The following is a 47,484-nucleotide window of genomic DNA, read 5'->3' on the forward strand; positions in this document are numbered from 1 at the left end:
AAGAGAGAGGAAGTTATGTTTTACTCTTCCGTTATATATTTTACCCCATGTATAGAAGGCTTCTGCGGCCTGTAATCCAGTGTCAAGGAAGAAGTATTTAAATAAATCAATTCTAAGAGATCCTGTTACTCCTATAACTATACCTGATAGTTTGAAAGGACCGTCGTTATGGTAGCCAAGAACTCTTGAATCAGTTTTGGGAATCAACACACCACCACCTGGTTTTACGAGCCCTCCAAAGCGGAGATTCTTATTTTTTGATTCATATATAACCAGCCTTTTGACTAACGATATCATCAGATAGTTATTTCCGTTGGTATGTTCAAACTTAACAAAATCCGGAGTTATCAATGTATCCTTATCAATGCGCTGGCCATAGATTTCACCTTTAACATGTCTGACTTCATTGTCATTCATAACATACTTCAAATGGTTCCAGCTTCCTTCAATACCCCAACCTTTCTTTTCATTGAACATGAAACCTATATTCAGATTGTATTGAGGAACGGTTGGAGGAGTGCGAAAGAAATTGTCCATGTCTGGCTGGTCATGAGCTCGTGCTTTTTCTACTTTAAAATCATAGCTACCATTAGGATTACTTCCTGCAAAGTGCAAGGTAGAACGTGAATACATATCTCGGTTATATCCCCACATCAGATAAAATGAGCTACCATTCTTTCCGGAAGAGGAGGTGTTATCCTGGGCATTGGAAATGAATACGAAGGATGAGAAAGGGAGGAAGAATAAAAAGCTGCGTAAGCTTTTTCGTAATGAAGACTTCAAAGGAACCAACAAATTAATGATCAATCTGAGAACTTGCTGTAAAGTTAAGGCAGGAGGATATTAATTAGCGGATCTTTGTATTCCGATTTCTTACATGCTTCGGTCACACATAAGTTTTAGATGATTATTTACTTATTTGATAATGTATACCTAAAAGGATAGAAAAGGCGCGGTTATTCAAAGGTGTTGATTGACTGTTACTTTGGATGTTTGTTAACCCATAAGTATACCTTGCGTCAAAAATGAAGTTGGTCCTATTTCCGATCCTGTATTGAAATCCGGCCCCGCAAATCAGTCCAATGTCATTCTTTTTGTAATCGCTTGATTTTATTTGACTCCCGGAAAAGCTCTCAAAATCGCCATTAGCCAGATCTTTGGTATATCGCATTGATTCTGAAGCTTCCAATCTAAAAGCGGTAGATACACCAGTAAAAAATTTAGGTCTGAAGGGTTGATCTTTTTTTCTTAAATATACTTCGATGAGTAAAGGAATTTCAAGGTATACAAGATTTAAATATGAATTCCATTTTAGGTTGGAAGAGTCTGTACTTATTTGCCCTGTTCTTCTCGCTCCTTTAGAAGATATTAGGAAATCTGCATTAAATCCTACATTAGGGAACTTTTCCCATGTTACCGAAAGTCCGGCAATTGTACCTGGTCTTGTCTTTCCATCAGTCAATCCATTTAACCTGCTTAGATTTAATCCCACTTTAGGTCCAATAAACAAGGATTGAGAAGTGGCTTCATGAACACTTGCAAATAGCAAAACATATAGGAAAAAAGTAAGGGCTTTCATAAAAGTGAATTATTATATTTTAACCTCTATGCTCCACTAATGTTAAGGTTCTGACGATAAATCCCTATAATGATTGGACAGAGCTATGTAAATATAATAGAGAAACAGAGCTTTGCCAAAATATAAGGCTGCTGGCTTTAATATTATTTTAATTTGGCTTAGCCTACAAAATGGATGTCTCTCATCAATCATATTGCTGGGCTTGGAGAGAAGGGATGCAGTGCTTCTAAAGATTCAGAACAAATATTTAATGCTCAGCGTATTAGGAATGGTAATTTTTTTGTCAGAATTTTATGGGTATCAGGCGTGTATTTTAGAGGGATATGCGTGAAGGTTTATAACCCGGTCATATTGCTGCTGAAAAATTCATAATCTAATAATCTGTGTCATCTTTTAAATAGTTGTCACTCAATGAAATTGTGTTAAATTTAATCTTTAAACATAAACCTTTTTTTAATATGAATAGACTAAAACTTTTACTAGTACTTTTACTAACAATTCAATTTTCATCTTTTGGACAAGTTAATTTATCAAAAGATTTTAAGGTAACCGTCAGCGAGCCTTTCCAGGTGATTGATGGTGCAAGTAAGGAGTATTTTTCCGATGGAAAAGGCAATGCAATTTCTGTGAAAACAGACGCGGAGAAAGTATTCATTCAGCGTTTTAATGCTTCTACGATGAAAGAAGTAAGTAGAAAAACATACGAAGATTTTCCTCCTTACAATAAGGTGCAAAAGGTAATGAAGGTTGGCGATAAACTATATTACATTTTTAGTTCATTCAACAAGAAAGCCAAAGTAGAAGACCTATATGTAAGAGAAATTAATATGGCTGACGGAACTTTTCTAAGCCCTAAATTACTCTTTTCTACCAGCTCAGAAGTAACTGTCAGCTCATACGTAGATGGTTTGCCAGGTATGTTTGGTGCAGGAGCAATAAGATTTGAAGTATTAACTTCATTTGACAACTCCAAAATCATGCTTCGTTACAGAACAAAGCCAGAAACCAAAAAAGATTCAAAAAGCTTTGATATAATAGGTTTCTATGTATTTGATGCAGCATTTAACAAGCAATGGGGCGGTGAAGCCAAAATGCCTTACACTGAGAAGCAAATGAATAACCTTGCTTATACTGTAAGTAAAGATGGGAAAGCATTTATGCTTGCTGCGATAAATGAGACAAAGGAATTTCAGTTGCTGACAATCAATAAAGACCTTTCTGTTACTCCTCACAAAATGGATATTGATGGCAAATTGTTTTTTCAGGAATTTAAGCTTCGCGAAGCTGCTGATGGAAATATTACCTGTACAGGTTTTTATGCAAATGGAATGGATGTAACGGTAAACTGGACTGGAGCAGGAGCATTAAGCTTTAATACAAACGGTATCCTTCACTTCAAAATGGATCAGAATGGAAAGATTCTTGAAAAACATGATTATGAATTTCCAATTGAATTGATCAATCAATTTGAATCTGGAAGAGCGCAAGCTAAAAATGCTAAAAGAGAAGGTGAAGGTAAAGCAGGTATCAATGATGTAAAAATGACCAACCTTGTTCAGGCAGAAGATGGAAGCACCGTCATTGTTGGAGAGCAGCAATATATAAGAAATGAGTTTGTAGGTACGAGACAAACTACAGTTTATTATTATGCTGATGTTATTGTGACTAAAATTGATGCAAAAGGGAAACTGCTTTGGATGAAAAAATTACCTAAGACCCAGATAGGAACACTTGGTAAAGGTGGAATGGGTATTCGTTTCATCAAATCTAAAGAGGCTGAGTATGTACTTTTCTTAGATAATATTAAAAATGCAGACATAGGAAAGGATGAAGCTCCTGCTAAGCATCAGGATGGAAAAGGAGGATACTTGACTGCATTTAAAATCAATGATGCAACAGGTAACTATGAAAGACATCCTCTTTTCAATATAGAAAATATCAATGGTGTTGAAGCATTCCAGTTTAAAACGCCAAGGATATTTGATTCAGCAGATAAAACCTTCCTTTTGGAAATATACCTTAAAGGTAAGCAGGACGGAATGGTTAAGATGGAATTGTTGAAGTAATTATCTTATATAAATGAAAGTAAAGGGCAGCTCTATAAAAGGGTTGCCCTTTATTATTTGCTTAAATATTCCTTGTTCATAGAAAGAGCAAATGAGTCAGGTATTATTTACTTTTTTAGCACCTGTTAGATAAAATCCTTCTCTTTGCGGGAGAGAATCAGGATGAGGTCCGTTTTCAGGCTTTATAAAAAGAAGAGCCCGAAGATGGCAGATCTTCCGGCTCTTTTAATTAATAGAATCTTGCCTTGATCAAAGTTAATTCATCGCAAAAAGCTTCTTTAAAAATTTTCTTAAAGACTTCTTTTTCTTAGATGGATTAACAAATTCACTTTCAATAAACTCACTATGCTTAGGTACGCATAGGATATATCCTTCATCATTATATAGCCTGATAACGGTATGAGTATTGCCAAGGAGTTTATAAACAAAATCAATATTTCTGTTTTTAGGACGGGCTATGTTGTCAGGCAAATTGCCATGATCAAAGTTTCCGTCTTCATAAATTCTTAAGTCGTCTATCAGGAAAACGTCATTAGCAATCTGTTTTTTTACTGCAAGTATTTGCTCTATTTCCTTTTCTAAAGGATATTTAACTTCCTCGATTTTCTCATCATTGTATCCTAATATTCCTCCGTCAGCACCAGGAAAATGAGCATCGAGCCAATAAAATGTAGGTAGATCTGCATTTGTTAAAAGTTGGGGTACCAGGTCAAAGCTGTTGCCTTTTACAATTTTTACATTGTCATTGGTCTTGAATCGTTCTCTGCACAAATTGTAAAATTCATCCATGATTTCCGTTGAGATGATCTCATGAAATCCTGCATCAACGGCTACCTGAATGCCATCACCTTTAAAAGAACCTGTTTCAAAAAATGATTTTAATTTAAATTGATTAACAAACTTGTCAAGTTTAAACCTTGCTAATGTACCCATTTAATCTTTGGTTATAGATTTTGTTGAAAAATATGATTTTAAAGTTATTACTATTTAGTTGAAAATAAAATTTTTATTTGGTTATGAGGGGCTTGAATTTCAGTATTATGCATGCTTTGTCTGCAGGATGTGATCGCTTTTATGCAGTATAATTCTTTATAATGAATTCAAAATGTAATCTAATCATTAGAATTCATTTACAATAGAGAAGGGCTTAGGAGGTTTTTTTGTATATTAGTGTTATATCCTTCTTAAAAGGACAGAAAGTAATTTTTAACTTTTAAAAAATTCTTTAAGAATTAATTTTTAAAGATCAGGGATGGTTCCTAGAGGAATATTGAAAAAATAATTAAGCTATATTAATGAAGAAGATTTTTACATTGGCATGCCTTTGTATGCTGCAGGTGCTTTGTTTTGCACAGAACTCAGGCTTTTATTACCAAGGAGTTGCTAAAATGAAAGGTGGAATTCCAATAACGAATCAAACTATTTCAATTTACATTTCTATTTTAAGTACATCTCCTGATAAACTCTTTTATAAAGAAAGCCATTTGGTAAAAACAGATGATGCGGGAAGATTTTCACTGGTAGTTGGAGAGGGAACTGAGGTTCAAGGAAAATTCATTGAAGTAGACTGGAGAAGCAAAGAGCTGTGGATACAGACAGAAATGGATGCTGGCATGGGTGTCGAAGATATGGGGAAATCAAGGATATTGCCTGTCCCTGTCGCTGCTTATGCACTGAACGCACTGAAGATTCCTTACGATTTTAAGATTAACACTTCCTCTTTCCCGATTAAGATTAAACAAGGCGAAAGTGGATTCGTGGGGCTTGAGGTTGTAACGTATTTATATGAACACGAACCCGTACAGGTTTTTGTGGAAAATACCGCATCTGGTGCAAATATTTCACCTTTAAATTTTACTTTACTTGGTAATGGAAAGTCAGTTTCTGTTACGCCGGGCAGAAATATGGCACTAGGAACGTATGAGGTACCTTATACAGCCAAGGCAGCTTCTGGAAAGGAGCGGACGGGTAAATTATTGTTCAATGTCATTGAAGACTCACTTAGTAAATATGTTGCTGGTAAATGGAATGTTACAGTGGGTCGTTCCGGAATGCCGGATACCACGTACATTGAAAATATAGTTATTGTGGACAGTATGACTGTTAAATTTTCCAATAGTGTTTTATTTGGAGGTCTTCCATTGCTTAACAACCAGATTGGTAAGATCACAGCAAATGGCGGTAATTATGGTTTGAAAATTGAATACGTTCCGTTTACCAATCCTTCCTTGAGCAATACGGAAGCTGGTTTTGTTGATTTTTTTAATGCAAAAAAAATGGTTATGACAGTTCAACGTAGATATGATGTCAATTTTAGGCAAACAATTGATTATTTTAATTTGACTTTCACAAGATAGAATAGGTCATTGGTTTTAATATGAATAGTAGATTTTTAAATGATATGAAAAATATTCTTTTAATAATGGTATTGTCTTTTCTTATAATGGAAGCAAAAGGACAACATACAGAACACATCATCAGCTCATCCGGGAACTCCACAAGTTCAGGTCAGTATGCATTGACTTTTACATTCGGGGAGCCTGTTGTGATGTCCTCAGTTTCGGATTCTTATAAGTTATCACTAGGGTTTATAGGAAAGGATCTGGAAGCAAATGTGGTTACTTCATTAAATGAAGAGAAGGAATTAAGCATAAATGTTTTTCCCAATCCTTTTACAGATCAGTTTCAGATAAAATTGGATAATACTTCTGAATATGAAATAAACATTTACAACATTCAAGGAACATGGATTGCCACATTACAAAGTGCTCAGACAAAAGAAGCAAGATTTAGTCCTGCTATTACAGGCGGTTGTTACTACATTGAGATAATCAATAAAGCAACCTCAGAAAGAAAGTTTGAAAAAATAATTAAGCTATAATAATGAAAAGAATTTTTACTCTTGCTTGCCTTTGCTTGTTGCAAGCGATTTGTTTTGCTCAGAATTCTGGATTTTACTATCAGGGTGTTGCAAAGATGAAAACTGGTGCCCCAATATCAAATCAGAATATATCAATTTACATTTCTATTTTAAGTACATCACCTGATAAGCTCTTTTATAAAGAAAGTCATTCTTTGAAAACAGACGATGCCGGTAGATTTTCTCTTGTAGTAGGAGAAGGGATAGTTGAGCAAGGAAAGTTTAATGAAGTAGATTGGAGAAGCCAAGAACTTTGGATACAGACAGAGATGAATGCAGGGACAGGAATTGAAGATATGGGTAAATCCAGAATACTGCCTGTGCCGGTGGCTAACTATGCCGTTAATGCAGAAAATGTCTCCAATATACCTTATGATTTTAGGCCAATTATTAATGGCTCTCAAAATATTTTGAAACAAGGAGAAACTAACACCAAGTTTAACGCAGGCACTGAATCATACATGTATGAACATGGAACTGTTGAAATGTTTTTTAACAATACTCCTAATGGAATAACTGTATCACCTGAGAATTTTAGTGTTAATAAAGATGGTATTGCAACAAAGCAAGCTTTAACCATAACCATTGATAAAAATTTGAATCCAGGTGATTATGAAATACCTGTGCAAGGGAAAGCGGCATCTGGTAAGATGAGAAGTGGAAAACTCACTGTTAAAATTATTGAAGATTCAATCAGTAAGTATTTAGCTGGTAAATGGAAAGTTGTGGATACTTATGGTGGAAAGGATACGACTTATACAGAAGTAATAAAAGTTATTGACTCTGAAAAATTTCAATTTACTAGTAATATTATTCGGAATGGTCATATTTTGTTGAAAGATAAAATGGCCAGCTTAAATTATGGCGGGAATGTGCTTGGATTAATATCCTTCCTAGGGCCAATTGGAACAAGGACCCTTGCGGACCCCACTGCTTATTTTAATGTGGCCGGTTTAATAAATGATATTACCAACATCACGACATTTAAGGCTACCCTTACTATTCTATATGATCGTCCTGGTTCTTCGCCGCCTGTTACACTTAGTGAAGATCATACCTTAACATTTACCAGAATTGAGTAGATTCACTATTTTGTAAATAAAAAATCGGAAATTTGATTTTAAATTTTTATGTCAACCTTAAGAGACAAAGCCAAGAAAAGCAAAGCCAGCAAATCAGACAGGCCGGTTCTGATATATCTTGCAATTGGAATAGCTGCAGCAATTTCTATTGCATTGAGATGGGTAGATCAGGACCTTTCCGCAAATGTCTTGTCGGAGATCATCGGAGCGGCATTTACGCTTTTTGTAATTGATGTATTGCTTGTGAAGTCTAAAGCAAAGAGATGGCTTATAGTACAAGAGCATATTGATTATCTGATCGGCCGCACAATTAATAGGGTTAGAGATGGGGTTGCAACGAGAGTGTTTGGTTTCAAGCCTGAGTTCAATCACAGAATGAAAGAAGAAGAAGTAATACACCAGATAAGAAAGCAAAGAGAAAAGTTCTTAAATGAGCTGGAACACATTTCTGCGGAGAAGTTATCTGAGAGGATTGATCTTACCTTTTTCAATAATGATAGTTACGATTACTTTGATGAAAAAGCAGAAGATATCTGGATGTTGATCAACATGAAATATTCAGAGTATTTGGCTCCTGAGCTTGTATCTTTGTTAATAGATCTTCATACCAACCTGGTGGATGTGAGTGCTCATATTCGTGTGTATGATAAAGCAGAGCGATTCCCGGATGAAAAAGATCATTACCATAATGTGGCATTGCATGGCACTGCAAGAAATTTGAAAGAAATTATTCGCATTGTCATCAGACTGAAGGAAGAAGGTTATTCAGATGCTGCGAGAATAATAGGAGCGAGAGAAGAAATTTAATCTTAAGATATTCTAAAAATAAAAGTCCTGCATCCGATACTCAATGCAGGACTTTATTTTTAAGCCGTTTGTAATGGAGTCTTATTTTTTGATTTCGGTTTATCTTTTTTCTTTTTTTATGCTTCCTATTAATTATAAAAATCTAATTGAGATTGCACTCTGTATTCTAAATCCTTTTAGTCTAAAAATACCCTTTAGCCGGATCTTTAAACAATTGAAGTTTTTAAAAGCGAGTTAACTTGTCCAATATTTTAATCTTCTGTATTGCAATTTGCTGTAAAACAGTATGTTTTAAGGGTTTGAAAGTGCTTAAAAACCAATATAACCTAAATTATTGTTTTAATGAATAGATGGAAACGGGAATTAAAATGTGGCATATGGGACCAATGTTTTTTACTGAAGAAAAAGAGCTTCGGAATTGGTTTGAAAAAAATTATAAGAAGAAAAAGGAGCTATTAATAGGTTATTATAAAGAGGAATCAGAGAGAAAAGGAATCACCTTATCTCAATCTGTTGATCAAGCCCTGTGTTTTGGCTGGATTGAGGGAGTGAGGAAATCTCTTGATAAAGAGGGTTATGTAATCCGATTCACACCAAGAAAACCTAAAAGTGCCTGGAGTCCGGAGCATATAAAGAAAGTAGAAGAACTTTTGGAAAAGGGGTTAATGAAGTTTGAGGGCATAGAAGTATTTAATAACAGACAAGGATGTGATTCCGACGTGTTTCCCTTTGAAAAGGTCGAGGCAAAATTGGATGAATTTTTAGAAGAAAAATTTAAAGCGAATAGTAAAGCCTGGAGTTTTTTTAATGCAACTGCACCTTCCTATAAACGCACGGTGCTCAGCTGGATAATGAGCTCAGATCAAAGGAACATAAGAGAAGAAAGATTGGATACCCTGATAAGAGAATGTGAAGCTGAAAAAATGCTAAGCTAGGTATTGTCTTTTCTATTTGGATTAAATATTTAAATTGCCAGAGTAAATGTTTAACCATTAACAAAGACATTATGAAATTTGGCGTAGTAGACAATCCTGAAGAAATAGAATTTAAGTTGCCCCCAGACCATAAAGACACTGGAAAGATGCTTTCGGAGAACCAAAAAGACAAGCCTTTCAAAGTATATGTTGGCTGTGCAAAATGGAATAAAACAGATTTAAAAAATTTTTATCCTAAAGGCACAAAAGATGAACTGACATATTATTCATCCCAATTCAATAGCATAGAGCTTAATGCCACCTTTTATAATGCGCCTTCCAAAGAGCAGGTTTTGATCTGGAAAGAAAAGACTCCAGCAGATTTCAGATTCTTTCCAAAGTTGACCAATAGTATAAGTCATTTTAAAAGACTGATAGATGTGCAACCTGTTGTAGAAGAGTTTTGTGATGCTGTATCTGAATTTGACAAGAAACTTGGAATGGTGTTTCTGCAGATGCATGATAATTTTGGTCCTAAGAATTTTGATAGGGTAGAGACATTTATCAACAATTTTCCAAAGGCAATCCCCCTTGCTATCGAACTTAGAAATAAAGCCTGGTTCGAAGATTCTAAAGAGGCAGAACGTTTTTATAAATTAATGGAAGCTAAGAAAAAGACCAACATCATTGTTGACACTGCTGGCAGAAGAGACATGTTGCACATGAGACTTACCACTCCAAAGGCATTTATAAGATATGTCGGAGCAAATCATGAAAGTGATTATACACGTCTTGATGACTGGTTGAAAAGAATTAAGAAATGGAGAGAAGAGGGATTACAGGAGTTGTATTTTTTTGTACATCAAAATGTAGAGAAGGAGTCACCACTACTTTCAGCTTATTTTATTAAGAAGCTTAACAAGGCTTTTGATCTGGATATTCAGATTCCGAAGACGTTGGATAGTAAGTAGAGTTAAATCTTAGAATCGGATTAATTGATTAAAGGATTACTGGGATTCTGAAATAATCCCGTTAATCCTTAAATCAGATGAATCCCGATTCCATAATCTCATTTCTCCTTATTAATTTTACTCCATACTCTGAATCTTTTGGAAATAGTAAAAACAGAAAATCTTTCTAAATCCTATGGTGATTTTCAAGCACTGAGCGAAATATCACTCGGGATAAAGCAAGGCAGCATCTATGGTATCCTTGGTCCCAATGGAGCAGGAAAGACAACCCTTCTCAGAATACTCACAGGTATATTAGGTCCTGATAAAGGAGTGTATCTTTTCCAGGGAAACAAATTCACTTCTGATTGCCAGCAAAGAATTGGCTATCTGCCTGAAGAAAGAGGCTTATATAAAAAGATGAAGGTAGAAGAACAACTTGTTTATTTTGCCAGACTGAAAGGAGTTGCTTCATCTGAAGCTAAAGCTAGAACTACATTTTTTCTTGAAGAAACCGGCCTCGACAACTGGAAGAATCACTCTTTAGATTCTCTATCCAAAGGAATGCAGCAAAAAGTACAATTCATTGCCAGCATTATTCATAATCCCGACCTCATAATACTCGACGAGCCTTTCTCAGGCTTTGATCCGGTAAATGCAGAATTGCTTAAAAACTATATTTTCAGATTTAAAAAAGAAGGGAAAACGATTTTGCTTTCAACGCACAGAATGGAAAATGCGGAAGAGTTGTGTGATAAAATTGTGCTTATAAACAAAGGAAAAAATATTCTTGAAGGAGAGGTGAAAAGGATCAAAGAAGGAGTAAAAAAGAACAGACTTGTCATTGAAGGAGAAGGTACGTTGCCTGAAAATAAACTCTTATACGAAATAGTAGAAACAGAATCGTTAACCAGCAATCAGATTATTGCGACGCTGGCTCCTGCGCCTGGAGTGGCTCTTAATAAAATCATTGAGGTATTGATGCCGCATATCAGTTTCCGGAATTTCAAGGAAGAGCTACCATCACTTCATGAAATATTTATAGACAAGATAAAGGGAGATAGTAATGAATAAAGTTTGGTTAATCCTTCAAAGAGAATATATTATAAGAGTCAGAAAAAAAGCTTTTCTTATCCTTTCTTTTTTAGGCCCTCTGATTTTTCTCGTTTTAATGATTGTTCCTGCATGGCTCACTACACCACAGACTAAAGAGAAAGTAGTTGTTGTTGTAGACCAGCAAAATGTATTGAATGAACAGTTGGAAGCTCCGTTTATTATCTTTTCGGATCATGAAACGCCAGGCGAAAGTGCGCCATCACATCTCATTATTCTACCTTCTGATTCATCCGGAGTTATTAATGCAAGTCTTATTAATGCTTCAAATATATCCTCAGAAGAAAGGAAAGGAATAGAGCAGGCTTTAAAACTGGCCATTGCCAGAAATAAACTTAAGAAAGATCTCAATATCCAAGAAGCGTCTTTGTATGACATTAATTTCACAGAGACAAGATTGGTAGAAAAGAATGCTGGAGAGGCTGCGGCTTCTGTTGGCTTGTTCTCTGCTATTTTGGTTTACTTTTTTATATTCTTGTATGGGGTGCAGGTAATGAAAAGCATCATTGAAGAAAAGGCCAATAGAATACTTGAAGTGGTGGTGTCTTCTGTAACTCCTTTTCAGCTCATGGTAGGAAAGATATTGGGAGTTGCATTGGTGAGCCTTACTCAGTTTTTGATATGGGTACTCACTACATTTACCATATCCCGTTGGATTTTTGACAGGTTCAAACTCGAACGTTTTTCTGACGAAAACATCAATCAAACTTTAAAAGCCAGTCATGACGCTGCTCAGGCGATGGAAGTAAATGACATGCTTAATTTTGTCGGACAAATTAATTTTGGGTTGATCATTCCTGTATTCATCTTCTTTTTTCTTGTCGGGTATCTTTTTTACAGTTCTTTGTTTGCTGCAATTGGAGCAGCTTCTGATGCGGAGACGGATACCCAGCAATTCATGCTGCCGATAACATTACCCTTAATTTTTTCATTTATCATGGCCCCAAGAATACTGGAAATGCCAGACAGTACTTTGGCCAAAGTACTGTCCTATATTCCGTTTACCAGTCCTGTTGTAATGATGTTGAGAATACCATTTGGTATAGCATCCTGGGAAATTGTATTGTCGATGGCTTCGCTATTCTCTTTCTTCTTGCTGGCTGCTTGGTTTGCTGCAAAAATATATAGAGTAGGAATTCTGATGTACGGAAAAAATGCCACCTGGAAGGAACTGTTCAGATGGCTTTCTTATAAAGATTAATGTAGATAAACTCCGTAATCGTTTTCATCCAGAACGACATCAATCCTTTCCCTCAATGTTGTAGCAAGGGAATAACCTACATAGTCAGCTGCGATAGGAAACAATTGATGGCTTCTGTCAACAATTACGACAGTTTGCAATTTATTTAATTCAATATTAAGGAAAGGTTTAAGAGCATAGGCCAAAGTACGACCAGTATTTAAAACGTCATCTGCCAGGATGACAGTTTTGTTCTTAAGTTGTTCAATATCAATGTCCAAATGCACTTCACTTTGCACTCCTGCAAGCTTATCAAGCTGAATTTTAACAAGAAGCACTCTTAAGGGAGAAATACTTTCAATTTCATTTTTCAGAAGCTTGGCAAAAATATATCCTTTTTCATCGATTCCAGCCAGTACAATTTCTCCTTCAGAAAAATTGTTTTCATAAATTTCAAAAGATATCCTCTTGATTTTCTGTAGTATCTGTTGTTTGTTAAGGATTAAATTTTTCTCACCAGCCATATTATTTCTTGTTAAAAAAGGAACTTTTTATAGATCCAATACCATTTTATTTAATGGAGGGCAATTTAATGAAAAGGGTAATTTCTAAAAAATTAATCCTGAGTTTGGTTGATAAAATCTATTTTACTAAATTTGTTACCCTTTTACAATAGATAGTTAGCGATTATGAAAAAAGATATTCACCCGGATTACAGAGCAGTTGTTTTTCAAGATTCTTCTAGTGATTTTAAATTTCTTACAAAATCAACTATAAAGACTTCTGAAACAATTAAATGGGAAGATGGAAATACCTATCCTCTCGTTAAAGTTGAGGTTAGCTCAGCTTCTCACCCATTCTACACTGGCAAAAAATTATTCGTTGATGCTGCAGGTAGAGTTGAGAAATTCAAGAAAAAATACCAGAAGTAATAAAAACATTCTGAATAAAGTTTTCTTTAAGTATAGAAGTCTTCATGATTCCATGAAGACTTTTTTATTTTTGTAAAATATGCATTTCATTTTATTCGACGAACCTTCGATAAGGCAAGGTCTCCTTCCTTTTACCTTTACCAGGCCTGTTGCTGAGGTAAGGATCGGTATTTTAACCATAGCTGAAAAGTGGAAGTTAAGATCCGGAATGGATGTCTCCTATATCACGGAAGAATATCTGAGCGATCGCTTTACCCTCAATCCAGGAAAGGAAAATGTATTTATTAATGGTGGTGTTTGCCCCACCGATGAACTGGTTGCCAAAATAATAGACCTCAAAGACGGAGAAATTATTGTCAAGGATGGTGTCATTATTGCCTATAAAAAAGTTGCAGAAGGCAAACAGATTGAATTTAAGGGTGCTTTAAATATAATAAAAAGACCTTGGGATATTTTTTTGAATAATGGTAAAGAAATAATTGAAGATTTCGACCTGATAACCAAAGGAAGAGTTTCTGCCCCACTTTCAGATCCCTATACTAGGACTTACAATCAGGAAAGAATATTTATTGAAGAGGGAGTATCTGTAAAAGCTGCTATCCTTAATGCAGAGAATGGTCCCATTTATTTGGGTAAGAACTCTGAAGTTATGGAGGGAGCTATCATTCGTGGGCCTTTTGCTCTTGGTGAAGGTGCTTCTGTTAGTATGGGGGCAAAATTCAGAGGAGATACAACTGTTGGTCCTTATTCAAAGGTAGGTGGTGAAGTAAGTAATTCTGTAATATTCGGTTATACCAACAAGGCTCATGAAGGATTCCTTGGTAATTCTGTAATCGGAGAATGGTGCAATTTGGGTGCGGATACCAATACCTCAAATCTTAAAAACACCTATTCAGAAGTTCAGGTTTACAGCTATAAGGAACAAGACTTTGTTAATACCGGAAAAATGTTTTGCGGTCTGTTAATGGCTGATCACTCCAAGTGTGGAATTAACACCATGTTTAATACCGGTACGGTAGTAGGAGTCAATGCAAACATCTTCGGCGAAGGTTACCCTGCCAAATTTGTTCCTTCATTCGCCTGGGGCGGCGATAAAAATTACTCCAGATATAACTTTGAAAAAGTAGTCCTGGTAGCCGAAAGAGTCATGGGTAGGAGAAATATCCAGCTATCCAAGGAAGAGATCAAGATACTCAGACATGTGTATGAAATTGAAGATCAGCAGGTGAGAAATTTCTAATCCCTGCTTAACAATTTTACAACATATTACCTTTTAATTCTACCTCAAAAATTTATAACTAGTACCTAAATTTAATAATTGTGTTATTTTCTCAGATTAAAGGTCTTGAAGAAACCAAAGCCAGCCTTATTGCCTCTGTAAAAAACAGGCATGTAGCGCATGCCCAGCTTTTTGCCGGACCAGAAGGAAGTGGTAGTCTTGCAATGGCCCTGGCATATGCGACTTATATCAACTGTGAGGAAAAAGGAGAAACAGATGCTTGTGGAACTTGTGCTTCCTGTAATAAATTCAATAAACTCATCCATCCGGATCTACATTTTGTATTTCCGGTAAGCACAACAAAAAGCGTTTCAAAGGATGCTTCAAGTGCCTTGTTCATGAAAGAATGGAGGAACTTTATTGCGGAAAATCCATATGGAGGATTGATAGAATGGGGAAATTTTATAGGAGCTGAAAATAAGCAACTGAATATATCTGTAGACGAAAGTAGAAATATAATTAAGACTGTGACCATGAAGTCTTTCGAGGCTGAATATAAAATTATGGTCATCTGGCTTCCGGAACAAATGAATTCTTCATCTGCCAATGCTATTCTTAAAGTGTTAGAAGAACCTCCGGTAAAGACTATATTTCTACTAGTAACTCAAAACCCGGACAAGATCATCACAACTGTCCTTTCCCGTACGCAGAGAGTAAAGATCAGACCTTTCACAGATGAAGAGGTGACTAAGTTTTTTGTAGAAGATAAGCGTCTTGATGAAAAGCAAGCAAGACAAGTTGCATACCTGGCAGATGGGAATCTGAATGAAGGATTAAGGTTATTGCAACAGGCAGAAGAAGATAACCATCAGATGTTTAGAGAATGGATGAGACTTTGTTACAAAAAGGTTAATATACTTGAGCTTGTAGACTGGTCGGAAGCTTTCCAGAAGCTTGGAAGAGAAGGACAAAAGAATCTGTTTCAGTATGGGTTGAATATTCTGAGAGAAACGCTGATCTGTCGTCTGAATAGCAAAGAACTGTTAAGGCTGAATGAAGAAGATCTGAAATTTGTAGATGGTTTTTCAAAAGCCTTGAATGAAATTAAAATAGAAAATATAAGTAAAAGCCTGAACGAGGCATATTATCATATAGAGAGAAACGCCAACGCAAAAATCGTTTTTCTCGACCTCTCCCTACAAATATCCGGAATGATGAAGTCTTAATATGACTGCTCATGAAGAAAGAGAAGCTAACTATAGGCCGCAGTGATATTATAGATCTCCCGGATCTTAAAATATTTAGGGTAAAAGCAAAAGTCGATACCGGAGCTTATAGTTGCTCAATTCATTGCAGTGATCCTAAGGTTACTGGCAATGTCAGGAAAAAGCTTAGTTTCACCTTGCCTTATTTTAATGGTAAGGAAAAGGTTGTTTTTCAAACAAACGATTTCTCCGAAAGAACGGTGAAAAGCTCTTTCGGTCAAGTCGAAAAGCGATTTGTGATAAAGACGAAAGTACTCGTTTTTAACAAACTTATTGAAACTGAGTTTACTCTTTCAGACAGATCTAACATGAAGCACCCAATATTATTGGGTAGAAAATTTTTGATGAATGGTTTCCTGGTAGATGTTTCCAAATTCAATTTATCCTACAAACAAAAGAAAAAGCTTAAATAAGTAAGATGATGCGTATCGCAATTCTTTCCAGAAATGCAAGCCTTTACTCCACAAAGAGGCTTGTGGAGGCTGCTAAAGAACGTGGTCATGAAGTAAGAGTTCTTGATCATTTGAAATGTTATGTCGGAATAGAAGCTGGAAATCCAACCCTATATTATAACAAAGAAAAAATAACTGATTATGATGCTGTCATTCCAAGAATTGGGGCTTCAGTTACATTTTATGGTGCAGCCATAGTACGTCAGTTTGAAATGATGAACGTGTTCAGCTCAACGAAATCACAGGCCATAACAAGATCAAGAGATAAACTGAGAACCCTTCAGGTATTAAGTGAAGCTGGTATCGGAGTTCCGAAGACAGCATTTGCCAGTCAGTCGAAGGATGTAGACAATCTAATAAATCATGTAGGTGGCGCACCTGTAATTATTAAATTATTGGAAGGCACTCAGGGCATCGGTGTCGTGCTTGCTGAATCTAAAAAGGCCGCAAAATCTGTAATCGAAGCATTCTATGGCCTCAAAGCGGATATACTCATTCAGGAATTTATAAAAGAAGCCAATGGCTCAGATATACGTGCATTTGTGGTAGACAATGAAGTAGTGGGGGCCATGAAGAGACAGGGCAAAGAAGGCGAGTTTCGCTCTAACCTTCATCGGGGTGGTGAAGGTGAAATGATTGAACTTACTCATGAAGAAAGGGATGCTGCACTATGTGCTTCGAAAGCGCTGGGCTTATCTATTTCCGGTGTTGATATGCTAAGAAGCACGAGAGGTCCTTTAATAATCGAAGTTAATTCTTCTCCAGGTTTGCAAGGAATAGAAACTGTAACCCAAATAGATGTAGCTGGCAAAATCATAGATTTTGTGGAACGCAATAAAAAGAAAAAGGCAGAGCGGGATTTGATTGGAGTTTAGCCCAAAAATTTCTAAGTTGCTTCTTAGAACGCTTGATTATATTGATGGAGAGTAAGATCAGAATAGGTACCAGAGCCAGCAAACTGGCGATGTGGCAAACAGAGTATGTAGCCGGTGTATTGAATAATGCCGGTTATGAAACGGAAATTATAAAAATTGAAACTAAAGGAGATAAGCAACTTACTTCTGCCTTTGCCGAAATAGGAACTAAAGGAATTTTTACAGAAGAGCTTGAACTACAACTGAAAGATGGCACATTGGATATTGCCGTCCACAGTGCAAAAGACATGCAGACGGATCTTGGACCTGAGCTAGAAATCATAGCATTCACTGAAAGAGAAAAGCCCAATGATGTATTGGTGAGCTTTGACAAAAGCTTTGCTCTGGAAGATCTTTCTAGAGTAATAGTCGGTACATCTTCTACAAGAAGAAAAGCTTTACTTAAACATTATTATCCTCACCTTTCTACAACTGATGCAAGAGGGAATCTCCAGACAAGACTTAAGAAAATGGAAGATGGCCTTTTTCCTGCAATGATTCTTGCATATGCTGGCATGCATAGAATGGGCTATAATGATTTTATTGTAAAGGAGCTCCCGGTTGATTTGTTTACACCTGCTGTAGGTCAGGGTAGTATTGCGATTGAAGCTGCTTTTTCTCTTGCTTCTGATAAAAAATCTATTATCAAAAAATTATTAAACCACGAGCCAACAGAAACCTGTCTAATCGCTGAAAGAACTTTCCTTAATAAACTGGAAGGTGGTTGTAGCATTCCGGTTTTCGGGCTTGGTACAATTGAGGGAAATTTTCTTAAAGTAAGAGGTGGAGTTGTAAGTCCTGATGGTTCTGAGATTATCAGGAAAGAGGTAGCAGGAAGTCTTACAGATGCAAGAAAACTAGGCCTGCAATTGGCAGAAGATGTACTTAGCTCTGGAGGCAAAGAAATATTAAATGCCTTGAAGAAATAACTTTTAAGGATTATCCTTGTTAAAAAAGTCTTAAATTAGTGTGTATATGAAAAGTAAATTTTTTGCGGTTGTATTAATTTTTATTTCGCTTTCAGCATTTGGTCAATCAACAAAACCCTCTAAAAAGGATTATGTGGTGACAATAAAAACGGAGTTTGGAGATATGGTAATGCTTCTTTCCGATCTTACTCCAAAGCATAAAGAAAACTTCTTAAAGCTTGCTCAGCAAGGTTTTTATAATGGAACAACCTTTCACCGAATTATTGAAGGATTCATGATTCAGGGGGGAGATCCTAATTCTAAGGATGCAGATCCTAATAATGACGGAATGGGTGGTCCAGGTTACACTGTGCCTGCAGAGTTTAATGAAAAACTGAAGCATAACAAAGGAGCCGTTGCCGCAGCAAGAATGGGCGATCAGGTAAACCCAAAAAGAGAATCGAGCGGATCTCAGTTTTATATTGTGGAAAATCAGGACGGAGCACACTTTCTTGATAACCAATATACTGTTTTTGGTCAGGTGGTGCAGGGGCTCGATGTGATTAATAAAATTGCAACGCAACCAAAAGATCAGCGGGATAGACCTACTAAAAATATTACAATGGAGGTTTCCGTTAAAAAACTAAAAAAGAAAAAAATCATAAAACTATATCACTGCGAAAACTTTTATAAAGCATGAAAAAGAAAGTTTTAATAACAGGTTCAAATGGCCTTTTGGGACAAAAGCTGGTAGGTCTTATAGCTGATGACGAAAACTATGACTTGATCGCTACAGCAAGAGGCGAAAACAGACTTCCAATGGAACCCGGAGCATATGTCTATAAATCAATGGACATAACAAACCGAAACCAGGTTATGGATATAGTTTCTGAAACCAAACCTGATTTTATCATTCATACTGCGGCTATGACCAATGTAGACCAATGTGAGACTGAGAGAGAGGCTTGCTGGGCTCAGAATGTAGACGCGGTTAAATATCTTATTGAAGCATCTGAAAAGGTGAAATCACATCTGATACACTTGTCTACAGATTTTATTTTTGATGGAAAAAATGGTCCTTATGATGAAAATGCTAAGGCCAATCCTTTAAGTTATTATGGCGACAGCAAACTGGCAGCAGAAAAACTTGTACTGAAAAGCAAAGCTAAATGGGCTATTGCAAGAACTGTACTTGTTTATGGTATTGCTTGCGATATGAGCAGATCCAACATCATCCTTTGGGTTAAAAAAAGTCTGGAAGAAGGGAAGAAAATCCAGGTGGTTACAGATCAGTGGAGAACTCCTACGCTGGCCGAAGATTTAGCGATGGGATGTTATCTTATAATGGAAAATCAGGCCACTGGAATCTATAACATAAGCGGAAAAGATTTCCTAACCCCATATGAAATGGCCATTAAAACGGCTGATTTCTTTAAACTTGATAAGTCCCTCATTACAAAAGCAGACAGTACAATATTCAAACAACCCGCAGTAAGACCTCCGAAAACAGGCTTTATTCTTGATAAGGCGATGAATGATTTGGGCTATGATCCTCATTCATTTGAAGAAGGAATCAAATTGTTGGCAGAACAAATAGCTGAAGTTTAGTTATTTTATCTAATAATGGTTTTTTGCGTTAAACGATTTAAGGAAATCTCGACGATTCTTCTAGGGGTTTTCCCTTATTTACATGCGTTCATTATTGAAGTAATTTTATAGTGTAATTGAAATGTAGATAAGACAGCAGTTTCAAGTTGGGAGTTAAGTTGGTTGTGGGTTGAAAAAGCTGAATTTGGTGATTTGGCTTATTAGTACGCTTTTGTTTAATAAGTTAGTAAATAATTTAGTAAAGGTTAATGAGCCCTTCGGGAGTGGAGGGCTTTTTTTATTGCCCTCACTTTTATACTTTTAGGCGGAGTTTAATCGGCTAACTACTAACCACACATTACCAGCTTTTATGAATCTTATCGAAAGATGTAAATCCTTTTTTGGTATTTCAAGAAAGGAAGCTCAAGGATTTATTGTCCTCCAAGGAATTTTGGGTTTTGTATTGATTGCCCCTTTTTTTACGGACTTCATTTTCCCTCAGAAAAACATTGAAAAATCAGAAAGTAACACATCGCTTGACAGTCTGGTTAAATTATTTGAGGTTAAGGAAGAATCATTCACTCATAAAAATGAATCTGCATACATTCCTGCTGATAAGCTTCCTGGAAATTTTGATCCCAATACTGCTTCAAAAGAGACCTTGCTGAGCACTGGTTTAAAGCCAAAGCTGGCAGAGAGGATAATTAAATTCAGAGCTAAAGGAGGTAAGTTTTTTGTCAAAGAGGATTTGCTTAAAATTTATGGATTAGACAAAAATGAATTTGTAAAAATTGCACCATTCTTAACTTTTCAAACCCCATCTAAGTCTAAACTAAATGAGAAAAAGGTGCCCGAACTCTTTGATATTAATAAAGCGGATTCAGTCAATCTGGAAAAGTTGAATGGAATAGGTCCGGCACTTGCCAAAAGAATTCTAAAATATAGAAATGCGCTTGGAGGTTTTATCAGTAAGGACCAATATGCGGAAATTTACGGCTTGACCGAAAATGCCTTGGCTCAGTTAAATGCACATACGTTCATAGACAAAACATTTGAACCGGTAAAAATCAATCTTCATGATGCTGAATTTAAGACAATTGCAGGCCATCCTTATTTAGGGTACCAGGCAGCCAAATGTATGTCAAAATTGAAAAAGACTACTTTCTCCGCTGAATCCATTCATTCAATAATCCTAAACGATACGGTTTTTAAATGCAGAAAACTTGCACTACTTTATAGGTATATTGAGGTTGGGCAATAAAAAAAAGTTTTTTAGGGCAAAATTGAGGAAAACAAATATTATTTTTATGGGAAATAGTATTAACTCTTTAATTTTTTCAGTAGGGAATGATATTGGTTTTAGTGCCTCAACTTACAAACAGGCTAACATATATTTTTGATTTTTATTTTAAGGAATTATTCAAATCGGATTATGAGTTTACTACGGATGCTGAAAAATTCAAAGACTTTAGTCAGGCGAAGTTTTCGTATGGTTTTAAGCAATTAAATGATGAATTATTCTTTGAAGCAAATCAGCTTTTATTTGAAGCCAATATTTCTATAATAGATATCAGTTTCGGGATATATAAAGAAATAAAAACTTTATTTCCTGTAAAAACCGGAGCTCTCCCATTCGATCCATTTGCTGCTGGCTTTTATATGATCACAAGGTACGAAGAATATCTACCTCATAAAAAAGACAGGCACAACCGATACAAACCTGAGAGTAGCGTCGCTATTTCAGGAGGTTTTCTTGAAAAACCGATAGTCAATTTCTGGGCTTTGGTGATTAAGGAAATCATCAATAACAAGTACCCTCAGACTATAAATAATGTAGGTGCTTACACCTTCCAGCCTACTCTTGATATTGATAATGCATATGCCTATAGGTATAAAGGAGTTTTAAGAACAAGTTTATCACTTGCTCAAAGACTTGTTAAGCTTGAGTTCAATAAATTAAGTAAGCGTATCAAAATACATATGGGGAAACTTCAGGATCCCTATGATACTTATGATAAACAAAGAAGAATTCATCGGGCTTATAAAATAACTCCTAACTACTTTTTCCTTTTGGGCGATTATGGCAAGTATGACAAAAACCTTCCCTATGACAATGAGCATATGGTGAAGCTTGTCAAAAGTCTTGGGGAAGAAGCACCTATTGGATTACATCCTTCTTATGGCTCCAATGCTTCAGAGAGCAAACTTTTAACGGAGAAGAAAAGATTGGAAAGTATACTTTCCCGTCAAGTCACAAAAAGCAGGCAGCATTATATAAAACTTACTCTTCCCGAAACATACAGAAATCTATTGAAAGCTGGCATCAAAGAGGATTACTCTATGGGTTATTCAACAAAGATAGGATTCAGAGCCGGTACCTGCAGCTCTTTCCTGTTCTTTGACCTGGAAAAAAATATAACGACTGACCTTAGAATCTACCCCTTTGCTTTTATGGATAGCACATTAAAGTTTTTCCTGAAAGTGCGTTCAAAGGAAGTAATCAATCACGTCACCCCGCTAGTCAATGATGTTAAAAAAGTAGGAGGGCAGCTTATCTTCATCTTTCATAATGAGTCTTTAGGAAATGAAAGACAATGGAAGAACTGGGGAGAGGTTTATGAAAAAGTAATACGATTGGCAAAAGAGTGACTTTCTGATTAATTTCAAAATCTAATTCCCTAAAGATTAAGTCTCCTTAATGAATAAAAAAGACTATTTCAGAAGTTACTGTGCAAAGCAAAAAGACATACCTCTTTTTCTTACACCTGCATGGATGGATCTGATCTGTGGTGATAACTGGGATGTCTTGATAGAAGCTAAAGGAGAAAATATTCATGGTTTTTTAATTTTCCCTCTTAATCAAAAACTGGGATTTAAAAGAATTCTTCAACCTCAACTTACCCCATACTCAGGAGTCTGGATCAATTACCCAGATGGACAAAAAGATCTGACAAAAATTGCTTACGAGAAAAAAGTATTGTCGTCTTTAATTGAACATCTACCTGAATTCGACGAGTTGAACCTTAATCTTTACCCAACCTTTACAAACTGGCTTCCTTTTTATTGGAAGGAGTTTAAACAAACTACGAGATACACATATAAAATATTTAAAGGCCAAAATCCTGAAGCACTAAAATTACAAGTTAAAGATTCAGTGAGAAGGGAACTTGCAAAGGCAGAGCGTACATTGGAAGTATTTGAATCGGAAGATGTTAAGGATTTATTTGACTTTAAAGTAAGATCATTTAAAGAGCAGGATATCAGTTTCAATTTAAGTTACTCCTTCATCAAAAGGTGTGTTGATTATTGTATCAATGCAGGGATGGGACAAATATTATATGCCAAAGATGAAGAAGGGGCGGTACATGCCGGTGTTTTTCTCGTCTGGGATAGAAACTGCATTTATTACCTGTTTGGAGCTGCCGACCCTGAGCATAAAAATTCGGGAGCTTTGACCTATCTCCTTTGGAACGGAATTGAAATGGCTCAGTCGCAAACCAAGGATTTCGATTTTGAAGGTAGTATGCTGGAACCGGTGGAACAGTTTTTCAGAAATTTCGGAGCAACTCAACTTCCATATCACCAGATTTTGAAACGTAATTCACTTTTATTAAAGTTAAAAAGTGCTCTGGGAAAATGAACATAAAAGAAAACTTGTTCACCCCGATTCTGAAAGTTTGTGCGTCCGCTCTGCCTTTCGGGGTTCTTAAGAAATTAACAGGACAAGAAGTAATATTTCCTACCTATCACCTGGTCTCTAATCAAGAAGTGCCGCATGTTGGTAATCTATATCAGATCAGAAGCGAAAAATTATTTCATGAAGACCTTGAGTTTATGCTCAAGCATTTTAACCCCATATCCATTGATGAACTTTTAAAATGGAGAAATGGCCAATTAAGGCTTAATAAACCCTCATTTTTTTTGTCGTTTGATGATGGGTTAAGAGAAGTAAATGAAGTCATTGCGCCCATACTTATAAAAAAGGGAATACCTGCAGCATTTTTTATTAATCCGGCCTTTGTAGACAATAAGGAATTGATGTTCCGAAATAAGGCAAGTTTGCTTATAGATCGGTTCAAAAAACGAAAGATCAATTTTAAAAGAACAATTGATACAACTGGAGTTAATGAGGACCAATTCATTCAAATTGTGAAATCGGTGAAATACCGAGAAAGAGATATACTTGATAAACTAGCTCTTGCTTCGGAATTTTCATTTTCCGACTATTTGAATGAAAAGAAGCCATACCTGGAATCCGAAAAAATATTGCAGCTAAAACTGCAGGGTTTTCATATTGGGGCTCACAGTGTGGATCATCCTTTATATGAACAGATTACGCTGCAAGAGCAAGTTGTTCAAACTTCAGAAAGTGTTGATTTTATTATTAGTAAGAATTTTTCCAAGTTGAGGACTTTTGCGTTCCCTTTCACGGACCATGGCGTTTCTAAAACTCTATTTAATCAGATGTATGAAAATATGAGACTAGATTGCTCTTTTGGAGTGGCAGGTATAAAGCATGAAAATTTTAAATTTCATTTTCAAAGAATACCAATGGAAAAAAGTCTTGATTCTGCTCGAAAGATTATTGCTGCAGAATACATATATTATATCCTGAAAACTCCTTTAGGGAAAAACCATATAAATAGAAAGTAACGTGTTTGTGCTCACTCAATCCCCGTCAATTGCAGATCGCTTTTTAGCTGAACTAAGGTCTGTTGAAATTCAGAAAGATAGCATGCGTTTCAGACGTAATATGGAACGTCTTGGAGCTCTGATTGCCTATGAAATTTCAAAGGAATTAAATTACAAAAAGGAAGAAGTACAAAGTCCTCTGGCTAAAGCTTCAACTTATGCACTCGAACAAAAGATCGTAATCGGTGCAATTTTAAGAGCTGGTATTCCCTTTTTTCAGGGGTTTTTAAATATGTTTGATCAGGCTGAATCAGCTTTTGTAGCCGCTTATAGAAGCACCAAGTCAGAGGAAAACGGCAATGTCGAAATAAATATGGATTATATTGCGTCGCCCGATTTAACAGGTAAAGTGTTGATACTTACCGATCCAATGCTGGCAACGGGTAAATCTCTTGTGGTAGCTTACCGAACTTTGTTAAAATACGGAACACCTGCAGAAGTACATTTGGCTGCTGTATTATCTAGTAAAGAAGGAATTGAATATGTAAAGAAGGAAATTCCTGAAGCAAAACTTTGGACCGTTGCTATTGACGAAAAAATGAATGAAAAATTTTTTATAGTACCAGGTCTGGGAGATGCAGGGGATTTGGCTTTCGGAGCTAAAAAATAATCCTGAGAAGATTAGAAAATTAACCAAACTAAAGAAGGCCGAATTCCGTTATTTTTTAAACCACTCAAGTACACAGGTCCAATTTTATGGTTAGCTTAATTCTCAAATACCTCATGGTTTTCCTTACAAGTATGTTAAAATTCATCGGAGGACCACTGCTTGGAGTTGCCTCAGGATTAAGCATATGGGAAACAGCTTTACTTACAATTCTCGGTATGATGACTACAGTTTTTCTAATGGTAAGTTTTATCGGCAGGCCATTTAAAAACTGGATTATGAAGACTTTCTACAAAAACAGGAAACTGTTTTGTGATAGAAATAGAAGAATGGTTAAGATCTGGAGGAATTATGGATTAAAAGGCGTGGCATTTTTAACCCCAGTACTTTTCAGTCCAATAGGGGGAGCATTACTTGCCAGCTCTTTCGGGGAATCTGCCAAAAGAATTTTTCTTTACATGCTTGCCAGTTCAATTTTCTGGTCTATAATTTTTACCAGTGTAATTTTTCTGATTAAAAAGGTTCCGATTGTTTAATCGGGATAGGATTTTAAGGATTAATAGGATTTAGTTTGCAACTTAATCCATTTAATCCTGATTGAAAGTTTCTCATTAGATTGATCATCTTTAGGATGGGTAAAAATCCGTTAATCCCATATGCCATTTAATCTCGATTCAAAAATATCTGTTTAATACTTTTTGTAGTCTCATCACTTACTTCCAGCAAATAAATTCCTTCCTGAAGCATTAAGGGAAGTTGCATAATAAATTTCTCACCACTAAAATTTGCATTTTCTCTTTTTAAAACTTCTTTCCCTGTTATGTCAAGTATGCGAATGTTTATTGGTCCTCTAAAGCTTCCTGCAATTGTTATAAACGAAGAAGCTGGTAGGGGATAAATAGAGAATGCAAGTTGCTCAAGCCTGTTTATAGATGATGGGCCGAAAATAGATTTTACAAATATCTGATTCCCGAAATAACTGACAGTGTATAAATTCCCACTTCCATCTTCAGTAAACATAAATCTTCCATAGCTCTCTAAAAGCCCATCCATGGAGTTATTCCATGATTTACTGACAAAATCTTTGTCAGAATATATATTATTGGAAGTTTCCCTTTCCGGAGGAGATATAGAAGCCCAATAAGTACCCTGGCTATCTTTATACAAAGAGTTAGTTTGCTTATAATACGACCCTGTTAATGCTAAACTGTCATCCACCCAATGGACATTCCATTTATTATTTTGATTTGTAACATCACTTACTTTACATTTTACAGTAAATCCGTATCCAAAATTGCTATATACTCCATTGATGGCAGCAAGGATAATTCCGTCTTCGATGGCAATATTAAAAACATTATTTACCTTTAATTTATCATTAGAATATTTCACAGAATAGGGTGCATCAATATTAATAATGAGGCGTTGCCATGATTCTCCTCCATTAGCTGAATGGAATACTCCAAAACGGCCTTCTGAACCAGTCTTCTCATCATGTACTCCTGCAAATATGTTTCCATCAGGAGCTACGGCTAAAGATTGAACGAGCAAATTGTCTTTACCGAATCCGGTATTTTTTGTGGTCCATGTTTCTGCAGAGTCAGTGGAAAGAAGAATTCCATTTCCGTTCCCTAAATTTTCAAAGTCCCATACACTACCTGTTCCGATTATAATTTTAGAGGAATTATGAAAGGCGATTTTTCCTACAGCTATACGATAAGGAATCGAAGAAGCAGTCCAGGTGCTCCCGCTATCAATACTTTTATAAACTTTTCCCTTTCCGCCTGCAAGGAGGTATTTGTCAGAATAAGCAACAAGGGTGAACAAAGAATCTTCATTATTTGAAACATTCAACCAGCTTTTGCCGGAATCATAACTTTTGAATATTCCGTTTTTTAACGTGGATATAATAATAACAGGGGAAGTTTTGCATGCATAAATACCTGTAATCAGTGTAGAAGGGGAAGTACCCAGAAGCTGCCATTCCTGTGCATGAAGGGAATGAATGCTAAATAGTAAAATGAAATTACAGACGAAAAATGTCTTTTTAAAGAAATTGATTGGCAGGAACATGGCTTTAGGATTTAGAATAAATGCTGAATAAAAATTAAATCTAATGAAATGGAGGGGTTGAGTCAAAGGTATTTACTAAAAAAACTACTCCCAGAATTTTGTTCACTTCTGCGAGAATTATAAAAGGAGCTTAAAGCTGAAAGCAAAAAGCATAAAGTATTTTAACTTTAGGCTTTCCACTTTGTGCTTTAAGCTTAAAAAGTTAATCCCAGATCTTATTCGCCTCAGTAAGAATTATTGGTTTCCCATCAGTGATGATCAAAGTATGTTCATGTTGTGCAACATAACTTCCATCTTTGGTAATATAGGTCCAGCCATCTCCCTTGTCATGAGCATAAGTCGCCTTTGTAGAAATAAAGGTTTCCACCGCTACAACAGAGTCTTTTTTAAACCTATGCTTGTTGTTTTTATCATTGAAACAAGGAATCTCTTCCGGAGCTTCATGTAGGCTTCTTCCTACACCATGTCCAACCAGGTTTTTGATAACTTTGAATCCTGCTTTCTTAGCTTCAGTTTCAATTAATAAACCTATATCAGCTATTCTAACCCCGCCTTTGATTTGATGAATTGCCTTATAAAGGATGCTTCTTGAAGCTTCTACCAATGGCTTATGATTGTGAATGTCTTTTCCCAACACAAAGGAACCACCGTTGTCGGACCAGTATCCATCAAGTTCAGCTGATACATCAATGTTTATGAGATCGCCTTCTTTAAGAATTCTTTTTTCTGAAGGAATGCCATGAGCAATTTCGTCATTCAAGCTGATACAACTCCAGCCGGGAAAGCCATAGGTAAGTTTAGGTGCGGACCGAGCCCCAAACTTTCTTAGAATCTCTCCACCAAATTCATCAAGCTCTTTTGTACTCATGCCTGGTTTGGCATATTCACGCATCTGTTTTAATGTCAAAGCAACAGCATCGCTGATTCTTTGCAATCCCTCTATATCTGCCTGTGATGAAATTGACATACCCTTATTTATAATTATTACCCTATATAACGGATTAAGTTTTAATCCTGCTTGCAATGCAAACCTAAGTAATTTTTCTGAAAGTTATTTCTCAGCTTATATGCTGTATAGAAAGGCTTGAATTACAAGTGATATTATTTTATAGGTGGTGGTTCTTTACTTTTGAGCATCATAAATGCCAAAGAAATGAGACTCCTTTAGTCAGAAATCTTGATTTTATCCTCAAAAGGAGCCAGGGTGTATTTTTAGTGACTTATTAAATGTGCTTGAAATCCCTTAGTTTGATCGATATTTACTTCTTCACATTTTAAAGTTCCATTTGAAATAGATACACAATATTTTCCAGTGAAGGAAAAGACTCATGGTAGTCTGATTCGTTCCCGTTTAATCTGGAATGATGCTAATTGTTAAGGATCTGAATAATGTAAAAAATCAAATTCTTCTTTACACAAAGAAGAATTTGATTTTAAGAGGATTTTTTAATTTATGAATTCTGTAAATTATTTTTTCTGCACCACAGTCAGCCTATTGCCATAGAGATCCAGGCAATGAAAAAATTTACTGTCCTGCGTTGAAACTAGTGGTTCTGCAATCTTTACTCCGTTTTTCTTTACATGTGAGTATAATTGCTCAATGGCATCTGTATATATCACCAATGTTGGCGCTCCTCCTGATTGCTTACCAATGGGCATTTTTGTAGCATCAACTTTCATAAACCATATTCCGAAATCATCATCTTCGGAGAATGCAATATGCAGATATCTTTGTCCGTCCGGAGTTACGCTATCATGGATTATTTTACATAAAAAGTTTTTTTGATAAAACTCCAAGGCCTTATCGTAGTCTTCAACAAGGATCACAGCTCGCCCTAATTTGGTATTCATAGTTGTGTTTATTTATTGCTATAGCGTTATTACTTTTTCAATCTTAATTTAATTTGCCAGTTCACCTTACTTTTCCTTTACCGTAAAGTTTTTCTTGCGAATTATTTTTATATCCACAAGCAATAATAAGAACAGCAAAGCAGAGGATAGGTTAATATTTTTTCGAAATTTTCTTGTAATACTTACATGTGAAGAATTTGAACTTCAGGATAAATTTAAAATAAATGTTAAGTATCAATGGAAATATTAGCTCACAAAAACGGGTTTATAATTGGAGGTGGATGGACATAAAATGATTTTCTAATACATTGAAAAATAGGGTCATGTAAATTTGTTTATTTAAAATTTAATCCTAATCTTATTAAGGTGTAGATTTGTATTCATCGATAATCAGGAATTGAAAAAGAGGGCTTACATTTACTTAAAATTTTATGTGTAAAGTCCTGATTATAAAATTAATTTCACAAGAATGGATCAGGTTAAAAATAGTCAGCTATCTGAATTTGGAATCATTTTCCTTTTTATAATCAGCGGAATATTATTTGCCGGGCTGGTTATGATTACTTCAAAAGTATTAAGACCTCATCGTCCGAATGAAGAAAAACTAACTAGCTATGAATGCGGAGAGGACCCGGTCGGAAATGCATGGGGGCAATTTAACATGAGGTTTTATATCATAGCTTTAATTTTTATTCTCTTTGAAGTAGAGGTAGTTTTCTTATTTCCCTGGGCAACAGTATTCGGAAATAAAAAACTTATTGCAGCAACGGATGGTCTTTGGGCTTGGTTTTCAATTGGGGAAATGTTCATTTTTATAGCAATTCTGGCTCTGGGGCTTGCATATGCTTGGGCAAGAGGATATCTGGACTGGGTGAAACCGGATCAGGAAATTGCTCAATTCAAATCTCCTGTTCCAAAGAAATTATACGAAAATATCAATACCAAATATTCCGGGAAGACAACAATAGAAAGGTAAACAAGTGGGATTATTAGATCATAAATACGGACAAGGTGGCATAATTCTCACTAAGGCGGATGATGTCATCAACTGGGCCAGGCTATCTTCTATCTGGCCAATGGGATTTGGAATTGCATGCTGTGCCATTGAAATGATGTCTACATTTGCTTCTGGTTACGACCTGGAGCGCTTTGGGATATTTCCCAGACCTTCACCAAGACAATCCGACGTCATGATCGTCGCTGGTACAGTGACCTTCAAAATGGCCGACCGTATCAGAAGATTGTATGAACAAATGCCGGAACCAAGATACGTCATCTCTATGGGATCTTGCTCCAACTGCGGTGGACCATATTGGGAACATGGATACCATGTAGTTAAAGGTGTAGACAGGATTGTTCCTGTAGATGTTTACGTCCCAGGATGTCCGCCAAGGCCTGAGACACTTATTGGAGGCTTTATGAAGCTTCAGGAAAAAATCAGAACGGAAACCATAAAGGAACCGAAGCTTATCAACAAGGTGCTTGGGAAGAAGAAGGCTATTAAGTTGTAAGTTTAAGTGGAAAGCTTAATGTAAAAAGTGAAATTAAAAACTATAAAGAAAATCGTGTAGTCCCCTTTGTCATCCTGAGCCTTGCGAAGGATCTGGGGGGTAAAGGAATCCTCAGATCCCTCGTTCCTCGGGATGACAAAATCTTAGGTACTGCATAATTTTTCTTTAAGTTTAATATCAAAGTCCTTAGGAGAAGGATTTAGGATGAGGTGAATTTAAATCATTAATTATGACCTTTCAGGAAATTAAAGAACTGATCATACAGGAATTTGGTGCGGAAACAGTCGTTGCTGAGAATTTATCAGGTCTTCAGCCTATACTTACTATTGTGAAGGAGAAACTTCCTCTGATAGCAAGGTTTCTATGGAGTAATGAAAAAACTTATTTTGATTACTTATCATGCATCACAGCAATAGATGATCTGAAGACTGGAACAATTGAAGTAGTTTATAATTTCTATTCAATACCATACAACCACTATTTTACTCTCAAAGTGGAAACCTCAAGAGGGGATGAAAACAATCTTCCTCTGATTCCAACTCTTTGCGAAATATATAAAACAGCTAACTGGCACGAACGTGAAGCTTTTGATCTTTTTGGAATTGTATTTGAAGGACACCCTGACCTTAGGAGAATTCTTCTTCCTGCAGACTGGGAAGGCTATCCTTTGAGAAAAGATTATAAGGAACAGGAATATTATCATGGTATAAAAGTAGCTTATTAAGATGCCAACCGACAGGATTCAATACGTTTACCATAAAGATAATCTCCAGAAGTCTGAGCCCACCCGCACAAAACCTGAAGATCTTAAAAGCGAGGAGATGATTATCAACCTTGGTCCTCAGCACCCGTCAACACATGGGGTATTGAGACTTGAGGTGATTACAGATGGAGAATTTGTAAAAGAGGTTATTCCTCATATGGGTTATTTGCACAGATGTTTTGAAAAACATGCGGAAAACCTTCCTTACAATCAGATTATTCCATTCGTTGACCGAATGGATTACCTGGCTTCAATGAACTCAGAACATGTTTATGTAATGGGATTGGAGAAGATGCTGGGTATCGAAAATACTTTGCCTAAAAGAATCGAATATATCCGAGTGCTTGTTGCTGAGCTGAACAGACTTGCTTCACATTTTGTAGCAATCGGAACTTATGGAATTGATATAGGAGCCTTTACGCCATTCTTATGGTTAATGCGAGACAGGGAGCACATTCAACGTTTGCTTGAGTGGGTGTGCGGAGCGAGAATGCTGTACAACTATATCTGGGTAGGCGGTTTGTTTTATGATCTTCCTGTTGGGTTTGAAGAGCGTTGTGCAGACTTTATTAAATACCTTAAGCCCAAAATGAAAGAATTGGAAGCGCTGGTAATTAATAATAAAATTTTTATCCAGCGTACAGCTAACATAGGAGTGCTTCCTTTGGATCTGGCAATCAACTACGGTTGTTCCGGTCCAATGCTGAGAGGATCAGGTTTAAAATATGACCTCAGAAGAGTAGATGGATATTCTGTCTATCCGGAACTGGACTTTGATATCCCTGTTGGAAAAGGTGATATGGGAACTATAGGAGATTGCTGGGATAGAAATTATGTCAGAGTTCTGGAGTGCTACGAGTCCATTAAAATTATTGAACAGTGCCTGGTACAGCTTACCGGAACTCACAAGAGAACTAGAGAATTTGACCCACAGGCGATGGTTCCCAAGAAGATCAGACCTAAGGCAATGGATTTTTATGTAAGAGGAGAAACTCCCAAGGGAGAGTTAGGCTTTTATTTCAGATCAACAGGAAATACTGATATCCCCTACAGGTGCAAAGGTCGCTCCCCATGTTTTGTAAACCTTTCTGTCATTAATGAATTATCAAGAAATACTATGCTTGCAGACTTAATTGCTATTATTGGGTCTATAGATGTGGTAATGGGTGAAGTAGACAGGTAAGTAAGTTTTAAGTTGGGAGCTTAAGGCGCAAAGCTGAAAGCACTTTTGCATTTATTGGTGAAGTGGAGCGAGGCTGCATTTGATTTGAACCAGAAACTTAAAATATAGCACCGCACTAAATCTTCTCCTTTAGGACATCGCCGTCAACTTAGTGATGAGACAAGTAAAAAATAGTTTTCTCTGCTATATAAAAGAGAAGTAATAATGGAAAAGAGAGCAACAGTTTGAGCAACAGCAACAAAAAATTCCAGAAATAGTCTTGCTGTTGCTCAAACTGTTGCTAATTTTCTTTAATTAAGAATTATGTAATTCTAAACTTGCTTAAGTTGACGGCCATGTCCTTTAGGAGAAGGTTTAGGATGAGGTCCATTTTTCCTTATGAAAATTCTTTCTGCCAATCAGATTCGAGCACTTGATGCTTTTACAATTCAAAATGAGCCAATTTCATCAATTGACCTGATGGAAAGGGCTTCTGCAACCTTTGTTAATTGGTTTATAGAACGCTTTAATCCTGACAGAGAAGTTTATATTTTCTGTGGACCGGGAAATAATGGTGGTGATGGACTTGCTGTTGCCCGGTTATTGACCCTTGTTCAATATTCTGTTAAGGTTTTTGTTTTTCCTTCCGACAGATATAGCGCAGACTTTGACATTAATTTTAGAAGACTTGAAAAGCTGGTAACAATTACTAAGATCAGTTCAAAGGAACGTATTCCTGTTTTACCTAAAGCGGCAGTTGTTATCGATGCAATCTTTGGCTCCGGTTTATCAAGGCCTGTAGGTGGATTATATGCAGATGTTATAAAATCTATTAATGATTCAACTACGATCAGAGTTGCTATAGATATAGCTTCTGGACTTTTCTGCGATTCAAATAATGAAGATCCTGTTAAAGTTAAGGTTGATTATACCTTTACATTTCAGTTACCGAAACTTTCATTTTTGATTCCTCAGAATGAAGAATTTACAGGCTCATGGATTGCGAAAGATATCGGACTTGATAAGACTTTTATAGAAAATCAAAGTTCTTTTTTTTCTTATGCGGAGGAAGAAGAAATTTTTCCTTTTATAAAACCAAGGAAGAAATTCAGCCATAAGGGTGATTATGGAAAGGCTTTGATTATGGCGGGCAGCTTTGGAATGATGGGAGCTGCAGTTTTAAGTGGAAAAGCTTGTTACAGAGCTGGAGCAGGCTTAGTAAAATTCTATACTCCAAGATGCGGTGTTCAGATATTGCAGTCAGCTTTACCCGAAGCTATCCTAAGCGCTGATCCTGAAGAAAATTTCATCTCTAAGCTTCCAGATCTATCAGGTTTTAATGCTGTGGCCGCAGGGCCGGGCTGGTATGAGGGAGAGGAATCTACAAATGTATTGAGGCTACTGTTTGAGGATAAAAATTTGAAACTTGTCCTTGATGCCGGCGCATTAAATGTATTAAGTAAAAATAAGGACCTTTTGAATTTGCTACCAGCCAATACTATTCTTACGCCGCATCCTGGCGAATTCAAAAGGCTTGCAGGAGATTTTCCTGATGATTATTCAAGATTAGAGGGCCTCAGAAAGTTTTCAGAAAAGTACAATTGCATAGTCGTATTAAAAGGTGCTCATAGCATGGTTGCTTCACCCAATGGAACTGTCAGCTTTAATAGCACCGGGAATCCGGGAATGGCAACTGCAGGAAGCGGGGATGTATTAACAGGAATTATTGTATCTCTTCTGGCACAAGGTTACAATCCATTACTTGCAGCAAAACTTGGAGTTTACATACATGGGTATGCCGGAGATAATGCAGCTTCTAAATACGGAACCGTATCAATCATTGCAGAAGATATAATTGATGGGATAAAAGATTTTTACCTGAAATGTGATAAGTACTTTCGTACTTCGCTGCTATGAATCGACTTTCACTACAACACCTGAAGAGTCATAAAGAACTTCTCTGAGTTGTCCTCTGTATTCAAAGTTAGCTTCATATTGATTGTTTTTCTTTTCTTCCCATTTAACTTTCACATCAGTGGGGAAGTCGCTGTAGAATGCATTGATAACAGGATCAGGTACCTGAGCTGGATCCAGATTTTTATTGCAGGCAAATGCTATCAATACCAGGGCGCTAATGGCGATTTTCTTCATTTTTTATGCTCTTTAAAAATAAAACCTCAAAAAAATGAATATTGTTGGAAAGCATCCCTTCTTATCTCTTTTGGCCTGATGTTTGTTACACCAAATAACCATTAGCCGTTGAAAATTCCTGTTAATAATTATAATCAATTACTGCCTTACAAACTCCAATAGATTGATTAACAGGGTGAATTTTTTAACGATTAATGGGAATTAAAATTTAAAGGAGTTTTATTCGTTTTATAATATCTTGCAGTCCTTACGAATAAGATTTAATTTTACCTTTAGAAGCTCAATTAAGAATATATGAAACTAACTTCCAGACTCACTGTGATTTTCATAATGCTGATTTCTGTTGGCATTCTTTCATTTACATTAAATAAAAGTGACAATCCATTTACTGAGGAATATCTGATCGAACCATCAGAATTGGCAAGGATTCTAAACAGTTCTACAGCAAAGCAGCCAGTAATTTTCAATATGGGACCTATGCAGCATATCAAAGGTTCTGTGAATGTGGGTATTGGAAACAGTACTTCCGGTATGAATCAGCTGCAGGCCAAAGTAAGCAAGCTAAATAAAAATCAATTTATTGTTATTTACTGTGGGTGTTGCGCAATGCAAAATTGCCCGAATGTGAAACAACCATACGAATACCTCAAAAATGCGGGCTTCGAAAATTTTAAAATTCTTAATATTAAAAGCAGTTTGAGTGAAGATTGGGTAAATAAAGGTTATCCAATGAATTAATAATCTAATGGTAATAGATTTCAAAAGAGGGCTTTAATAAAGCCCTTTTTTTGTTTGTCGATACTTTTGGTTTTTTCATCGAAGATTTAATTTTTTTAGGGAACATTTTCAAAATGCCAAGTCTATTTGATATAAGTATTAAAAGTTGTACCAAAAGGGAGTATATTTTTTAAACTGATTGTCCTAAATATTCCCTTAGGGTTTTTTATTTTTTAAACTTTTATTTTTACCTGGGGGGCTGAAGTAATATTCAGCCTTCTTTCTTTTTAGCCCAAGCAAACAATTACTTTATCCACTTGTTCCTTTTATTATGGAAGAAATAGTAAAGTCAATAACGACGGCACTGGCAAGAGGGGTAGAAATTGCAGCCGCAATGGTTATTGGCATTGCTTCTGTTAGGGCAATTGTAATGTTTTTAGGAAACTATTTTAAAAAATTGGCGCCTAAAAAAATATCAATTGAAGATATTCGTTTGTCTTTGGGACGTTCTCTGGCATTGGCTCTAGAGTTCCTATTAGGGGCAGACATACTGAAAACAGCCGTCGCACCGACTTGGAATGAAATCGGACAACTGGCAGCAATAGCTGTGCTGAGAACAGCTCTCAACTTTTTTTTGGACCGGGAACTTAGGAATAATGAAGTCAGCAGGTCTGCCGAGCCAAGAGGATAATTGAGAAAGTTTGGTGCTTTTTTTGCTAAGAAGGGAACGGCAATTTGCCTGGAATTTTTAGTGTTGTTTTAGCAAATTGTTTTTAGGTTTATATATACATTATCGATGAAACTAAATTTTTTAAAACTCTTTTTTGTCAAAATCCTGACAGGAATAATTTTTATCAGTGTATTCACCTCTTGCGGAAAAACTGAAGACCCAACTCCTTCATCTCATAGCAACTACGTTGACGAGAGAAAAAATTTTATAGGTGAAATAAAGGCAGCAAGAACAATCTATAATTCTGAAAATCCCAATCTATATGATCTCAAGGATTCTGTAATTGTAAGTATTGAAGAAAGATCAACCAACAACAGAGCGCTTTTGATTACAATAAAAGACATTTCCGGAACGAATGTAATCGCTAGGTTTGAGGCGGAGGTATATGAATTTTCAAATGAATCAATGAAGTTTTCAGTACTTCCTTCAACTTCTGGATTAGCAGTATATGGCCCCTATTATCAAGCTGCTGCATCTGCGAAAGATGGGAATTACAGTCCTCCAGGAAATTATTTGAATATCACTTTCACTCAGACAGAGAATAATGTGACCCGACAGGTTTTGGTTTTGAAAAGAGATTTGGATTAATTGAGCTGAAAGCTAAAGGCAAAAGTGTAAAGTGAAAAAATGGGAGTGTGCAATTCTTCTTCTGAAGTACTTTGTTGAGATATTTTGAAAGGGACTAAAATTAAAAAGGCAGCCAATTAAAAGCTGCCTTTTTATTACTGAAGTGCGATTTTTTATTGAGCAGTGAATGTTCCTTCTACAGGAAGTACAGCGCCCATATATTCAAACTCAGTATTTGCTTTCACCTTTGTCGCAGTCACTTCAGCAAGCGTTAATGTTTTTTCTTCCTCTGTGCCTTTATTTGTAACAATGGATTTTTGATCTTGAGAAAGTTCCCAAGTTCCTGATGGAGGAAGAAGGGCAGCAGAACATGGTGTTCCTCCATCGCTCAGAGTATATGTATTATCGTTCTTGAAGATAAGGATGTCATCTGTGACACAGCCAACGAGTGCTGAATACATTGGATTGGTTAAAATATTAGTGGTATCTGTGGTTAGATTTGCTTTTGTCAGTTTCCAGTTTTTTCCAACAAGGAGTTCCTTTGTATTGGTATTTTGAGGTGGGTTATTAGGAGTAGCATCATCGTCCTTGTCTTTTTTACAACCTACGAAAAGCAATAGCCCACAAAAAGCCAATAGTGTCAGTTTTGATTTCATAATTTTAATATGGAATGGTTAAATTAATTATCGATAAATATGTCAAATGGCTAAAAAGTAAACAGGGAAATTAAAACATCTGCGGTTGATATCTATTTCCGGTAACTTTTAATCGAAATTTAGTATTAATGTTCGAGCTATGCGAAATTATTTTGCTAAAATAAATATAGGGAAGGCTCCGTTTTTAAAATTGTCAATAATTTTAAATTGTCTGTATGGTTCATATAATTTCACTCATTTTTCTGATATTAGTGATGGGTTGCGCCCATAATACTTCAGAATCCTGTTTTACAGATAAAAAAAGACCTAAGAAAAACAGGAAAAAGGAGGTAATCATTATTTATGAACGTCAAAAACCAAGTTTCCAATGAATAAAAAATTACAGATATTATCCCTGACAATACTTGTACTAATATTATCTGCCTGTGCTACAGGAAAGAAGGGCTGCAATACCTGTCCGGATTTTGATAAGAAGGGAAAAAAATATCCTAAGGCTAAAAATAAAAAAAGAGCTTCTGTCTCAATGCCTGAAGCATTTCATCTTTTTGTTTAAAACAACTCCATATTTTTATTCAAAATTTTTAATTCTATGAAAAAGGTATTATTGCTTATGTTCTCAATACAGATGGTCATTGTGCCAGCTTGTACTGTATTTAAAAAGTCCTGCGCTACCTGCCCATCTTATCCGAAGAAACCAAAAAAACCTAAAAGCAAAAAGAGGATATCTTATTCCAATCAGGGAAAAGATATCCTCTTTATTTAAAATTAAATTTTTATTCTATTAAAACTCTGCGCTCTGTGGAGTTCTTGGGAAAGGAATAACATCTCTGATATTACCCATTCCTGTTACGAATAACATTAGCCTCTCAAAGCCAAGTCCGAAACCTGAGTGAGGTGCAGTTCCGAATTTTCTGGTTTCAAGGTACCACCAGATATCCTGCTCATGTATGCCTACCTCTTTAACCCTGCGAAGTAGTTTTTCATAGTTTTCCTCTCTCTGAGATCCTCCGATGATTTCACCGATACCAGGGAAAAGTACATCCATTGCTCTTACTGTTTTTCCATCCTCATTTTGCTTCATGTAGAAAGCTTTAATTTTTTCAGGATAGTCTGTCAGAATTACCGGTTTGTTAAAGTGTTTTTCAACAAGATAACGCTCATGCTCTGACTGAAGGTCAGTTCCCCAGTCAACTTTGTATTCGAATTTCTGACCGCTTTTTTGAAGTATTTCAACCGCAGTTGTATATGATACTCTTTCAAAAGGTGTACTTACAACCGATTTTAATCTGTCGATCAGTTCCTTATCATACATTTTGTTCAGGAATTCAAGATCGTCAGTGCAGTTGTCAAGTGCATATTGCACTAAGTATTTAAGAAATTCTTCAGCAAGATTCATGTTGTCATGGATGTCATAAAATGCCATTTCAGGCTCAATCATCCAGAACTCAGCAAGGTGTCTTGCAGTGTTTGAGTTTTCGGCTCTGAAAGTTGGTCCGAAAGTGTAAATTTCTCCAAGCGCCATTGCTCCCAATTCACCTTCCAGCTGACCTGATACTGTCAGGTTAGTTTCTTTTCCGAAGAAATCTTCCTTATAGTTAATAGATCCGTCAGGGTTTTTAGGAGGGTTTTTAGCGTCAAGTGTTGTTACTCTGAACATTGCGCCTGCACCTTCAGCATCAGAACCGGTAATAATCGGTGTATGCAGATATACAAATCCCTTGTCATTAAAGAATTTATTTACTGCAAATGCCATATGGTGTCTGATTCTCAGAACTGCTCCAAAAGTATTTGTACGAGGACGTAGGTGAGCTATTTCTCTCAAATATTCAACAGTAATATTTTTCTTTTGCAATTTATATGACTCAGGATCAGCTTTTCCTAATATATCGATTTCAATTGCTTGTAACTCCACAGGTTGTCCTTGAGCTGGAGATTCTACCAGCTTTCCAGTAACAGATAAACAAGCTCCTGTAGAGATGTCTTTTATAAGTTCTTCATTAAAAGTTGAAACATCTGCTACGATTTGTATATTTTTTATAGTAGAACCGTCATTAAGTGCAATAAAGGAGACATTCTTACTTTCTCTTTTCGTCCTTACCCAACCTTTTACATTGAATGAATTTCCGATTTCCTTAGAATTCAGGAGGTGTGTTATTTTTGTTCTTTTCACAGTCAAAAAAGAATTAAAACTAATTGAAACAATAAAATCTTATAATCTGTTAGCAAAAAAAGGATATTTTACCTTTTTAGGCAAAGTTTTATCAAAATATAATAATTTTGTCAGGGTCGGCATGGTTTTTGGCATCCCAGAATTTTCAAATTTTTAATGTCGGTTTTATATGCAAAAATTAGGATTAAACCAGACTTTACAACAAAAACTTTCACCTCAGCAGATTCAATTTATAAAACTGCTGCAGATCCCTACTGCCGAGCTGGAGAGCAGAATAGAAGAAGAGCTTGAAATTAACCCGGCGCTGGAAGAAGGAAAAGAGGAATATTCTTCGGAAGAAAGTCAGTCTGAAAACAATGAATATGATCAGGAGGAAGGTGAAGGAGATGGCGATAATTACAATGATGACGAATTAAGCGTGGAAGACTATATTCGTGATGATGATATCAGTGGGTATAAAATGGTCGGAGATGGTCCAAGTGAGGAAGAAGACAAAGAGATGCCCATTGCCAGCGGTTCTACCCTGGCCGATGCCCTTATCAGTCAGTTGGGCTTTTTGAAGCTGGATGAACGTCAGACGAATATCGGAAAACAACTTATCGGGAGTATAGACAGTGATGGCTATATTCGAAGAGAGTTGGAACAAATCGTAGATGACCTCGCCTTCGGTCAGAATATTGAAACAAATGCCGAAGAGATTGAGAAAATTCTTTTCCGCATTCAGCAATTTGATCCAGCAGGAATAGGAGCACGATCGCTTCAGGAATGTCTTGTTCTTCAACTTGAAAGAAAAGATGAAAATGACCCTGCAGTTGAAATTGCGCTTAAAATCGTTGAAGAAAACTTCGAAGAATTTACCAAAAAGCATTACGATAAAATCCAGAAAAGACTGGATATCGATGATGACTTAATGAAACAGGCTATACATCTGATTACCAAATTGAATCCTAAGCCAGGAGGAGGTGCGGTTGATGATGTGAAAACTCAATACATTATTCCAGATTTTATTTTGGTAAATAATAACGGAAAACTTGAGCTTTCTTTGAACTCGCGAAACGCTCCTGAGTTAAGAATCAGCCGATCTTATACAGAGATGTTTGATACCTATGACAAGAGCTCTAAAAAGGATAAAAAACTTAAGGAAGCCGTGTCTTTTGTCAAACAAAAGTTGGATGCAGCCAAATGGTTTATCGACGCTATAAGACAAAGGCAGCTGACGCTCATGCGAACAATGGAAGCTATTGTGAAATATCAGTATGACTTTTTCCTTGAAGGAGATGAAGCCAAACTGAAGCCAATGATATTAAAAGATATTGCAACTGAGATTAACATGGATATTTCAACTGTATCCAGAGTTGCAAACAGTAAATCTGTTCAGACAGAATTTGGAATTTACCCATTAAAGTATTTCTTTTCAGAAGGAATTTCCACAGAATCTGGTGAAGATGTCAGCAGTAGAGAAGTGAAGCATATTCTAAAGGAAATTATTGACGCAGAAGATAAGAGGAAGCCTTGCTCAGATGAAAAACTTGAAAAACTTCTGAAAGAAAGAGGCTACCCAATTGCAAGAAGGACAGTAGCAAAATACAGGGAACAATTGAATATCCCTGTTGCCAGATTAAGAAAGGAATTATAATAGTGGTAACGAGATACAAGCAAGCCAAAAGGAAATTCAATATCTTAAAAAGTACAGCGACAATACTCTCTGTACTTTTTCATCCAGTAATATTGCCAACATATGTGTTTGCTTGTTTGATCTTTTTTGCTCCTGCTACTTTCAGCACGCTTAGCGAACAAGGTAAATACTACCTCTTGCTGCTTATATTTATTACAACCTGCATTTTGCCTATTTTCCTCATGACCATTTTCCTGCAGTTAACAAACAGGACGATGAACCTCAAAGCCTTTTTTATGGGAAATAGAAGGGAAAGAATTGTTCCCTATCTGATTACTGCAATATTTTATAGTAGTCTGGCCTATTTTTTTGACACCTATTTGCACATGAGCGGCCTGATTATATACCTGATTGCAGCAATTGGAGTTACCATTCTGGTTTTGGCTCTGATTACTCTCTTTTACAAAGTAAGCGCTCATGCTACCGGTCTTTCTGGATCTATTGTTATACTGGTCATGCTATCTATGAGGTTTACCGATAATGATTTGTTCTATCCTATTTTAACTTTTATCCTGATAGCCGGTTTTGTCATGAGCTCCAGGTTATTTCTTAAAGCCCATACTGGAATGGAAGTCGTTACTGGAGTTTTAACTGGATTCATCGTTAACTTTTGTATATTTTATTATCTTTTAATCGGATAACAAACCATGTACCAGCATATTTTATTGGAAAAAAAAGGTGGAGCTGCCAGATTAACTCTGAACAGACCGGAAGTATTTAACGCACTTAACGAGACCCTCTGCAGAGAAATTCAGCAGGCTTTAAAAGAGATTAGTGAGGACAAAACGATAAAAGTTCTAATATTGACTGGAGCAGGAAAGGGCTTTTGCAGCGGTTTAGATCTAAAGTCAATAAATATTAAAGATGCCACTGTATCGGATGTTGTTAAAGACTTGTTTAATCCAATGGTAACATGGATAAGAACGCTCAATATTCCTGTAATTGCATTGGTAAATGGACCGGCGGTGGGAGCAGGATGTTCATTGGCATTAGCAGCAGATATGGTTGTCGCAAATGAAAATGCAACCTTTGGGTTTTCCTTTGTGAAAATTGGTCTGATTCCGGATACGGGCATTTCTTATTTTTTACCAAGGTTGGCAGGCAGCCTCAAGGCATTTGAACTATTTGCTCTGGGAAAAACAATTCTTGCCACCGAAGCAGAGCAATATGGACTTGTAACCTCTGCAATCAAAGAAGAAGAATTGGAAGCAACTGTAGACAAATTAGTAGCTTATTTTGTATCTGCTCCGACTAAAGCCATTGGATTCATCAAAAAATTGGTGACGGAATCAAGCCAAAATTCCTTACTTTCTATGCTGGATCAGGAAGCTAATTTTCAGGAGAAAGCAGCTCATACAAATGACTTTAACGAAGGTGTTGCTGCGTTTTTAGCGAAAAGAAAACCTGATTTTAAAGGGCAATAGAATTCTTTTAAGATTCTTAAAAAGAAGAAATCGTTATTCCAACAAGAAAAGGAGTTGCTTCTGGTCCTTTGTTATCCTTAAAGAGCTTATTTAAGCTGTAATAACCATATAAGCTTAATCCTCCAATTCCTATCCTGGCTGTAAGCCCATAGCGAACCCTGTTTAAGTTAAAATCTCTTATTTCCTTTTCCTTAATGGTTTCATCATTTTCTTTGAATTTGACTTTTGTCATTGATTTTAAAAGTAGACCCGCTTTAAAACCAATAGCCAGTTTAAGTGCTCTTGGCCAATACCGTTTAGACTGAAATCTTAATTCAAGTGGAGCATCAAGGTAAGTTAAACTAAGTTTTGACTTTTTGTAAGTTTTTTCAGGATCCCGATCAACAAAGATTAGTAAAGAATCCTGAGATATAGATAGGTTGGTGTTTTTTGCCGAAAAGGAATAATTATCAAAGGCAATACAGAGTCCGGAAGTGAAATAGAATTTTTTGGAAATTTTTATATGAGAATAGTGACCAAATGCACCTCCCCTTGATCCCCAGGTTCTAAGGTCTAATGCCCCCGGTTGATCTGACAGTTGATTTAAATAAAGATCTAGCCTGAAAGCCCTTATAAGGTGTCTTCCTTTATATTCGTCATGCTTGGAAAGAGAATCAGTAGTTGTTTGTGCACCAGATGCAAGAGCAAAAAGAAGAAAAGAAAGGAAAAAAAAGATTTTTTTCATAAAAAGAGTTTTTACTTATCGTAAACTTAGGCAAAAAAGGAATTGTTTCAGGAATTGTTTGAAGTAATTTGAAATCTATTTTAAAATAGCAGATTTATTTTATAAATTTGCACTCCTTAATTGGGAAATGCACTCGTAGCTCAATTGGATAGAGCATCTGACTACGGATCAGAAGGTTTGGGGTTCGACTCCCTACGATTATAAAACCTTTTGAAACAAGTCGTTATAATAGAATAGGTTAGAAGAATCTATTTATAATTGGTACAACATAGGTACATCTTTTTAAAAATATTGCACTCGTAGCTCAATTGGATAGAGCATCTGACTACGGATCAGAAGGTTTGGGGTTCGACTCCCTACGAGTGCACCCTGAAAGCACTGTAATTTTTTACAGTGCTTTTTTATTTTGTAGGGTATCTTTAAAAGATCTATTTTTTATTTCTAAAGTAAAAGTTGTATTATTCTATAGTTAATTTTTACTCAAATAATATTTTTCAACTACTTCTAATATTTTAATTCTAAATAATATATGAAAATTGAAAGGGTGGTTATACAAAATTATAAAAGCATTAAGAATATTGACATAAAATGCTCTCCTCAAGTTAATGCGTTTATTGGTGAGAATAGTGTAGGGAAAAGTAATATTTTTGATGCAATCAATTGGTCCCTAGGCCCGGTTTATCCTTCATTTAATTCAACACTTCCTCAAGATCACTTCCTTGGTGAATTATCTAATGAGATAAAGATAACTCTACATTTTGATGATGGTAAATACTTACAACTTGCCGAAAAATGGATTGATAAGAGAAACTTGCCTAAGTCTGGGTTAAATCTCTCCAATGATTATATTACCGATATAGAAAGACAAAAGTACTGTTCTGCATATTTAGGAGTTGATAGATCTATACTAGATCATTTACCTTCTAATAGGTGGACATTGTTGGGAAGAATTCTATTGGATATTAATCAAATGTTTAAATCACAAGTAGAGGTTGATGAATCCACAGGTGAGGAGATTAAAAAGACAGACGTTTTTAAAAAGGAAATAGAACGGATTAGAGATGAAATCCTTTTCTCAGTTGAAGATCAACATGGTACTCAAGTGATGAAAAAGTTTATTGAAATTTTACAAAAGGAAAGTGCAAAGCAATTAAATAAACCTGAAGAGGATTTTAAAATAGATTTAAATCTTTATGATCCTTGGAATTTTTATAGAACACTACAATTGATAGTGAAAGAAAGTGATACGGCTCTTTCCTTTCAGGCTTCAAATTTAGGAATGGGGGTTCAGGCTTCTATATCCATAGCAGTTTTAAAAGCATATTCCCAGATTAAATTAAAAAATAGTACACCATTATTCATAGATGAGCCAGAGTTGTTTTTACATCCTCAAGCCCAACGTAATTTCTATAAGGTTTTATGCGAACTTGCAGAAACAGGAGTACAGATTTTTTTTACAACTCATTCTCCTGATTTTCTCAATGTAGGTAGATTCAACGAAATTTTTCTTGTTCGTAAAAATGCTACTAATGGAACTTACATAAGATGTGCTAATCCTGTTAATTTTATTAAGGATCTTAAAATTCGAACTGGCATTATTTCTAGGGAAGCAGAAATTATGCTACAGTATAAAAATGCTTATGAAGAAACGGGTGATACACAAAAAGCTAACGAAGCATTTTTTGCTAAGAAGGTCATTTTAGTAGAAGGGCAAAGTGAATCTCTTGTATTACCGTTTCTTTTTGAAAAAGTTGGCTTTGATTATATAGCTAAAGGGATTACTATTGTCCGTTGTGGTGATAAAAATGATATTGATAGATTTTATAGATTATATTCAGAATTTGGAATACCATGTTTTGTAATCTTTGATGGAGATAAACAACATCAAGGGACACCACATGAAGCAGAAACTATAAAAAAGAATAAGTCTATATTATCAGTATTTAATGTTAGTATGGATTATCCTGATGGAGTAGTACAAAATAACTACCTTGGTTTTGAAAATACTCTAAATGAAAATCTTGGATTTGAAACGGGTCAAAAAGGATTAAAGCTTTATAAACAGACTCGTCAAAATATTACTTGTAGAGAACAGGTTCCTGCTTGGGTCAACCAAATTGTTGAAAAGCTAGAAATGTTACATGATAATATTCCTTCAATATTAAAAAATAACGTTGTTGTTTAAAGTTTCACTTTTTACTAATAGTGAAACTTACTTCTTTTTTACTGCTTAAGTTGTTAACCTGTAACAAATTGTTGAACCTGTAATAAAATCAAATATTTTTTTGTTTCACTTTTTCGTCCAGGAATTTTTAGTGAAACCGGGATTGGTTAGGTTTATCTGAAAAACCTATAATCAATATGAGTAAAAAAGGACTTAAAACAACCTGTTCTTATATAGAATGGGATACACTGCTTAATTTAATAGATGACCTGAAGGAAGAAGGCAATCTAAGAATGTGCTTGTATATATCAATTGCCTCCCATGTAGGAATGAGGGCTGGTGACATTCTTCGGCTTAAATGGAAGGATCTTCTCCATAAAGAGATGTTCTTTTGGAAGGAAAAGAAAACAGGAAAGGATAGGACGATAATAATCAATTCGAAGCTAAGAAGTATTATACACTTGGTTGCTCAAAAGAAAGATGCTTACTCTAAAATGGAAGATTATGTTTTTAGCAATCGAACAGGACTAAAACCAATTTCAATACAGTACCTTAATCGTAATTTAGATAGAATTTTTAAATTATACAATGTTCCAATTTCTGGTAATGGTTCAAGTCATTGTTTACGCAAATCCTTTGCAAGAAGAGCTTATTTTAAGTTAGGTGAAAATGAATACGGTTTAATGCTAATTCAAGAGGTGTTAGGACATACGAGCATTGCATGTACCAGAAGGTATTTAGGACTTAGGCAAGAAGAGATTAATGATGTATATTTGCAATTATAAGTTTCGACTACTAAATGTAATTTGATATGGAATATGAGTTTGTCATAAAAGCCAAGGACGTTGAATTAATACCTCATAAAGAAGAGATTGAAGTTTATCCGGATTTGGATGTATTTAAAAATTACATAATGGTTTACTATAAAAATTCTGAAATAGAGGATTATTATACAAACATTAAATTGAGTCAAGTATTATATGACGAGATAGTTTCTTTATTAAAGCATTATAATTTTGTTTCAGACAATGGTGTTCTTTCTTCTGAAGACAAAAAGCACATAGCCAATTTTTGTTTATTCATACAATGGTATAATTGGGCTACATACGAGAGTCAAAAATGTCAACAATCCCACGATGCACTTGAAGAATTAAATGCCAAAGTTCCTTCAGGAGCTAAAAGACCAAGAACTAACAAGAATGATTATAAAGATTTATATGACTTATTTGGAGCCTTATCCACCGGAAAAACCAATATCACTTCTCTAAGTTTCAGTGTTGATAATCCAATTAAATATAACGGAGCAGTACCATTAAAGACAATTACTATCAGCAGTGAGAAAGTTGTTCAAAAGATTGTAAAATTAACTAGGGAGCTTCTTGAAAGTGAAAGCGGACAACGTTGGAAAGAATCTACTTTTACAGACTACCCATACCAAAACACACAAAGATGGCATAGAGAAGTTTCAAGAGAGATAGTAAGGTACCTTGATGAAACCAAGTTAGCTCTTAAAGATCCATCTGTGGTATTGAATGCTGAAACCAAAAAGTTCCTTGTCAATTTTTTTAAGATTTTAGGATTTATTCGCAAAAGAGAACAAACTGAAAAATATGCCACAATTGATGATGAACTTAATGCAGTCACTAATTGGTATGAAATAGAACCCAAAACTTTAAATTCTAAATAGAATTAGAGAGCTTCGTCATATAATCATCATGGGTTTTACTTTCAGTATGAAGATAACCTTCGGTCGTTTTTACTGTAGAATGACCCATTAAATCTGCAATTATTTTGATTGGTATCTCTTTTTTCACACTGATAGTGGCAAAAGTATGACGAGCAACGTGGCTTGATAGTTTTTTGCCAGTGATTTCACACTCATTTTGAATTTTTCTTAAATACTTATTTACTAGAGCTGTCTTTGTAGAAATTTCTTTGTGCAAAACATTAGGATTTGAA

At 35.8% G+C, this 47,484-nt stretch carries 51 protein-coding genes and 1 tRNA gene (1 of these 52 cut by a window edge); 40 read left to right on the forward strand and 12 right to left on the reverse strand.

Going from position 1 to position 47,484, the window contains the following annotated elements; all coding sequences use genetic code 11:
* Together J7604_RS15800 and J7604_RS15805 are read right to left on the reverse strand one after the other, a co-directional pair.
* Positions 1-783, reverse strand: the 5' portion of a protein-coding gene (locus J7604_RS15800) for a hypothetical protein (RefSeq protein WP_293897395.1). 51 nt of this gene lie to the left of the window's left edge; the window shows 783 of its 834 coding nt (coding positions 1-783); the start codon lies at positions 781-783; its stop codon lies beyond the left edge, outside the window.
* Positions 784-907: 124 nt separating this feature from the next.
* Positions 908-1,579, reverse strand: a complete 672-nt coding sequence (locus J7604_RS15805; protein WP_293897397.1) for a porin family protein — start codon at positions 1,577-1,579, stop codon at positions 908-910.
* 458 nt (positions 1,580-2,037) lie between these two features.
* Between J7604_RS15805 and J7604_RS15810 the strand changes: the two genes are divergently transcribed.
* Positions 2,038-3,645 (forward strand): hypothetical protein, encoded by a 1,608-nt coding sequence (locus tag J7604_RS15810; RefSeq protein ID WP_293897399.1) that lies wholly within the window; start codon positions 2,038-2,040, stop codon positions 3,643-3,645.
* 255 nt (positions 3,646-3,900) lie between these two features.
* Here J7604_RS15810 and J7604_RS15815 read toward each other — a convergent pair whose 3' ends face one another.
* Positions 3,901-4,578 (reverse strand): hypothetical protein, encoded by a 678-nt coding sequence (locus J7604_RS15815; RefSeq protein ID WP_293897401.1) that lies wholly within the window; start codon positions 4,576-4,578, stop codon positions 3,901-3,903.
* A 362-nt stretch (positions 4,579-4,940) separates the two neighbouring features.
* Between J7604_RS15815 and J7604_RS15820 the strand changes: the two genes are divergently transcribed.
* From J7604_RS15820 to J7604_RS15855, 8 genes are all read left to right on the forward strand, one after another.
* Positions 4,941-6,002 carry a hypothetical protein gene (locus J7604_RS15820; protein ID WP_293897403.1) on the forward strand — a complete coding sequence of 354 codons (1,062 nt, stop codon included), beginning with the start codon at positions 4,941-4,943 and terminating at the stop codon, positions 6,000-6,002.
* 44 nt (positions 6,003-6,046) lie between these two features.
* Positions 6,047-6,526, forward strand: coding sequence for a T9SS type A sorting domain-containing protein (locus tag J7604_RS15825; protein WP_293897405.1), 480 nt, complete (start codon positions 6,047-6,049; stop codon positions 6,524-6,526).
* 2 nt (positions 6,527-6,528) lie between these two features.
* The gene (locus tag J7604_RS15830; protein ID WP_293897407.1) at positions 6,529-7,647 is read left to right on the forward strand and encodes a hypothetical protein; all 1,119 of its coding nucleotides are present in this window, start codon (positions 6,529-6,531) and stop codon (positions 7,645-7,647) included.
* A 48-nt stretch (positions 7,648-7,695) separates the two neighbouring features.
* The gene (locus J7604_RS15835; protein WP_293897409.1) at positions 7,696-8,454 is read left to right on the forward strand and encodes a hypothetical protein; all 759 of its coding nucleotides are present in this window, start codon (positions 7,696-7,698) and stop codon (positions 8,452-8,454) included.
* Between the two features lie 350 nt (positions 8,455-8,804).
* The gene (locus tag J7604_RS15840; RefSeq protein WP_293897411.1) at positions 8,805-9,389 is read left to right on the forward strand and encodes a YdeI family protein; all 585 of its coding nucleotides are present in this window, start codon (positions 8,805-8,807) and stop codon (positions 9,387-9,389) included.
* 71 nt (positions 9,390-9,460) lie between these two features.
* Entirely contained in the window at positions 9,461-10,339 is an 879-nt protein-coding gene (locus J7604_RS15845) for a DUF72 domain-containing protein (RefSeq protein ID WP_293897413.1), read from the forward strand.
* Between the two features lie 138 nt (positions 10,340-10,477).
* Positions 10,478-11,392: an ABC transporter ATP-binding protein gene (locus J7604_RS15850; RefSeq protein WP_293897415.1), complete on the forward strand. Its 915-nt coding sequence runs from the start codon at positions 10,478-10,480 to the stop codon at positions 11,390-11,392.
* Entirely contained in the window at positions 11,385-12,632 is a 1,248-nt protein-coding gene (locus J7604_RS15855) for an ABC transporter permease (protein ID WP_293897417.1), read from the forward strand. The genes J7604_RS15850 and J7604_RS15855 overlap by 8 nt, the downstream gene beginning before the upstream one ends.
* On the opposite strand, the gene J7604_RS15860 is transcribed toward J7604_RS15855, so the two are convergent.
* Positions 12,629-13,135, reverse strand: coding sequence for a phosphoribosyltransferase family protein (locus J7604_RS15860; RefSeq protein WP_293897419.1), 507 nt, complete (start codon positions 13,133-13,135; stop codon positions 12,629-12,631). The genes J7604_RS15855 and J7604_RS15860 overlap by 4 nt on opposite strands.
* A gap of 165 nt (positions 13,136-13,300) precedes the next feature.
* On the opposite strand from J7604_RS15860, the gene J7604_RS15865 reads away from it, so the two are divergent.
* The 14 genes from J7604_RS15865 to J7604_RS15930 all read left to right on the forward strand — a co-directional run bounded on the left by J7604_RS15865 (position 13,301) and on the right by J7604_RS15930 (position 25,723).
* On the forward strand, positions 13,301-13,543 hold the full coding sequence (locus J7604_RS15865) for a type B 50S ribosomal protein L31 (protein WP_028981265.1): 243 nt from the start codon (positions 13,301-13,303) through the stop codon (positions 13,541-13,543).
* Positions 13,544-13,622: 79 nt separating this feature from the next.
* Entirely contained in the window at positions 13,623-14,783 is a 1,161-nt protein-coding gene (locus tag J7604_RS15870; RefSeq protein ID WP_293897422.1) for a GlmU family protein, read from the forward strand.
* Between the two features lie 80 nt (positions 14,784-14,863).
* Complete coding sequence (locus tag J7604_RS15875) at positions 14,864-15,988, forward strand: DNA polymerase III subunit delta (protein ID WP_293897424.1); 1,125 nt, start codon at positions 14,864-14,866, stop codon at positions 15,986-15,988.
* Positions 15,989-15,999: 11 nt separating this feature from the next.
* Positions 16,000-16,440 carry a RimK/LysX family protein gene (locus tag J7604_RS15880; RefSeq protein ID WP_293897426.1) on the forward strand — a complete coding sequence of 147 codons (441 nt, stop codon included), beginning with the start codon at positions 16,000-16,002 and terminating at the stop codon, positions 16,438-16,440.
* Positions 16,441-16,448: 8 nt separating this feature from the next.
* Positions 16,449-17,354, forward strand: a complete 906-nt coding sequence (gene rimK / locus J7604_RS15885) for a 30S ribosomal protein S6--L-glutamate ligase (protein WP_293897496.1) — start codon at positions 16,449-16,451, stop codon at positions 17,352-17,354.
* A gap of 44 nt (positions 17,355-17,398) precedes the next feature.
* Positions 17,399-18,322: a hydroxymethylbilane synthase gene (hemC, locus tag J7604_RS15890; protein WP_293897428.1), complete on the forward strand. Its 924-nt coding sequence runs from the start codon at positions 17,399-17,401 to the stop codon at positions 18,320-18,322.
* Between the two features lie 46 nt (positions 18,323-18,368).
* Positions 18,369-19,001, forward strand: a complete 633-nt coding sequence (locus J7604_RS15895; protein WP_293897430.1) for a peptidylprolyl isomerase — start codon at positions 18,369-18,371, stop codon at positions 18,999-19,001.
* Positions 18,998-19,909 (forward strand): SDR family oxidoreductase, encoded by a 912-nt coding sequence (locus tag J7604_RS15900; RefSeq protein ID WP_293897432.1) that lies wholly within the window; start codon positions 18,998-19,000, stop codon positions 19,907-19,909. Before J7604_RS15895 ends, J7604_RS15900 begins: the two co-directional genes overlap by 4 nt.
* A 349-nt stretch (positions 19,910-20,258) precedes the next feature.
* Positions 20,259-21,149: a helix-hairpin-helix domain-containing protein gene (locus tag J7604_RS15905; protein WP_293897434.1), complete on the forward strand. Its 891-nt coding sequence runs from the start codon at positions 20,259-20,261 to the stop codon at positions 21,147-21,149.
* An 86-nt stretch (positions 21,150-21,235) separates the two neighbouring features.
* The gene (locus J7604_RS15910) at positions 21,236-22,537 is read left to right on the forward strand and encodes a polysaccharide deacetylase family protein (protein WP_293897436.1); all 1,302 of its coding nucleotides are present in this window, start codon (positions 21,236-21,238) and stop codon (positions 22,535-22,537) included.
* A 49-nt stretch (positions 22,538-22,586) separates the two neighbouring features.
* Positions 22,587-23,528, forward strand: a complete 942-nt coding sequence (locus J7604_RS15915; RefSeq protein ID WP_293897438.1) for a GNAT family N-acetyltransferase — start codon at positions 22,587-22,589, stop codon at positions 23,526-23,528.
* Positions 23,525-24,541 (forward strand): polysaccharide deacetylase family protein, encoded by a 1,017-nt coding sequence (locus J7604_RS15920; RefSeq protein WP_293897440.1) that lies wholly within the window; start codon positions 23,525-23,527, stop codon positions 24,539-24,541. The genes J7604_RS15915 and J7604_RS15920 overlap by 4 nt, the downstream gene beginning before the upstream one ends.
* Position 24,542: 1 nt before the next feature.
* The gene (upp, locus tag J7604_RS15925; RefSeq protein ID WP_293897442.1) at positions 24,543-25,190 is read left to right on the forward strand and encodes a uracil phosphoribosyltransferase; all 648 of its coding nucleotides are present in this window, start codon (positions 24,543-24,545) and stop codon (positions 25,188-25,190) included.
* 86 nt (positions 25,191-25,276) lie between these two features.
* Entirely contained in the window at positions 25,277-25,723 is a 447-nt protein-coding gene (locus tag J7604_RS15930) for a small multi-drug export protein (protein ID WP_293897444.1), read from the forward strand.
* A 127-nt stretch (positions 25,724-25,850) separates the two neighbouring features.
* On the opposite strand, the gene J7604_RS15935 is transcribed toward J7604_RS15930, so the two are convergent.
* The 3 genes from J7604_RS15935 to J7604_RS15945 form a co-directional block, all read right to left on the reverse strand.
* Positions 25,851-27,260: a T9SS type A sorting domain-containing protein gene (locus tag J7604_RS15935; RefSeq protein WP_293897446.1), complete on the reverse strand. Its 1,410-nt coding sequence runs from the start codon at positions 27,258-27,260 to the stop codon at positions 25,851-25,853.
* A 202-nt stretch (positions 27,261-27,462) separates the two neighbouring features.
* Positions 27,463-28,227 carry a type I methionyl aminopeptidase gene (gene map / locus J7604_RS15940; RefSeq protein WP_293897448.1) on the reverse strand — a complete coding sequence of 255 codons (765 nt, stop codon included), beginning with the start codon at positions 28,225-28,227 and terminating at the stop codon, positions 27,463-27,465.
* Positions 28,228-28,727: 500 nt separating this feature from the next.
* Positions 28,728-29,111 carry a VOC family protein gene (locus J7604_RS15945; protein ID WP_293897450.1) on the reverse strand — a complete coding sequence of 128 codons (384 nt, stop codon included), beginning with the start codon at positions 29,109-29,111 and terminating at the stop codon, positions 28,728-28,730.
* A 469-nt stretch (positions 29,112-29,580) separates the two neighbouring features.
* Here J7604_RS15945 and J7604_RS15950 point away from each other — a divergent pair, with 469 nt between their 5' ends.
* The 5 genes from J7604_RS15950 to J7604_RS15970 all read left to right on the forward strand — a co-directional run bounded on the left by J7604_RS15950 (position 29,581) and on the right by J7604_RS15970 (position 34,464).
* Positions 29,581-30,087 carry an NADH-quinone oxidoreductase subunit A gene (locus J7604_RS15950; RefSeq protein WP_293897452.1) on the forward strand — a complete coding sequence of 169 codons (507 nt, stop codon included), beginning with the start codon at positions 29,581-29,583 and terminating at the stop codon, positions 30,085-30,087.
* Between the two features lie 4 nt (positions 30,088-30,091).
* Positions 30,092-30,622, forward strand: coding sequence for an NADH-quinone oxidoreductase subunit NuoB (nuoB, locus tag J7604_RS15955; RefSeq protein ID WP_293897454.1), 531 nt, complete (start codon positions 30,092-30,094; stop codon positions 30,620-30,622).
* A 229-nt stretch (positions 30,623-30,851) separates the two neighbouring features.
* Entirely contained in the window at positions 30,852-31,346 is a 495-nt protein-coding gene (locus tag J7604_RS15960; protein WP_293897456.1) for an NADH-quinone oxidoreductase subunit C, read from the forward strand.
* Position 31,347: 1 nt separating this feature from the next.
* A complete protein-coding gene (locus J7604_RS15965; protein WP_293897458.1) occupies positions 31,348-32,568 on the forward strand; it encodes an NADH-quinone oxidoreductase subunit D in 1,221 nt (406 codons plus the stop codon).
* A 378-nt stretch (positions 32,569-32,946) separates the two neighbouring features.
* Complete coding sequence (locus J7604_RS15970; protein ID WP_293897460.1) at positions 32,947-34,464, forward strand: NAD(P)H-hydrate dehydratase; 1,518 nt, start codon at positions 32,947-32,949, stop codon at positions 34,462-34,464.
* On the opposite strand, the gene J7604_RS15975 is transcribed toward J7604_RS15970, so the two are convergent.
* Positions 34,459-34,698 (reverse strand): hypothetical protein, encoded by a 240-nt coding sequence (locus tag J7604_RS15975; RefSeq protein WP_293897462.1) that lies wholly within the window; start codon positions 34,696-34,698, stop codon positions 34,459-34,461. The two genes, J7604_RS15970 and J7604_RS15975, sit on opposite strands and share 6 nt — an antisense overlap.
* A gap of 294 nt (positions 34,699-34,992) precedes the next feature.
* Here J7604_RS15975 and J7604_RS15980 point away from each other — a divergent pair, with 294 nt between their 5' ends.
* From J7604_RS15980 to J7604_RS15990, 3 genes are all read left to right on the forward strand, one after another.
* Positions 34,993-35,436: a rhodanese-like domain-containing protein gene (locus tag J7604_RS15980; RefSeq protein ID WP_293897464.1), complete on the forward strand. Its 444-nt coding sequence runs from the start codon at positions 34,993-34,995 to the stop codon at positions 35,434-35,436.
* Positions 35,437-35,746: 310 nt separating this feature from the next.
* Complete coding sequence (locus J7604_RS15985; protein ID WP_293897466.1) at positions 35,747-36,106, forward strand: DUF1622 domain-containing protein; 360 nt, start codon at positions 35,747-35,749, stop codon at positions 36,104-36,106.
* Positions 36,107-36,211: 105 nt separating this feature from the next.
* Positions 36,212-36,733: a hypothetical protein gene (locus J7604_RS15990; protein ID WP_293897468.1), complete on the forward strand. Its 522-nt coding sequence runs from the start codon at positions 36,212-36,214 to the stop codon at positions 36,731-36,733.
* A 152-nt stretch (positions 36,734-36,885) separates the two neighbouring features.
* Here J7604_RS15990 and J7604_RS15995 read toward each other — a convergent pair whose 3' ends face one another.
* On the reverse strand, positions 36,886-37,368 hold the full coding sequence (locus J7604_RS15995; RefSeq protein ID WP_293897470.1) for a DUF5004 domain-containing protein: 483 nt from the start codon (positions 37,366-37,368) through the stop codon (positions 36,886-36,888).
* Positions 37,369-37,735: 367 nt separating this feature from the next.
* Here J7604_RS15995 and J7604_RS16000 point away from each other — a divergent pair, with 367 nt between their 5' ends.
* The gene (locus J7604_RS16000) at positions 37,736-37,921 is read left to right on the forward strand and encodes a hypothetical protein (protein WP_293897472.1); all 186 of its coding nucleotides are present in this window, start codon (positions 37,736-37,738) and stop codon (positions 37,919-37,921) included.
* Positions 37,922-37,957: 36 nt separating this feature from the next.
* Positions 37,958-38,131: a hypothetical protein gene (locus J7604_RS16005; protein WP_293897474.1), complete on the forward strand. Its 174-nt coding sequence runs from the start codon at positions 37,958-37,960 to the stop codon at positions 38,129-38,131.
* 18 nt (positions 38,132-38,149) lie between these two features.
* On the opposite strand, the gene asnS is transcribed toward J7604_RS16005, so the two are convergent.
* Complete coding sequence (asnS, locus tag J7604_RS16010) at positions 38,150-39,538, reverse strand: asparagine--tRNA ligase (protein WP_293897476.1); 1,389 nt, start codon at positions 39,536-39,538, stop codon at positions 38,150-38,152.
* A 169-nt stretch (positions 39,539-39,707) separates the two neighbouring features.
* Between asnS and rpoN the strand changes: the two genes are divergently transcribed.
* Genes rpoN through J7604_RS16025 form a run of 3 tightly spaced genes read left to right on the forward strand, consistent with a single transcriptional unit; the run spans position 39,708 to position 42,637 of the window.
* Complete coding sequence (gene rpoN, locus J7604_RS16015; protein WP_293897478.1) at positions 39,708-41,174, forward strand: RNA polymerase factor sigma-54; 1,467 nt, start codon at positions 39,708-39,710, stop codon at positions 41,172-41,174.
* 2 nt (positions 41,175-41,176) lie between these two features.
* Positions 41,177-41,854, forward strand: coding sequence for a hypothetical protein (locus tag J7604_RS16020; RefSeq protein ID WP_293897480.1), 678 nt, complete (start codon positions 41,177-41,179; stop codon positions 41,852-41,854).
* A 6-nt stretch (positions 41,855-41,860) separates the two neighbouring features.
* Entirely contained in the window at positions 41,861-42,637 is a 777-nt protein-coding gene (locus tag J7604_RS16025) for an enoyl-CoA hydratase-related protein (protein WP_293897482.1), read from the forward strand.
* A 16-nt stretch (positions 42,638-42,653) separates the two neighbouring features.
* On the opposite strand, the gene J7604_RS16030 is transcribed toward J7604_RS16025, so the two are convergent.
* Entirely contained in the window at positions 42,654-43,361 is a 708-nt protein-coding gene (locus J7604_RS16030) for a porin family protein (protein ID WP_293897484.1), read from the reverse strand.
* A 293-nt stretch (positions 43,362-43,654) separates the two neighbouring features.
* Between J7604_RS16030 and J7604_RS16035 the strand changes: the two genes are divergently transcribed.
* The 4 genes from J7604_RS16035 (at position 43,655) to J7604_RS16050 (ending at position 47,212) form a co-directional block, all read left to right on the forward strand.
* A tRNA-Arg gene (locus J7604_RS16035) sits at positions 43,655-43,728 on the forward strand.
* Positions 43,729-43,890: 162 nt separating this feature from the next.
* The gene (locus J7604_RS16040) at positions 43,891-45,546 is read left to right on the forward strand and encodes an AAA family ATPase (RefSeq protein ID WP_293897486.1); all 1,656 of its coding nucleotides are present in this window, start codon (positions 43,891-43,893) and stop codon (positions 45,544-45,546) included.
* A 176-nt stretch (positions 45,547-45,722) separates the two neighbouring features.
* Complete coding sequence (locus J7604_RS16045) at positions 45,723-46,310, forward strand: tyrosine-type recombinase/integrase (RefSeq protein WP_293897488.1); 588 nt, start codon at positions 45,723-45,725, stop codon at positions 46,308-46,310.
* Positions 46,311-46,336: 26 nt separating this feature from the next.
* A complete protein-coding gene (locus J7604_RS16050) occupies positions 46,337-47,212 on the forward strand; it encodes a hypothetical protein (protein WP_293897490.1) in 876 nt (291 codons plus the stop codon).
* Here J7604_RS16050 and J7604_RS16055 read toward each other — a convergent pair.
* The coding region (locus J7604_RS16055) for a tyrosine-type recombinase/integrase (RefSeq protein ID WP_293897492.1) at positions 47,205-47,484 on the reverse strand (280 nt) is incomplete at its 5' end. The genes J7604_RS16050 and J7604_RS16055 overlap by 8 nt on opposite strands.

It is taken from the genome of Sporocytophaga sp. (genome assembly GCF_017745095.1).
In the GTDB taxonomy this organism is placed as follows: Bacteria; Bacteroidota; Bacteroidia; order Cytophagales; family Cytophagaceae; genus Sporocytophaga.

What these genes read in the sequence shown, in the direction of transcription:
- J7604_RS16040 (WP_293897486.1), top strand. Translation starts at nt 43,891, where the DNA reads ATGAAAATTGAAAGGGTGGTTATACAAAATTATAAAAGCATTAAGAAT.
- J7604_RS16025 (WP_293897482.1), top strand. Translation starts at nt 41,861, where the DNA reads ATGTACCAGCATATTTTATTGGAAAAAAAAGGTGGAGCTGCCAGATTA.
- J7604_RS16045 (WP_293897488.1), top strand. Translation starts at nt 45,723, where the DNA reads ATGAGTAAAAAAGGACTTAAAACAACCTGTTCTTATATAGAATGGGAT.
- J7604_RS15880 (WP_293897426.1), top strand. Translation starts at nt 16,000, where the DNA reads ATGAAGAAAGAGAAGCTAACTATAGGCCGCAGTGATATTATAGATCTC.
- J7604_RS15865 (WP_028981265.1), top strand. Translation starts at nt 13,301, where the DNA reads ATGAAAAAAGATATTCACCCGGATTACAGAGCAGTTGTTTTTCAAGAT.
- J7604_RS15980 (WP_293897464.1), top strand. Translation starts at nt 34,993, where the DNA reads ATGAAACTAACTTCCAGACTCACTGTGATTTTCATAATGCTGATTTCT.
- rpoN (WP_293897478.1), top strand. Translation starts at nt 39,708, where the DNA reads ATGCAAAAATTAGGATTAAACCAGACTTTACAACAAAAACTTTCACCT.
- J7604_RS15805 (WP_293897397.1), bottom strand. Translation starts at nt 1,579, where the DNA reads ATGAAAGCCCTTACTTTTTTCCTATATGTTTTGCTATTTGCAAGTGTT.
- map (WP_293897448.1), bottom strand. Translation starts at nt 28,227, where the DNA reads ATGTCAATTTCATCACAGGCAGATATAGAGGGATTGCAAAGAATCAGC.
- J7604_RS15965 (WP_293897458.1), top strand. Translation starts at nt 31,348, where the DNA reads ATGCCAACCGACAGGATTCAATACGTTTACCATAAAGATAATCTCCAG.
- J7604_RS15840 (WP_293897411.1), top strand. Translation starts at nt 8,805, where the DNA reads ATGGAAACGGGAATTAAAATGTGGCATATGGGACCAATGTTTTTTACT.
- J7604_RS15910 (WP_293897436.1), top strand. Translation starts at nt 21,236, where the DNA reads ATGATATTGGTTTTAGTGCCTCAACTTACAAACAGGCTAACATATATT.
- J7604_RS15900 (WP_293897432.1), top strand. Translation starts at nt 18,998, where the DNA reads ATGAAAAAGAAAGTTTTAATAACAGGTTCAAATGGCCTTTTGGGACAA.
- J7604_RS16050 (WP_293897490.1), top strand. Translation starts at nt 46,337, where the DNA reads ATGGAATATGAGTTTGTCATAAAAGCCAAGGACGTTGAATTAATACCT.
- J7604_RS15820 (WP_293897403.1), top strand. Translation starts at nt 4,941, where the DNA reads ATGAAGAAGATTTTTACATTGGCATGCCTTTGTATGCTGCAGGTGCTT.
- J7604_RS15895 (WP_293897430.1), top strand. Translation starts at nt 18,369, where the DNA reads ATGAAAAGTAAATTTTTTGCGGTTGTATTAATTTTTATTTCGCTTTCA.
- J7604_RS15945 (WP_293897450.1), bottom strand. Translation starts at nt 29,111, where the DNA reads ATGAATACCAAATTAGGGCGAGCTGTGATCCTTGTTGAAGACTACGAT.
- J7604_RS15970 (WP_293897460.1), top strand. Translation starts at nt 32,947, where the DNA reads ATGAAAATTCTTTCTGCCAATCAGATTCGAGCACTTGATGCTTTTACA.
- J7604_RS15825 (WP_293897405.1), top strand. Translation starts at nt 6,047, where the DNA reads ATGAAAAATATTCTTTTAATAATGGTATTGTCTTTTCTTATAATGGAA.
- J7604_RS15860 (WP_293897419.1), bottom strand. Translation starts at nt 13,135, where the DNA reads ATGGCTGGTGAGAAAAATTTAATCCTTAACAAACAACAGATACTACAG.
- J7604_RS15810 (WP_293897399.1), top strand. Translation starts at nt 2,038, where the DNA reads ATGAATAGACTAAAACTTTTACTAGTACTTTTACTAACAATTCAATTT.
- J7604_RS15960 (WP_293897456.1), top strand. Translation starts at nt 30,852, where the DNA reads ATGACCTTTCAGGAAATTAAAGAACTGATCATACAGGAATTTGGTGCG.
- J7604_RS15815 (WP_293897401.1), bottom strand. Translation starts at nt 4,578, where the DNA reads ATGGGTACATTAGCAAGGTTTAAACTTGACAAGTTTGTTAATCAATTT.
- J7604_RS15920 (WP_293897440.1), top strand. Translation starts at nt 23,525, where the DNA reads ATGAACATAAAAGAAAACTTGTTCACCCCGATTCTGAAAGTTTGTGCG.
- J7604_RS15990 (WP_293897468.1), top strand. Translation starts at nt 36,212, where the DNA reads ATGAAACTAAATTTTTTAAAACTCTTTTTTGTCAAAATCCTGACAGGA.
- J7604_RS16030 (WP_293897484.1), bottom strand. Translation starts at nt 43,361, where the DNA reads ATGAAAAAAATCTTTTTTTTCCTTTCTTTTCTTCTTTTTGCTCTTGCA.
- J7604_RS15845 (WP_293897413.1), top strand. Translation starts at nt 9,461, where the DNA reads ATGAAATTTGGCGTAGTAGACAATCCTGAAGAAATAGAATTTAAGTTG.
- J7604_RS15995 (WP_293897470.1), bottom strand. Translation starts at nt 37,368, where the DNA reads ATGAAATCAAAACTGACACTATTGGCTTTTTGTGGGCTATTGCTTTTC.
- J7604_RS15855 (WP_293897417.1), top strand. Translation starts at nt 11,385, where the DNA reads ATGAATAAAGTTTGGTTAATCCTTCAAAGAGAATATATTATAAGAGTC.
- J7604_RS15985 (WP_293897466.1), top strand. Translation starts at nt 35,747, where the DNA reads ATGGAAGAAATAGTAAAGTCAATAACGACGGCACTGGCAAGAGGGGTA.
- J7604_RS15950 (WP_293897452.1), top strand. Translation starts at nt 29,581, where the DNA reads ATGGATCAGGTTAAAAATAGTCAGCTATCTGAATTTGGAATCATTTTC.
- J7604_RS15935 (WP_293897446.1), bottom strand. Translation starts at nt 27,260, where the DNA reads ATGTTCCTGCCAATCAATTTCTTTAAAAAGACATTTTTCGTCTGTAAT.
- J7604_RS15905 (WP_293897434.1), top strand. Translation starts at nt 20,259, where the DNA reads ATGAATCTTATCGAAAGATGTAAATCCTTTTTTGGTATTTCAAGAAAG.
- J7604_RS16000 (WP_293897472.1), top strand. Translation starts at nt 37,736, where the DNA reads ATGAATAAAAAATTACAGATATTATCCCTGACAATACTTGTACTAATA.
- hemC (WP_293897428.1), top strand. Translation starts at nt 17,399, where the DNA reads ATGGAGAGTAAGATCAGAATAGGTACCAGAGCCAGCAAACTGGCGATG.
- J7604_RS16005 (WP_293897474.1), top strand. Translation starts at nt 37,958, where the DNA reads ATGAAAAAGGTATTATTGCTTATGTTCTCAATACAGATGGTCATTGTG.
- J7604_RS15830 (WP_293897407.1), top strand. Translation starts at nt 6,529, where the DNA reads ATGAAAAGAATTTTTACTCTTGCTTGCCTTTGCTTGTTGCAAGCGATT.
- J7604_RS15870 (WP_293897422.1), top strand. Translation starts at nt 13,623, where the DNA reads ATGCATTTCATTTTATTCGACGAACCTTCGATAAGGCAAGGTCTCCTT.
- J7604_RS15915 (WP_293897438.1), top strand. Translation starts at nt 22,587, where the DNA reads ATGAATAAAAAAGACTATTTCAGAAGTTACTGTGCAAAGCAAAAAGAC.
- J7604_RS15835 (WP_293897409.1), top strand. Translation starts at nt 7,696, where the DNA reads ATGTCAACCTTAAGAGACAAAGCCAAGAAAAGCAAAGCCAGCAAATCA.
- rimK (WP_293897496.1), top strand. Translation starts at nt 16,449, where the DNA reads ATGCGTATCGCAATTCTTTCCAGAAATGCAAGCCTTTACTCCACAAAG.
- J7604_RS15930 (WP_293897444.1), top strand. Translation starts at nt 25,277, where the DNA reads ATGGTTAGCTTAATTCTCAAATACCTCATGGTTTTCCTTACAAGTATG.
- J7604_RS15975 (WP_293897462.1), bottom strand. Translation starts at nt 34,698, where the DNA reads ATGAAGAAAATCGCCATTAGCGCCCTGGTATTGATAGCATTTGCCTGC.